Annotated in this window: 46 protein-coding genes, 1 other RNA gene and 1 pseudogene (2 of these 48 cut by a window edge); 19 read left to right on the top strand and 29 right to left on the bottom strand. The window is 45.1% G+C overall.

Annotated elements, in window-relative coordinates; genetic code table 11:
* Both pstA and ACX5KA_RS15065 read right to left on the bottom strand, forming a co-directional pair.
* Window positions 1–617 carry the 5' portion of a phosphate ABC transporter permease PstA gene (gene pstA, locus ACX5KA_RS15070; protein ID WP_458731541.1) on the bottom strand. 943 nt of this gene lie to the left of the window's left edge, so only the first 617 of its 1,560 coding nucleotides appear in the window; it begins with the start codon at window positions 615–617; the stop codon falls past the left edge of the window.
* On the bottom strand, window positions 610–2,787 hold the full coding sequence (locus ACX5KA_RS15065) for an ABC transporter permease subunit (RefSeq protein ID WP_458731540.1): 2,178 nt from the start codon (window positions 2,785–2,787) through the stop codon (window positions 610–612). Before ACX5KA_RS15065 ends, pstA begins: the two co-directional genes overlap by 8 nt.
* Window positions 2,788–2,996: 209 nt before the next feature.
* Here ACX5KA_RS15065 and ACX5KA_RS15060 point away from each other — a divergent pair, with 209 nt between their 5' ends.
* The 3 genes from ACX5KA_RS15060 to ppx all read left to right on the top strand — a co-directional run bounded on the left by ACX5KA_RS15060 (window position 2,997) and on the right by ppx (window position 7,343).
* Window positions 2,997–3,503 (top strand): glycine cleavage system transcriptional repressor, encoded by a 507-nt coding sequence (locus ACX5KA_RS15060; protein ID WP_202941111.1) that lies wholly within the window; start codon window positions 2,997–2,999, stop codon window positions 3,501–3,503.
* 188 nt (window positions 3,504–3,691) lie between these two features.
* Window positions 3,692–5,764, top strand: a complete 2,073-nt coding sequence (ppk1, locus tag ACX5KA_RS15055; protein ID WP_458731539.1) for a polyphosphate kinase 1 — start codon at window positions 3,692–3,694, stop codon at window positions 5,762–5,764.
* A gap of 16 nt (window positions 5,765–5,780) precedes the next feature.
* On the top strand, window positions 5,781–7,343 hold the full coding sequence (ppx, locus tag ACX5KA_RS15050) for an exopolyphosphatase (RefSeq protein ID WP_458731538.1): 1,563 nt from the start codon (window positions 5,781–5,783) through the stop codon (window positions 7,341–7,343).
* A gap of 130 nt (window positions 7,344–7,473) precedes the next feature.
* On the opposite strand, the gene ACX5KA_RS15045 is transcribed toward ppx, so the two are convergent.
* Complete coding sequence (locus ACX5KA_RS15045) at window positions 7,474–9,600, bottom strand: S9 family peptidase (protein WP_458731537.1); 2,127 nt, start codon at window positions 9,598–9,600, stop codon at window positions 7,474–7,476.
* 234 nt (window positions 9,601–9,834) lie between these two features.
* Between ACX5KA_RS15045 and ACX5KA_RS15040 the strand changes: the two genes are divergently transcribed.
* The gene (locus ACX5KA_RS15040; protein WP_014948394.1) at window positions 9,835–10,284 is read left to right on the top strand and encodes a hypothetical protein; all 450 of its coding nucleotides are present in this window, start codon (window positions 9,835–9,837) and stop codon (window positions 10,282–10,284) included.
* A gap of 107 nt (window positions 10,285–10,391) precedes the next feature.
* Here the strand turns inward: ACX5KA_RS15040 and ACX5KA_RS15035 are convergent, their stop codons facing one another.
* From ACX5KA_RS15035 to ACX5KA_RS15010, 6 genes are all read right to left on the bottom strand, one after another.
* Entirely contained in the window at window positions 10,392–11,870 is a 1,479-nt protein-coding gene (locus tag ACX5KA_RS15035; RefSeq protein WP_458731536.1) for a TolC family protein, read from the bottom strand.
* Complete coding sequence (locus ACX5KA_RS15030; protein ID WP_458731535.1) at window positions 11,860–15,045, bottom strand: efflux RND transporter permease subunit; 3,186 nt, start codon at window positions 15,043–15,045, stop codon at window positions 11,860–11,862. The genes ACX5KA_RS15035 and ACX5KA_RS15030 overlap by 11 nt, the downstream gene beginning before the upstream one ends.
* A gap of 9 nt (window positions 15,046–15,054) precedes the next feature.
* A complete protein-coding gene (locus ACX5KA_RS15025) occupies window positions 15,055–16,140 on the bottom strand; it encodes an efflux RND transporter periplasmic adaptor subunit (protein WP_458731534.1) in 1,086 nt (361 codons plus the stop codon).
* A 195-nt stretch (window positions 16,141–16,335) separates the two neighbouring features.
* Window positions 16,336–16,650, bottom strand: a complete 315-nt coding sequence (locus ACX5KA_RS15020; protein ID WP_230633693.1) for a hypothetical protein — start codon at window positions 16,648–16,650, stop codon at window positions 16,336–16,338.
* 212 nt (window positions 16,651–16,862) lie between these two features.
* Complete coding sequence (locus tag ACX5KA_RS15015) at window positions 16,863–18,287, bottom strand: sensor histidine kinase (protein ID WP_458731533.1); 1,425 nt, start codon at window positions 18,285–18,287, stop codon at window positions 16,863–16,865.
* Window positions 18,271–18,960: a response regulator transcription factor gene (locus tag ACX5KA_RS15010; RefSeq protein ID WP_039230808.1), complete on the bottom strand. Its 690-nt coding sequence runs from the start codon at window positions 18,958–18,960 to the stop codon at window positions 18,271–18,273. Before ACX5KA_RS15010 ends, ACX5KA_RS15015 begins: the two co-directional genes overlap by 17 nt.
* Window positions 18,961–19,253: 293 nt before the next feature.
* On the opposite strand from ACX5KA_RS15010, the gene ACX5KA_RS15005 reads away from it, so the two are divergent.
* Together ACX5KA_RS15005 and ACX5KA_RS15000 are read left to right on the top strand one after the other, a co-directional pair.
* Window positions 19,254–20,861, top strand: a complete 1,608-nt coding sequence (locus ACX5KA_RS15005) for a phosphoethanolamine transferase (protein WP_458731532.1) — start codon at window positions 19,254–19,256, stop codon at window positions 20,859–20,861.
* On the top strand, window positions 20,849–21,268 hold the full coding sequence (locus tag ACX5KA_RS15000) for a diacylglycerol kinase (RefSeq protein ID WP_168462785.1): 420 nt from the start codon (window positions 20,849–20,851) through the stop codon (window positions 21,266–21,268). The genes ACX5KA_RS15005 and ACX5KA_RS15000 overlap by 13 nt, the downstream gene beginning before the upstream one ends.
* A gap of 156 nt (window positions 21,269–21,424) precedes the next feature.
* Here ACX5KA_RS15000 and ACX5KA_RS14995 read toward each other — a convergent pair whose 3' ends face one another.
* The 4 genes from ACX5KA_RS14995 to tkt all read right to left on the bottom strand — a co-directional run bounded on the left by ACX5KA_RS14995 (window position 21,425) and on the right by tkt (window position 26,938).
* Window positions 21,425–22,324 (bottom strand): fructose bisphosphate aldolase, encoded by a 900-nt coding sequence (locus ACX5KA_RS14995; protein WP_202941120.1) that lies wholly within the window; start codon window positions 22,322–22,324, stop codon window positions 21,425–21,427.
* Window positions 22,325–22,625: 301 nt separating this feature from the next.
* Window positions 22,626–23,801, bottom strand: coding sequence for a phosphoglycerate kinase (locus tag ACX5KA_RS14990; RefSeq protein WP_168462786.1), 1,176 nt, complete (start codon window positions 23,799–23,801; stop codon window positions 22,626–22,628).
* Window positions 23,802–23,917: 116 nt separating this feature from the next.
* A complete protein-coding gene (epd, locus tag ACX5KA_RS14985; RefSeq protein WP_039219548.1) occupies window positions 23,918–24,928 on the bottom strand; it encodes an erythrose-4-phosphate dehydrogenase in 1,011 nt (336 codons plus the stop codon).
* A gap of 18 nt (window positions 24,929–24,946) precedes the next feature.
* Window positions 24,947–26,938, bottom strand: a complete 1,992-nt coding sequence (tkt, locus tag ACX5KA_RS14980) for a transketolase (protein ID WP_039219551.1) — start codon at window positions 26,936–26,938, stop codon at window positions 24,947–24,949.
* 427 nt (window positions 26,939–27,365) lie between these two features.
* On the opposite strand from tkt, the gene metK reads away from it, so the two are divergent.
* On the top strand, window positions 27,366–28,511 hold the full coding sequence (gene metK, locus ACX5KA_RS14975) for a methionine adenosyltransferase (protein WP_014948382.1): 1,146 nt from the start codon (window positions 27,366–27,368) through the stop codon (window positions 28,509–28,511).
* Between the two features lie 241 nt (window positions 28,512–28,752).
* A complete protein-coding gene (locus ACX5KA_RS14970; protein WP_458726982.1) occupies window positions 28,753–29,223 on the top strand; it encodes a hypothetical protein in 471 nt (156 codons plus the stop codon).
* A 104-nt stretch (window positions 29,224–29,327) separates the two neighbouring features.
* On the opposite strand, the gene ACX5KA_RS14965 is transcribed toward ACX5KA_RS14970, so the two are convergent.
* Complete coding sequence (locus tag ACX5KA_RS14965) at window positions 29,328–29,825, bottom strand: 3'-5' exonuclease (RefSeq protein WP_458731531.1); 498 nt, start codon at window positions 29,823–29,825, stop codon at window positions 29,328–29,330.
* A gap of 336 nt (window positions 29,826–30,161) precedes the next feature.
* Here ACX5KA_RS14965 and ACX5KA_RS14960 point away from each other — a divergent pair, with 336 nt between their 5' ends.
* Complete coding sequence (locus ACX5KA_RS14960; RefSeq protein WP_458731530.1) at window positions 30,162–31,340, top strand: ABC transporter substrate-binding protein; 1,179 nt, start codon at window positions 30,162–30,164, stop codon at window positions 31,338–31,340.
* Window positions 31,337–34,216 carry an ATP-binding protein gene (locus ACX5KA_RS14955; protein ID WP_458731529.1) on the top strand — a complete coding sequence of 960 codons (2,880 nt, stop codon included), beginning with the start codon at window positions 31,337–31,339 and terminating at the stop codon, window positions 34,214–34,216. The genes ACX5KA_RS14960 and ACX5KA_RS14955 overlap by 4 nt, the downstream gene beginning before the upstream one ends.
* Window positions 34,217–34,312: 96 nt before the next feature.
* Here the strand turns inward: ACX5KA_RS14955 and ACX5KA_RS14950 are convergent, their stop codons facing one another.
* Window positions 34,313–35,260 carry a DMT family transporter gene (locus tag ACX5KA_RS14950; protein WP_458731574.1) on the bottom strand — a complete coding sequence of 316 codons (948 nt, stop codon included), beginning with the start codon at window positions 35,258–35,260 and terminating at the stop codon, window positions 34,313–34,315.
* A 401-nt stretch (window positions 35,261–35,661) separates the two neighbouring features.
* On the opposite strand from ACX5KA_RS14950, the gene ACX5KA_RS14945 reads away from it, so the two are divergent.
* Window positions 35,662–38,058 carry a TonB-dependent receptor gene (locus ACX5KA_RS14945; RefSeq protein ID WP_458731528.1) on the top strand — a complete coding sequence of 799 codons (2,397 nt, stop codon included), beginning with the start codon at window positions 35,662–35,664 and terminating at the stop codon, window positions 38,056–38,058.
* Window positions 38,059–38,220: 162 nt separating this feature from the next.
* On the opposite strand, the gene rnpB is transcribed toward ACX5KA_RS14945, so the two are convergent.
* The 5 genes and pseudogenes from rnpB to ACX5KA_RS14920 form a co-directional block, all read right to left on the bottom strand.
* An RNA gene (gene rnpB / locus ACX5KA_RS14940) (RNase P RNA component class A) lies at window positions 38,221–38,571 on the bottom strand.
* Window positions 38,572–38,608: 37 nt separating this feature from the next.
* On the bottom strand, window positions 38,609–40,072 hold the full coding sequence (locus tag ACX5KA_RS14935; protein WP_458731527.1) for a potassium/proton antiporter: 1,464 nt from the start codon (window positions 40,070–40,072) through the stop codon (window positions 38,609–38,611).
* 154 nt (window positions 40,073–40,226) lie between these two features.
* A complete protein-coding gene (secD, locus tag ACX5KA_RS14930) occupies window positions 40,227–42,794 on the bottom strand; it encodes a protein translocase subunit SecD (RefSeq protein WP_458731526.1) in 2,568 nt (855 codons plus the stop codon).
* Between the two features lie 85 nt (window positions 42,795–42,879).
* Window positions 42,880–43,257, bottom strand: a complete 378-nt coding sequence (locus tag ACX5KA_RS14925) for a hypothetical protein (RefSeq protein WP_039219583.1) — start codon at window positions 43,255–43,257, stop codon at window positions 42,880–42,882.
* A gap of 183 nt (window positions 43,258–43,440) precedes the next feature.
* A pseudogene (locus ACX5KA_RS14920) lies at window positions 43,441–43,677 on the bottom strand (nitroreductase family protein); the annotation flags it as partial.
* A 37-nt stretch (window positions 43,678–43,714) separates the two neighbouring features.
* Here ACX5KA_RS14920 and ACX5KA_RS14915 point away from each other — a divergent pair.
* Both ACX5KA_RS14915 and ACX5KA_RS14910 read left to right on the top strand, forming a co-directional pair.
* The gene (locus ACX5KA_RS14915; RefSeq protein WP_276203236.1) at window positions 43,715–44,086 is read left to right on the top strand and encodes an EAL domain-containing protein; all 372 of its coding nucleotides are present in this window, start codon (window positions 43,715–43,717) and stop codon (window positions 44,084–44,086) included.
* Window positions 44,077–44,253 (top strand): EAL domain-containing protein, encoded by a 177-nt coding sequence (locus ACX5KA_RS14910; RefSeq protein ID WP_276203237.1) that lies wholly within the window; start codon window positions 44,077–44,079, stop codon window positions 44,251–44,253. The genes ACX5KA_RS14915 and ACX5KA_RS14910 overlap by 10 nt, the downstream gene beginning before the upstream one ends.
* Before the next feature lie 87 nt (window positions 44,254–44,340).
* Here the strand turns inward: ACX5KA_RS14910 and ACX5KA_RS14905 are convergent, their stop codons facing one another.
* Window positions 44,341–45,063, bottom strand: coding sequence for a YebC/PmpR family DNA-binding transcriptional regulator (locus ACX5KA_RS14905; RefSeq protein ID WP_458731525.1), 723 nt, complete (start codon window positions 45,061–45,063; stop codon window positions 44,341–44,343).
* A gap of 330 nt (window positions 45,064–45,393) precedes the next feature.
* Window positions 45,394–46,491, bottom strand: a complete 1,098-nt coding sequence (gene zapE / locus ACX5KA_RS14900) for a cell division protein ZapE (protein ID WP_458731524.1) — start codon at window positions 46,489–46,491, stop codon at window positions 45,394–45,396.
* Between the two features lie 255 nt (window positions 46,492–46,746).
* On the opposite strand from zapE, the gene ACX5KA_RS14895 reads away from it, so the two are divergent.
* The 3 genes from ACX5KA_RS14895 to ACX5KA_RS14885 all read left to right on the top strand — a co-directional run bounded on the left by ACX5KA_RS14895 (window position 46,747) and on the right by ACX5KA_RS14885 (window position 50,120).
* On the top strand, window positions 46,747–47,181 hold the full coding sequence (locus ACX5KA_RS14895; RefSeq protein ID WP_014948358.1) for a ZapG family protein: 435 nt from the start codon (window positions 46,747–46,749) through the stop codon (window positions 47,179–47,181).
* Window positions 47,182–47,269: 88 nt separating this feature from the next.
* Window positions 47,270–48,631: a DegQ family serine endoprotease gene (locus ACX5KA_RS14890; protein WP_039219753.1), complete on the top strand. Its 1,362-nt coding sequence runs from the start codon at window positions 47,270–47,272 to the stop codon at window positions 48,629–48,631.
* 418 nt (window positions 48,632–49,049) lie between these two features.
* A complete protein-coding gene (locus ACX5KA_RS14885; RefSeq protein ID WP_039219592.1) occupies window positions 49,050–50,120 on the top strand; it encodes a trypsin-like peptidase domain-containing protein in 1,071 nt (356 codons plus the stop codon).
* A 146-nt stretch (window positions 50,121–50,266) separates the two neighbouring features.
* Here the strand turns inward: ACX5KA_RS14885 and murA are convergent, their stop codons facing one another.
* The 7 genes from murA to mlaF form a co-directional block, all read right to left on the bottom strand.
* Entirely contained in the window at window positions 50,267–51,529 is a 1,263-nt protein-coding gene (murA, locus tag ACX5KA_RS14880; protein WP_039219595.1) for a UDP-N-acetylglucosamine 1-carboxyvinyltransferase, read from the bottom strand.
* Between the two features lie 12 nt (window positions 51,530–51,541).
* A complete protein-coding gene (locus ACX5KA_RS14875; RefSeq protein WP_012517351.1) occupies window positions 51,542–51,799 on the bottom strand; it encodes a BolA family protein in 258 nt (85 codons plus the stop codon).
* A 29-nt stretch (window positions 51,800–51,828) separates the two neighbouring features.
* A complete protein-coding gene (locus ACX5KA_RS14870) occupies window positions 51,829–52,137 on the bottom strand; it encodes an STAS domain-containing protein (RefSeq protein ID WP_039219608.1) in 309 nt (102 codons plus the stop codon).
* Window positions 52,134–52,799 carry an MlaC/ttg2D family ABC transporter substrate-binding protein gene (locus ACX5KA_RS14865; protein WP_458731523.1) on the bottom strand — a complete coding sequence of 222 codons (666 nt, stop codon included), beginning with the start codon at window positions 52,797–52,799 and terminating at the stop codon, window positions 52,134–52,136. The genes ACX5KA_RS14870 and ACX5KA_RS14865 overlap by 4 nt, the downstream gene beginning before the upstream one ends.
* 118 nt (window positions 52,800–52,917) lie before the next feature.
* Window positions 52,918–53,391, bottom strand: a complete 474-nt coding sequence (mlaD, locus tag ACX5KA_RS14860) for an outer membrane lipid asymmetry maintenance protein MlaD (RefSeq protein WP_014948351.1) — start codon at window positions 53,389–53,391, stop codon at window positions 52,918–52,920.
* Window positions 53,392–53,400: 9 nt separating this feature from the next.
* Window positions 53,401–54,177, bottom strand: coding sequence for a lipid asymmetry maintenance ABC transporter permease subunit MlaE (mlaE, locus tag ACX5KA_RS14855; protein WP_333971683.1), 777 nt, complete (start codon window positions 54,175–54,177; stop codon window positions 53,401–53,403).
* Window positions 54,174–54,974, bottom strand: a complete 801-nt coding sequence (gene mlaF / locus ACX5KA_RS14850; protein WP_039219621.1) for a phospholipid ABC transporter ATP-binding protein MlaF — start codon at window positions 54,972–54,974, stop codon at window positions 54,174–54,176. Before mlaF ends, mlaE begins: the two co-directional genes overlap by 4 nt.
* 568 nt (window positions 54,975–55,542) lie before the next feature.
* Here mlaF and ACX5KA_RS14845 point away from each other — a divergent pair.
* The 3 genes in view from ACX5KA_RS14845 to kdsC are tightly spaced (at most 2 nt apart) and all read left to right on the top strand, a layout consistent with a single transcriptional unit that may run on beyond the window.
* Window positions 55,543–56,499, top strand: coding sequence for a calcium/sodium antiporter (locus ACX5KA_RS14845; RefSeq protein WP_039219624.1), 957 nt, complete (start codon window positions 55,543–55,545; stop codon window positions 56,497–56,499).
* 2 nt (window positions 56,500–56,501) lie between these two features.
* Entirely contained in the window at window positions 56,502–57,482 is a 981-nt protein-coding gene (locus tag ACX5KA_RS14840) for a KpsF/GutQ family sugar-phosphate isomerase (RefSeq protein ID WP_458731522.1), read from the top strand.
* Window positions 57,483–57,671, top strand: partial view of a 3-deoxy-manno-octulosonate-8-phosphatase KdsC gene (gene kdsC / locus ACX5KA_RS14835; RefSeq protein ID WP_458731521.1) — the 5' portion only. It continues 360 nt past the right edge of the window; the window shows 189 of its 549 coding nt (coding positions 1–189); the start codon lies at window positions 57,483–57,485; its stop codon lies off the right edge, out of view.

Genomic DNA, 57,671 nt, shown 5'->3' with positions numbered 1-57,671 from the left:
GCTTCTAACGCTTCCACACGCTTTTGGTATTCGTCAAACGATGCCACTAAACGCTCTCTTGCTGGCGCGTCGGCAACAACATTACGTTTATCAAATTGAGATAGCGCTTCGTGAATAGGTGCAAGGTGTTGCGTATTTAAACCTTCAATTTGAGCGCTTATTTGAGCCACTTCATCTAGCACAATATCAATGTTACCAAGAGGTTGAGGCGGTTTAGATGGCACGACGATGTATTCAGGAATTGCCAACACACGCCTGCCGTCTAACAGTTTTATTTCTGCGCTTTGGTTTGCCAGTAGAGAAGTCTCTATTTCCTCTCGAGATAACTGGACTTGAAAGCCATAAGGATGCTGAGCATCTGAGAATTTAAGTGTCACATCCTCATTTGTCGATTCATCAAATAGGTTCGCAAGCACCGAAAACCTTGTGCCGTCTTGATGCGTACCGGTAACCGTATAGATGGGTTCTGGCCAAAAATATGCCGTACCTCGAAAACTAATAAGTATAAGAACGCTAACTAGCGCAATAAGCAGCAGGCTGGTGAAAAAAGCCGTTAAGCTAATAACTAACGATTGACGCTGTACCGCACTTAACCCAAACGTTGTTCGATTAACCATAGTACGCCCTACTTCTTATACGCTGTCGCAATAGCTCTGCCATGGTGTTTACCAAGAAGGTAAACAGGAACAAAATACACGCGGTGAAAAATAGAATTTGATAGTGCGCCGATGATACATCTGCTTCTGGAAGTTCGATTGCCAAGTTAGCAGTAAGTGCTCGCAAACCCTCTATCAATCCCCAGCTGGAGATTGGCGTATTCCCCGTCACCATAAGGACTATCATGGTTTCACCAAACGCGCGGCCGAAACCTAGCATAATCGCGGCAACAATACCCGGTAGTGCAACGTGAAGAACAACATGAAGTAAGGTCTGTAGTCGTGTGGCGCCTAAAGCAAAAGAGGCGTGTTTTAAATCATTTGGAACGCCGTTTATGGCATCTTCAGCAAGGGAATAGATACTAGGTGATATGGCCACACCTAACGCTAACGCTACCACTATAGTCGTTTTCCCGATGGGACTATCGGACTCAGCCGCAAGCATTGTAAACCCGTCTACCCCCATTATCGAGAAAATAAGCGAAGGCGCATACTCCACGCTAATAAAACCTAAAAGGAACACTCCGCTTATAGCAAATAGTAGCTCTGCTCCGTGTCTTAGCTTCTTTGGTAAGTATTCCGCAACAGGGCGCTGTACCAGAGCAACGACAATAAGTACAAAAGGGATAACAATTAGGAAAAAGGCAAAGGAAAATAAAAACTGCTCAGCTTTTGGCGATAACCAAATGGCTGCGATGAAGCCAATAAGTACACTGGGAATCGCTTCGAGCAATTCGATAGCCGGCTTAATAACGTTGCGAAGGCGGCTTTTAGCAAAAAACGCGGTGTAAATTGCGGCACCGATAGCAACCGGAATAGCAATAAGCAGTGCTAAAAGAGAGGCTTTAATACTGCCTATTAATAGCGGCGTTAAGCTAAATTTTGCCTCTTGGAAATCAGAGGCACTGGTGGTTTGCCATACGGTTTCTTCCGTTTCATACCCTTCGTAGTGCTGCGGTTCAAACAGAGAGGCCCATGTAGTAACGCCGCTTAAGTGCCTGCCTTCCCATACTGATAAGGTGCTATCTGAATAGCCATAAAGCTTATTGCCGTACCAAATGATATTCTCAGCAGAACGCTCTATCTGTTGTGATGCCACTACATCGCCTGATACACGGTTTACCAACAACACTCTTGCTTTATCGGTCAGCACAGCCACTAAGTTCATACTGGCATGTTCTGCCACATCCTTAACGTTCTCTCCTGGTAACGCTACTTGGTAGGTTTGTTCAAAGGTAAGACCTTTATCGCTTTTGCTCAGCACCCAGCGAGTAAGTGTCTGTGTATTGCTGTTCATTAGGAAAAAGGTGCGGTCTTTAGCAAGCGGAAATACAATCTTCTCATCTAATGACGCTGTGATGTTTCCTGCTATTGGCAGTAGTGACGCACCTTCATCTGTGAGCCTATTTAGGAAAAGGGCATCATCCACTTGGAGTAACACGCTCTGACTGCCGGGTAACAATACGAGTCTGTCTATATTATGAAACCGTTTATCCACCACCTGTGTAGGACGAAGCCGATTTACCCAACGGATAAACACTTTATTGTCTTGAACGATAGAAACCACTGCCCATTTTGAAGACAGTGCAATGCTCCAGTCACTGCGTCTCTCCCACTCATCTTTGGGAAGCGCGAACGTAATGCTGTTCGACAACGCCGCTTGCGGCGTACTTGTGGCAATATCCTCTGCGCTACCGTCGGTCATATTGAACGACCTAACCGGTAAAACTCTCACTTGGGCGTTGGGAGAAACGTCTACGATATAGTTCTCTCCCATCACACTGTGGGAGGACAGTCTATGCTCGCAAGGACGGATATAATCGTGATTACTTACCAGAGCATCGCCTTTAAGCAACTTTAATCCCAATCGACAGTCAGACTTCCTAACCAGCATTGGCTGACCGTTAATGATGTCGCCTGCGCTGATAATCTTTTCATTATCTGACGTTTTCAAGCTCAACAGATGATTTAAGCTAGGGATATATGCCAACGGCAGAGCTTGGCTGATTAGATGGGTAATAAGAATAACTAACGTCAACAAAACAAGGCCGCCGAAGCCGGTCACTACATAGCGAGACCACCTGTCGCTGCGCTGGCGTTTTTTGTTTGTGCTGTTGCTGTCGAAAGTCATGCGGCTGTTTAGTAATTCTTATTTTCGAAATTCTTCATTTTTAAGAAGAATAACCCTAAATTGCACTGGTGAGCAGTGTAAGTTTTGTTATGCTAATAGCAAGTGAAAGTTTAAAGCATTACCTTCGCGCAACCTACTCTGCGCTTATGGTATTACCCAACAGGAAGACGATCAAAGTTTTTCTCTACACGCCCAATAAGGAGCATCGTATGCAATCATTGGTTATAAGCATTATGGGTAAAGACAAGCCTGGTTTAGTAGACGCACTGGCTAAGTGTGTATACAAACATGAGGGCAACTGGCAAGGATCGAGCTTTGCGCATATGGCGGGAATGTTCACCGGTTTTGTAGAAGTACATGTTACCGATGAGAACAAACAGGGCTTAATTGATGCGCTAGACGCCATTAAAGATTTGTCGGTGCAATCTGTAGCGGTAGCGAGCAGTGAAAATAACAACACCACCAAATTGACGGTTGATGTAATGGGCAATGACAAAACCGGTATTGTCCAAGAGCTCACCTCTGTTTTAAACCAGTTCAATTTGAATATTCTCACCTTCGCTTCACACTGTGAAAGCGCGCCTAATTGGGGCAGCCTGATTTTCAAAGCAAAAGCAGAAATTGCGGTGCCAGAAGATTTTGACGACGGCGCACTGCAAGACTCACTGGAGTCGTTGGCTAACGATTTGGTGGTGGATATTACCGCGAAGCGATAAAAACAAGGGCGTATTTGTGGTGCCATACATTTTCCCGCGCATCACAATTACGAACTCATCATATTGAAAGTTAATGGAATAACCACAACGCAATGCGTGCGCACTTGCACCAGAATACGTGTTGTCACAGTAGTGTCACTGACTGATGGCAGTCTTTGACCATTTTTATGAACGTGAATTGAGACATTATGGATAACGACGTTTTATATTATCCCAAAGAATTAAGCTGGCTTGCATTTAACGAACGCGTATTGCAAGAAGCCGCAGATAAAAACAATCCCGCCGTGGAGCGAATTCGTTTTCTTGGTATTTACTCAAATAACCTAGATGAGTTTTATCGCGTGCGCGCCGCTGACGTGAAACGACAAATTACCATTGCGCAAAATGACGGCAATGAAGAAGAAGCTGAACGCCAAACCGCCCTTATGGCGCTTATTCAGAAAAAGGTAGTCCAGCTTTCTGAAAAGTTCGACCAAATTCATAAGGATGTGGTTAAGTCCCTAGCTCGTTACAACATACATATTCTTCGAAAAGACGATTTAGACGATTATCAAAAGCAGTGGGTACGCAACTTCTTCGTTAACAAAGCACTGCGTCACATTGCACCTATTTTAATAGATAAGAAGACAGACCTACTTAGCCGTTTGAACGGTACGTCGGTGTATTTATATGTGGCGCTTAGAAGAAAGGACCGCAATCCTAAATTTGCGGTTATTCAGGTTCCTACCTCTGAAATGTCGCGCTTTATGCTGATCCCTCCGCAAAAGAGCCGTAAGAAAAAGAGCATTGTTATGCTCGATGACATGATTCAGCTGTGCATTGAAGATATTTTCCGCGGGTTCGTTAAATTCGACGAAATTGAAGCTTTCTCCTTTAAAATGACACGAGATGCGGAATACTCTATCAACGAAGAAATTGACGAAAGTTTCGTAGAAAAAATGTCAGAAAGCATGAAGCAGCGTCTTATTGCCGAGCCTGTTCGCGTTATTTATGACACCGACATGCCTGAAGACATGCAGTCGGACCTACGCAAGCGCCTTAAAATAACCAAGCTTGATACCATGCATGCTGCAGGGCACTATCGCAACTTTAAAGATTTCATCGGCTTCCCCAATGTGGGCCGAGATTATTTAGAACATGCACCGCTTCCTGCTATCGACAGCAAGGCATTTTCGAAATACAACACCGTATTCGATGCCATAACTGCTCGTGATATCTTGCTATATTACCCTTATCATCGCTTCCTTCACTTCACAGAGTTCGTGCGTCAGGCCGCTTTCGACCCGAACGTGAAAACCATACGCATTAATATCTATCGGGTGGCGAGTAATTCTCGCATAATAAATTCGTTGATTGACGCGGTAGATAACGGCAAAAAAGTCACCGTAGTCGTAGAGCTTCGCGCGCGTTTTGATGAAGAAGCAAACATCGAATGGTCTAAGCGCATGACCGATGCAGGCATACGCGTAGTACTTGGTGTGCCAACCCTGAAAATCCACTCTAAACTATGTATTGTGACCCGGGAAGAACGGGGCAGTTTGGTGAATTATGCGCATTTCGGTACGGGTAACTTCAACGAGAAAACCGCGAAAATTTATACCGATTACAGCTTATTCACCCGCAATCAGGAGCTTGCCAATGAAGGCGTCGCAGTATTCGATCTTATTCAATACCCTTACCGACGTTATAAGTTTCAGCATTTACAAATTTCGCCGTTAAACGCCAGAACCAAAATTCAGTCGTTAATTCGCCAAGAGATTCAGCACCTGAACCAGGGCCAAGATGCGCAAATCACCTTTAAGATTAACAACCTTGTTGATAAAGAACTTATTGATGATTTATATCGCGCGAGCCAGGCTGGCGTTAAGATCCGCGGTATAGTGCGCGGTATGTGCTCACTTAATCCAGGGATAAAAGGAATAAGCGAAAACATCGAAATTATCTCTATTGTTGATAGATTTCTCGAACACCCTCGCGTCATGATTTTTGAAGGTGGCGGCGATAGAAAAGTGTATATCTCTTCTGCCGACTGGATGACCCGTAACATGGACAACCGCATTGAAGTAGGTTGTCCAGTGTATGATAAAGGTCTTCAACAGCGCATTGTTGATATAATGGAGCTACAATTTAAAGATACCCTGAAGGCTCGAGTGATTGACAAGGATCAGAGCAACAAGTACGTTCGCAGGGGAAATCGTAAAAAACTTCGTTCTCAGATAGAAATTTATGACTATTTGAAGAAGCTAGAAGACACTTTGTAGGATAGAAAATTAGTACATGACCCAGCACGAATCAGTTTTTAATGACGTGGAAACCCGCGAAGTCAATAAAGTCGCAGCACTAGACATTGGCTCAAATAGTTTTCACTTAGTAGTAGCACGCATTGTTGCTGGGTCTGTGCAGATTCTGCATAGAGTTAAACAAAAGGTTCGCTTGGCCGAAGGACTTAACGACGACGATATCTTGTCTGATGAAGCGATGGAGCGTGGGCTTGCTATGCTAAAAGTAGTAGCAGAGAGCCTGAAAGGTTTTGAACCAGACTCCGTGAGAATTGTCGCCACCCACACGTTGCGCAGGGCGCGTAACGCCCGCGATTTTATCAGCGCAGCAAAAGATATCCTTCCCTACCCTATCGAAGTCATTTCTGGTGTAGAAGAAGCGCGACTTATTTATTCAGGCGTTGCACACACTAACCACTCCGACGGCCAACAGCTGGTTATTGATATAGGCGGTGGTTCCACTGAGTTCGTTATTGGCGAAGGTTTTACGCCTTTACTTTGCCGCAGCCTTCAAATGGGCTGCGTAAGCTATACCAAACGGTTTTTCCCTGACGGTGAGCTAAAGCCAAAAGCCTTTGATCGTGCTATAACGGCTGCACAGCAAGAGCTTGAGTTAATAGATAATAAATATCGCAGACTGGGTTGGGTTCAGTGTATCGGTACGTCGGGTACCATTCGTTCGCTGTTTACACTTTGTCAGCAAGACAGACCCAATGGCCACGATATTCCGGTGACACTTAAAAGTTTGCGCAATTTAATGAAGCAATTCATAAGCGCAGGGCATATAGACAATTTAAGCTACCCAGATTTAAGTGAAGATCGTCGTGTGGTTATTGCTGGCGGCCTCGCTATTCTTATCGCCGTTTTCAAAGCGCTAGAGATTGAAGGCTTGGTGTACTCGCCTGCCGCTTTGCGTGAAGGCGTGCTTTATCAGATGGAAGATGAGCTTCATCACGCTGATATTCGCGGCAGAACCGCGAGTAGTTTGGCAACCCGCTATGATGTAGATACGTCCCAAGCCACTATGGTGCTTAATACAACCCTTTCACTTTTCAACGAGGTTGAAAAAGCATGGAAACTGAAGGGAAAAGACTTCAAAAGCATGCTCGGCTGGGCAGCTTTACTTCACGAAGTCGGCATGCAAATTAACTCTCGAGGCATACAAAAACACAGCGCCTATATTCTTGGTAATGTGGACATGCCTGGGTTTACGCAGGAACAACAATTACTGCTAGCTACGCTCGTGCGATTCCATAGAAAGAAAATTCGAACCAATGAATTGCCCGCATTTAATCTTTTCGATGAGCAGTCGGTTAAGCATTTAATCGCGTTACTGCGTTTGGGTGTACTGCTTAATATTAAACGCCAAGAGGGTTTTGTACCTGACCTCGTTGTTAATGTAGAAAAGAACGAACTGACCATTACCTTCCCCGATGGCTGGTTAGATGAAAAACCTATTATCTCAGCTGACCTGCTACGAGAAAGCCACTACTGGAAAGCGCTTGATTTAAAACTCACAGTTGTTCCTGATATCGAGCAATTACATCCCACTGTGGAATAGACAAACAGCGCCACTCACAATCGCGCTTTCGATTTTAAAAGCGAATGGCGAATATACTCGAATACTAAAAAAATGGGGCCTTGAACCGATTGAGTCGGCGCATTAGCCCCACTTAGTCTCAGCACACTAATTATTGAGCTTCAACTTGCGTACTTTGTGACTGCACGCTGTCGTATTTTTTAAACCACGCCAGAATATTTTCAACCTTGCCAATCATTCTAGAAGGCTTAGAAGCAATCCCGTGCGGCGATCCAGGTACTTTTACCAGCACGCTATCAACCTTTTGAATCTTTAACGCTTGATAGAACTGCTCGGTCTCAGACATTGGCGTGCGCTTGTCCTCCACTCCCGTGATCAGCATGGTGGGGGTCGTTACATTGCCTACTAGCGATAGCGGTGAGCGCTTCCAGTAGTGCTCTACATTATCCCAAGGCTTACCCGGAAATTGGAAAGGGATTTGATATAGACCTGAATCGGCAGTCAGCACTTTCGATAACCAGTTGATAACGGGTTTAGCGACTACGGCTGCTTTAAATCGGTTAGTTAGGCCAATGGCATAGGCTGATGCAATGCCGCCTGCTGAACCACCAGTAATAAACAGTCGTTCTGGGTCAGCGATACCTTTTTCAATAAGCGCATCAACACCCGACATATGGTCTGAGAAGTCATATTCCGAACTGTATTTCCCTTGAAGTAGCAATGCAAAGCGTTCTCCGTAACCTGTACTGCCTCTGTGATTATCATAAAACACCACATAGCCCTCTGAAGCCATTCGCTGCAGTTCGGCCGTGAAGACAGGGCCATAAGCGAGATTAGGTCCGCCGTGAATTTCTAAGATAAGCGGATACGTTTTCGAGCTGTCATAGTTTGGCGGCAGAATGTACCACCCCTGGATTTCTTCGCCATCTATAGAAGACGGATAGACAATTTCTTTTACTTCGCCAAGCTGCTTATGACCTAGAACGTCTTCATTGAGCGCTGTTAGCTGTCGCTCGTTTCGCGTAGTGACATATAAATCAGCGGGGCGATCGGTACGTCCTTTGGTATACGCCACTACATCATCAACAGCGTGATAGGTGCCAAACACATAAGGTCGTCCTAACGTAGTACCGCCCAGCCCCTTAGCTACGGCTTTTACGCTGCCCGATAGAGATACCACATCCACCTGCGCTAAACCGCGAACCGACTGCTGAAAATAAACGTGCTTATTATCTTTCCAGTGAAAGTTAGACACTGAATTATCAATGTCTTTTGTTAAATTTTGAGCATCTGTACCATCGCTCTTCATCACATATAAATAGCTATTTTTGTACATCACTTTTTCGTCATCGCGGCGTGCGTAAGCAATGTGCTTTCCGTCAGGCGATACGACAGGCGATGATTCGAGGCCTTTGTCGTTGGTAAGCTGTGCGATATTACCCATCATATCCACAGAAAAGATGTCCCCCTCAACAGGCTCATATTCCCAATTGTCACTGCGGTTGGCAGAGAAATAGATTTTGTCGCTATCAGGAGAGAAACTTAAGCGCCCATTGTGGTGATAGTTCCCTGAAGTAAGCTGTCGTGCTGTGCCTCCGTCAGCAGGAACAATAAAAATATGGGTGTAAGCAGGTTCAAGAATGCCTCGGCCATCGGCTTGATAGCGCGCTTTGGTAATATATTGAAAGCTAGGAGACCACTTTGCACCGTCAGGCTTTTTAGGCATTTTAATGTCTAGCGGCTTTTCCTTGGCATCAACGCTCATAGTGAAAGCAATGTGCTTACCATCTGGCGACCATGTGATGTTGCTAGGGCTTGAGGTGACATTCGTAACGAGTGCCGTTTGCCCTGTATCCATCCAACGCACATACAGTTGTGGTTTACCTTCTTCATTAGAAAGGTAAGCCAATCGGCTACCGTCTGGAGACCAGCGAATAGAATAATAATTTTTTTTCGAAGAAAGTAAGGGACGGTTTGATTTACCATCTACCGAGGCTAGCCAAACATTGGCGCGGCTGCTGTCTGACATGATGTCGTTTGAACGACGTACATACGCGATATGTTTACCGTTTGGAGACACCTGAACTTCACTCACGTATTCCAGATTAAAAATATCTTCCGATTTAAAATAGTGTTCAGAGTCGGTAGTAAAAGATTCGGTTTCATTGCTCGCAAGCGCTGTGGATGGCATAGCTAGCGTGCCTACGCTAAATAGTGCAGCCCATATAGCAAACCGTTTTTTGACTGACGGGTACCTGTGATTTCTCGTAAAAGACATATCTCACCTTAATCTATTTGTTCTTATCCGTTCTTTTTTATGGGGTGATCACGTTGTAGTGATGCATTTATCGTCTCCATATTACTGAATATATTCAGCCAATAAAGATTAAACGTTGAGCGACATCGCTAGGCGATTAAGCGCAGTACACAGGGGCGCTGGCTTTAGCCGAATGGTTAGTTGCGTGATAGCAGTAAAGTGCTAACTTCTATATAAGGCTTAAAGGTAATGCCCATGAATAATCCACACGGCGAGTTTGAATGTAGCGTAAGCGGTCAGTTGCTGCTCTTCTCAGCGCGCGGACCGTGGAATGACGAAACCATGAGAAATGGCGTAGTTAAGATGTCTTCTGACATTTCAAAATTCGAAAAGGGCGCTAAATGGGCACAAGTAAGCTGTCTTTACGGTGAAAGCCTGATGCCCCCTTCCACCTTTGATATTTTTGTAAAACAAACTCGGGTAAGAAAAACCCGCGGCCTGTCGTTTCTTGCCGTGGTGATATTAGATACCGACATTATGCTGACAACTAAGCATCAGATTTCTCAGTGCTACGACGCTGCCGAAGTTCCTTATGGCTTTTACGAAACGGTAGAAGATGCTTTAGAAGCGATGACGAATAATGGCTATGATTTTGATAGTGACGAAGCTGAGCGCTTTTTTGCCCGCTTTAACTTTACGCGTTAACATTTAACACCGCATGCGTTCTGCTTTTGTCACACGTTGAGTCTGAAATTCACCGCCAGCTTTTGATAAAGGCGAAAAAAAGGAGAGCGAGCGCTCTCCTTTTTATTTTAAGACTGCCATCCGCCTCCGAGTGCCTGATACAAATCGACCAGTGCGACCATTTGCTGCTGACGGGTTTCTATAAACTCGCTACGCGCTTCCAGTGCTTCTCGTTGCGCAAGCAGCACCTCTAAATATTCACCATGAGCTGACGAAAAAAGCCTATTGGCAATATCAATCGACTGTTCGAGTGAAGCAATTTGATGACGCCGTGCTTCAGCACTTTTCTCCAAATTATCAAGCTTCGATAAACTGTTTGTTACTTCAGCTACCGCCGTTAAAACGGTCAGTTCATATTCGTAAGCCGCTTCAATTTGTTCGGCGCTGGCATTTTGATAAACCGCCTCAATCGCCCTGCGGTTTATTAATGGCGCAAAAACATCACCAGATAAGGAATATGCCAATGACTCAGGCACATTAAACAAGTAACGACTATCAAACGCCGATAAACCTACCCCTGCTTTTAGCTCAAAAGAAGGGTAGAAGTTGGCTTTAGCCACATCGATATTTAACTCTGCTGCTTGGAGCGTGAGTGCAGCTTGTTTTATATCCGGGCGATTGTCTAATAGCGCAGAGGGTACACCCACCTGCGGGCTAATGATTTCAGCACTAAGTAACACATCACTGTTCCTTTTAATAGGTTGTGGAGTGCGCCCCAACAACAGATTAAGCGTGTTCTCTTTCTCTAGAATTTCCTGCTCAATCAAGTAACGCTCGCTCTCGTTTTTCTTCACTTCCGCGTTAAAGCGCGCAACGGGTAGCGATGACGCCCGCCCGTATTCTTTCAACGCATTAATAGTGTGAATAACATTGCGCTGTAGCGAAATGGTTGAGTCAAGATTCTCTAGCTTGTTATCTAGCGCCAGCAGTTCATAGTAAGTACGCGCAACTTCAGATACTAACTGGGTAACGAAAAAGTTCTTACTTTCAACCGACGCCAAGTATTCAAGCGAGGCCACTTTAGACGCATCTCTCAGCTTATGCCAAACGTCAATTTCCCACGACGCATTAAGGCCTAGCTTTAAGTTTGCCAGCGGGTCGGGAAATTCTTTATCCTCCTTGATATTTAACTGTTCTTCTACTGCGCCTTCCCGGGTATATTCGCCTACCTTTTCGGTTTCAGCGGCTACCCCCGCAGAGAGTCGAGGCAAATATTCCCCTTCCCGTGCATACACTTCATTCGATGCCATATTAATGCGCTGAATTAATATAGACACCTCTTGGTTATTCTTAACCGCCGTTTCCACCAGCGCAGAAAGCGTAGGGTCGTTAAACCACTCACTCCATTGAATATTTGCTTGTGTACTCTGGTTAATCCCTTGACCAGCCTGAGTATCCACTTGCGAAACTTTCGCGTTAAACTGCTCTGGCAAATCTAGATTAGGGTTTCGCGTTTCAATGGTAGGGATGGCACACGCCTGTACTAACAACGCACTACTAAGCGCTAACCACAGCGGCTTATAAGTAAATCGCTTTTTATTTATCATCGCTTAGCACCTCATCGTTATAGTGGTAAGTTTCAGTAAGAGGGACATGATCTTCGTTTTTGATTAATGACTTACCTTCTTCAAGTTTGGCGAACAAGTAGTAAAGCCCAGGAATAACCAGCACACCAAAAATAGTGCCGAACAAAGTACCGCCTAAGGCAGAAGCACCAATAGTTCTATTTCCCACTGCGCCTGCCCCCGTTGCAATAACAAGCGGAATTAGCCCTGCTACAAACGAGAACGATGTCATTAGGATTGGACGGAAGCGCTGTTTGGCCGCTTCAACAGCTGCGTCAGCAATCGATAAGCCCTGCTGATTTTTTTGCACTGCGTATTCCACAATAAGCACGGCATTTTTGCCGAGTAACCCAACCAGCATAACTAAGCCAAGCTGCGCATAAACGTCGTTGGCCAGCCCCATTCCTTTGAGAAACAGGAATGAGCCGAGAATACCGGTAGGTAGTGAAAGAATGACTGCAAAAGGTAGAAGCAGACTTTCGTATTGTGATGCCAGCACGATATATACAAACAACAATACTACGGCAAAGATAACGATGGCTTCATTGCCTCGTTTAGCCTCGTCAAATGACAGGCCTTCCCAACCTATGTCATACCCTTTTGGCAAGGTTGCAGCTGCTACTTCCTCAACTGCTTTTATCGCTTGCGCCGAGGTATACCCTGCTGCAGGCTCTGCACGAATTGCTGCCGAGGTATAAAGGTTGTAGCGTGTAATTTCATTAGGGCCTTGGGTTTTAATCAGCTTCATAAAGGCCGAGTAAGGCACCATTTCACCCTCTTCGTTTTTCACGTAGTAATCCAATAAGTCACTGGGATAACGACGATATTCCGGTGCACTTTGTGTGTACACTTTGAAGAAGTTATTAAAGCGCGTGAAGCCTTGCTCATAAGTACTACCAATAAGAATATTCAAATTCTCCATGGCCGCGCCAATAGATACCCCTTTCTGCATTGCAGCTTGGTTATCTATCTCAATTTTGTATTGAGGATAATCGGCAGCATAAAAAGTGAATAAACCTTTTAGCTCATCACGTTTACCAAGCTCTTCCATGAAGGCTTTGTTGATTTGGTCGAACTCTTGATAGTCGGTAGTGTTGGTTTTATCGAGTAAACGAAATGATAACCCCGACGACGCGCCATAACCCGGCACAACAGGCGGTTCGAAATACTCAATCACTGCACCTAAGTGGTGTGTTTTGGCTTCTAGTTCTTCAATAATGTCACGTACCGACTGTTCGCGATTAGCCCAATCTTCAAGGTTAATCAAGCAGGTACCAGCATTTGAACCTCGTCCTTCCGTGAGAATTTCATAGCCAGCAAGAGAGGACACCGAGGAGACGCCTTCAACGTCCAGCGCCAAGCTTTGCAGCTCTCGCGCTACTGTATTCGTCGCTTCAAGGGTACTGCCTGGCGGTGTTTGAATGATGGCATAGATTTGCCCTTGGTCTTCACCGGGGATAAAGCCTGTAGGTAATGCCTGATTAACGCCAAAGGTACTTACCACAAAGCCCGCAAGCAGCACTACAGTAACACTGCGGCGTGTAACGATAGCTTTAATAATGCCTGTATAACGACCGGTTAACTTATTGAAATAATGGTTAAATCCATCAATAAACTTGTTTAATGGCGTTGCCTTTCTTGTGTGTGAATGAGGGTTTTTAAGCAACATTGCACACAGTACTGGCGTTAATGAAAGCGCCACAATACACGAGATGATAATTGACGATGACATGGTAATAGAGAACTGGCGATAGAAGACACCTACCGGGCCCGTCATAAAAATAAGGGGCACAAAAACCGCCGTCATCACCAGTGTAATCGCGATAATAGCTCCCCCCATTTCACCCAGTACTTGTTGGGTCGCCATATAAGGGGTTAGGCTGCTGCTTTCTTCCATTTTCGCATGTACGGCCTCTACGATAACGATAGCGTTATCCACCACAATCCCTATAGCTAGTACCAATGCGAACAGAGTAATAAGGTTTATGTTCACCCCCGTGGCCTGCATGCAGAAAAACGTCCCCACCAGTGAAACTGGCACAGCTAGAAGCGGAATAAGTGTGGAGCGCCAGTCACCCAGAAAGATGAACACCACCAAGGAAACCAAAATAAAGGCTTCAAACAGGGTATGCAGCACCTGCTCTATAGAGGCATCGAGAAACTTAGAAACATCGTAGTTGATTTCGTACTTCATGCCTTCTGGAAACGTTTTTTCTAGTTCAGCCATAGTGGCTTTCACCTGAGAAATCACCTCGTTGGCACTGCTTCCATAGTTCTGCTTTAGCACTATCGCAGCGGAAGGATACCCGTCTTTGTTTGAGTAAATATCGAAAAATTCACTACTTAACTCAACATCAGCAATGTCACCTAATTTGAGCAAGCGACCGTCGGAGTCGGCGCGAATAATGATATTTTTATATTCTTCAGGCTCGTCATAACGCCCCTCGTAAATAAGCACGTATTCCTTTGATTGAGCGGTAATGCCTGAGCTTCTGCCAAGTCGCCCAGGGCGTCCAATCAAGCTTTGCTCGTCTATCGATTCCATGATCTCATCTACAGAAACATTGTAAGCACGCATGCGATCAGGCTTTAACCAAATTCGCATGGCGTACTGGCGACTTCCCAATATTTTTGCACTGGCAATACCGTTTACCCGCTGTATCTCTGGGATAAGGTTGATATTGGAATAGTTGTACAGAAACTTTTCATCAGCCGTTTCGTCCGTGCTATAAACGTTTATGTACATCAACATGCTAGGCTGAACCCGCTCTAGTACCACTCCTTCTAGCTGTACTAACTGGGGCAGACGGTTCATGATCTGATCAAGCCGCGTTTTCACATTAATTAGCGCCTGATTCGGATCCACATCTAAATCGAAGATAACTTGAATGGTGGCTTCACCCGCGCTCGTCGCATCAGACACTATGTATTTCATGCCCGGCACACCGTTGATTGAACGCTCAATGGTAACCAGCGATGACTTCACCAATACATCAGCGCTCGAACCGGGATATGCCAGAGAAATAAGCACCCGCGGCGGAGCAATATCTGGAAACTGTGACGTGGGCAGGCTAAACACCGACAACACGCCCAAAAATATAATCATCAGCGATAGCATGATGGCCATCACTGGACGTTTAATAAAAACTCCAAACATAGCGCCCCCTTATTCTGCGTGCAGTGACAGTTCAGCTAATGTGTCGCTGGCAGAAATAAGTTCAGGCTCTATCTCATCGCCGTTCGAAACTCTTCGCAGTCCTTCAATCAAAATAGTGTCGTCCGGCGCTAGTCCGTCTGAAACCAGATAGATGTTAGGGAGTTCTGCAGCGATGTTAATGTGGCGGGTTGCTAACTTGTTCTCGCTATCCAGCACATACACAAAGCTTTGATCGAGAATTTCGAATGTGGCTTTCTGAGGAATAACTAAAGCATCCGGATAGGCAATATCCACCATGACATTGCCGGTCTGCCCATGTCTTAGCAGTTGGTCTGGGTTAGGGAAAGACGCACGCATTTCAATGGTACCGGTATGATTATCAAAATCAGCTTCTATGGCATCTATCACGCCTTGATGCGCGTAAATACTGCCATCGGCAAGCTTTAATCGCACTGACGTTTGATCATTTGATGCGCTGTTCTGCGCGTAGTTTAAATACTCTGATTCAGGCACATTGAAATACACCCACATTGTGCTGATATCAGACAATGTGGTGAGCAGTTCACCCTCATCAAGCAAACTTCCCGTTCGAGCTTCCAGTCGGTCCATTTTGCCTGTGAACGGCGCTTTGACATCTGTGAATGCTAAGTGAGTCTTTGCCAGTTCAACTTCAGCCTGAGCTTTTTGAAGCTGCGCTTCTATGACGGCAAGTTCGTTAGGAGAAACAATGTTTTGTTCAACAAGCGACTTTGTATTTTTGTACTCCATCTCGACCGCTTTAGCCTCGGCTTCAGCGCGGTGTAGTTCAGCTTCATATACGTTCGGCATTATTTTGAACATGGGCTGATCACGTTCTACCGTTTGTCCCTCATCAACAAAGGTCGATTGAAGATAGCCTTTTTCCATAGCTCTAACTTCAATATGTTGAATGGCACGTATCTGACTGACGTACTCTTTTACCAGCGTTGTGTCTTGTACGATAGGATGAGTAACGTTGAATTGAAGTTTTTCGTGATGCGCAGCATGTTCTTCATGTCCACAACCACCTAAAAGTGCGGAAACAATGCTTACTGCAAGAAGTGCTTTTTTGCTCATAATGTAAATTCGTAATAAAAAGGCTAATCGTGACATGCCTTATAAAAAGACAGCATGCCACTAGCGCGCTTTCAGCAAATAGGTTCACCGCTGATAATTAAGCACGCAAAAACATCCAGCAAAGCGCTGGCGCGTTGTTAGGAATATCGAATTAACGTGTTTTTTAGGTAGCCAATAACCGCTAAACCTAAAAAACTAAGCAATAGGCGGCGCTCGGGTTAACGGCGTTGCGTAGTTAAGGGATGTTTTGAAAAGCCCACGCGGACGTGGTTTTGCGGTATCCGTGAAGGAGTCCGTAATGTAATCCAGCACAACATTTTGTGGCGGGACGGGCTCTTCCGGCGCACTTTCCTCTGTATCAAACTCGAAGGAATATTCGGAAATAGAAGCATCAAAATGATGCTTGAACGTGATTGGCTTGTAATCCTGTTTGAGTCCAGATAAGCAAGTAAACAACAACGCAATTAATGCGTATATGGTGTACTGCTTCATGTACTGATGATTATTCACCGATGATTATTCCAGAAATTCAATTATATAAGGAAAATTGCGGCGTTATGCTACACAGGCGATTACGCTTTTACAAGAAACATTCTTGCTAGTAAACGCAGGCAATAACCGGTTGCACGTATTTGTTACAAACAAACTCAGAATTCCTGAGTGTGGCAGTGTACGTCATATCTTTTTACTGCAAGCAATAGCGCATTTTAACAGCACGTATTTTAAGAGGCCTTTTTGAAAGCCACAGAAAAAGAGATGTGGTTGTGATCCAACTTATAAACCGACACGTCTGCTCCAATCGCACCGCACAATGCACTTACTATTGATAGCCCTAGGCCAAAGTTGTCTTCTGACGTACGTGATGCATCCTTTTGCCACAAGGGTTCAAACATATGTCTTAAGTCACTTTCATCAATTTCAGAATGCGTTGTATTTGTCACTTCTATTTGGGCCTGCCCTGATTGCGTTTTGCCTATATGCACGCTGATCGGCTCACAATGCTTTCCATGCTCGATAGCGTTGTCTAACAAGTTGCTAAATATAGACTCCACCGCAATTCGGTTAGAGTGAATAACCACGTCGCTCCTTTCTTTCGCAACCACATTAATATTATCTACCGCTTTGCTTGCGACAACTTGAGCAACGAGCTCTTTAATATTAATAAGGTCGTTTAATTGAGTCTGCTTAGCACTGTGCTTTTGGATTAACATCAAACCGGAAATGATGTTTTTCATTCGCATCCCAATGCGAAGAATCTGCGGTTTAAAATCTTTTTCGAGTCGCTCCTCTCCTGGAAACTTCATGGCAACTTCCGCCAGGTTGATAAGTTCAGAAACCGGCGTTTTAAGTTCGTGAGCAATGTCAGAGGTAAGTCTTTTCTCTCTAAGGTATAGGGCGTAGTTATCGTTTATAAAATGGTTCAAGCTGCTGACGATTGGCTCTAGTTCTGAAACGTTTGTAGAGAATGCTTCGTGCTTGTCTGTGGCAGTAAACCTTAGAGTTCTTATATTGTTGTTTAATGCATCAAGTGGTGCCAACGCGTAAGACACCGTGTTGCGCACGACGAATCTTACCATTAACGGAATTACAATAAGCGCCACTAAAAATGCGATATCGATAAACCAAAGAGTAAAATTCAACAGTTCAGTGGAGGTTGCGTATGCGATAACCATGGGGTCGCGCTGCTCTTCGCCTCTGACGCTATAGAATGCTTCGCGGTCTTCAGAGTCAATTTGAGGCACGTATTTGGTGTGAATAATACGCCCGGAACGACCATCTGGCAGCGTAATGTCGTTAATCACCGCCTCGTTTAAACTTAAGTTTTCAAACGGCAGCTCGTCGACAGTGTACAGTGCAAGGGATTCCGACTTTTCGAAAATCTGCCCTTTGTACCACAATTGAAAGTATTCTGGAGAAGAGGCACCCTCGAACTCAGGGAAATACTCGCCGGCGAACTCAAACTCAACGCCGTCTAAATCTTCATTGACTAAGCTTTGAAGCATGCCAACTTTGGCTTTTAGACCTTGGTTAAACTCTCTTTGGACCCAGGTGTCAACTCCGATATCTGCGGCGAGTAAAACGACAATCACCAGCAAAGAAATAGTGATAGAAAGGCGTCGCGTTAAGGTTTTACGTATTGACTTCATCGCCTTCCACCACGACGTAGCCAAATCCTCGCTTACTTTTAATGGGGAGTGTAGCGCCACACGCCCTTACTTTTTTTCGCGCTGAAGAGAGGTGCGCTTCAATTGCATTTTTTGAGATATGGTCATAACTACCGGAAATAAATTCACTTAATTTTTCTGATGTGACGACCTTGCCTTTGTTTAGGAACATGCACTCTACTATGCGATATTCATTCGGCGTTAAACTAATCGCCTGCTCTCCAAGTAAAAAAGACTTGGCTTGAATATCCAATACTAATCCATTAATAGTAATTTGATCGTTAATACAATTTGTTACGCCCCGTCTCATCAAACTGAGAAGTCGTGCTGACAATTCTTCAAATGAGAAAGGCTTAGATAGATAATCATCAGCGCCTGCTAACAAGCCTTCGACTTTCTCTTCAGGTTCGGCACGTGCAGACAAAATGAGCACCTTGGTCTCTACCCGTCTTTTTCTTAGCGTTTTCAAGATAGCCATCCCGTCAAGTTCTGGCAGCATGCGGTCTAATACAATAATGTCGTAGCTACCAAGAAGCGCCATACTCAAACCATCGGGCCCTGTGGCAGCTAAATCAACTGAATGGCCAAGTTTTTCTAGACCTAAGCTCAGGCTATTTCTCAAAGACAATGAATCTTCTATAAGGAGTATTCTCATGTTTCATTCATCGATTTTTATTCCTCGCGAAGGTTATGATCTCAACCTTAAGATAAACTGAAGGCGAGAGTAATATTGAATTAATTAACGATAGAAAGTGACGGCCTAGGGGACTTTTTGAGCAACCGAACACCATTTCTCTATGTAGAATAGAGGGTTGCAATGGGAAACCATCTGGAATTGTTGGTTCTAGATAAAAATTCCCATTAACGCTAATCCCAAAGTTTTGCTTAAGCTTTATTTAAGTTTTGAAAGTTATCTTGTGCTGCAAGTAGTACACAAGAGAACTGACTTTGAAATTTCCACGTTCGTTAAATTTAAACCCTTCATTAGCCAATTTTGTTTTTATAGCATCAGTCTTAATAACGCTGGTTTTCAACTTCCCTTTTATTTCAAATGTCTATCACGCTGTGTCGCCAACTTCAGTAGGCCAGTGGATATTTTTTCTGTCCGTTCCATTGTTGCTTACCTTTTTCAATATCATCGCCCTTAGCCTATTAGGCGCCATTCTTTTGCCTAGATTGACCGTGGCAGTGACACTGTTAGTCAGTTCACTTCTTTTATACGGTATGGTCGCTTACGGCGTGATATTTGATAAGAGTATGATTCAAAATGTGATGGAGACCAATTCTGGTGAAGCATTTGCCTATCTAAGCTCAACGCTTTTACTCTTTTTCTTCTTGTTAGGATTGGTGCCCGTTGTTGCCGTCTTTAATCAGGAAATTAATGGAAAATTAGTTGCTAGAGTTAAGCACTTACTTAAGCTCAACGTATTAGCAGTGGTTGGAATAATCGTTATCGCTGCTGGCCTTTATAAAGACTATGCTGCGGTGGGTAGAAATAATAAAGATTTGGCCAAGTATATTATCCCTTATGCATTTTACGATTCTGGCTACAAATATCTCAGAGACACCTACTTTTATCCGCCACTTCCTTACAAGGTACTGGACAAGACACCTTCTCTAATAAATAGAAATAACGCTTTGCCTTCTACGACTGTACTGGTTGTTGGAGAAACAGCAAGGGCAGACAAGTTTGCCAGTAATGGCTATAGCAGAAACACCACGCCCTTTATGAACGACATAGGCGCGGTAAGTTTCAACGACGTGACCTCATGCGGGACAGCTACTGCGGTGTCAGTACCCTGTATGTTTTCTCGACTTTCAAGGCAAAGCTATGATGTTCGCATTGCGGAAAGTCAGGATAATGTGCTTGATATCATACATCGGGCTGGCGCTGATGTGACATGGATAGACAATAATAGTAGCTGCAAGGGGGTGTGCAAAAGAGTTGAAACTATTGCATTTGACCCATCCCGAGATCCTAGTTTATGTGACGGTGATTTTTGCTACGATGTTTTACTCAACGAGCTTTTGAAGGACGTTTTGTCATCACCTGCGACAACTAACAGGGTTATTGTTCTTCATATGATAGGCTCTCATGGCCCTACCTACTATCGAAGATACCCCGCTGAATTTGCCAAATTCTCTCCCGACTGTCCTAGAAGTGATATTCAAAACTGTGATTCGCAGGCGCTTATCAACACGTATGACAATACCATTGCGTACACTGACTATGTACTTGGAGAGATTGTTAATACATTAAAAAATGTGCCAAACGCTTCCATGCTATACCTGTCTGACCACGGTGAATCTTTGGGTGAAAAAGGACTCTATCTACATGGATTCCCTTATCAAATTGCACCGCAAGAACAGACTCACATTCCTATGCTTTTTTGGGCGTCGAAGTTTGAAGATTCAGGCTACCGAAATTGTATTAAAAACCTGGCCAACCACCCTTACTCTCAAGACAACTTGTTTGACACGTTACTTGGTTTATCAAGTGTAAAGAGTATTACTTACCAACCTACTATGGATATCTTTAAACAATGCGAAGCCTAAATGAATCAAACCCTGTGGTTAGTACCACCTCGCACTTCGACCCAAGTAACAAACCAAAAGGCCTGCGTCGAGTATTTAAGGCTCTAAAGAATTCACTTCGAGCGTTTAGCTGGCTTACTAAAAACGAAGCTGCATTTAAACAAGAACTCAGTCTAGCCGCTGTGGCATTCGTGGTTCTTGCTTTTTGGTCAATTCCTTTTCTTGAACGTGCAATTTTAATGTCTTCCATTTTTTTCATTTTATTTGCGGAAATCATCAATACGGCAATTGAAGTCACCGTCGACAGAATAGGTACAGAGTTTCATGCCCTATCAGGGTTAGCAAAAGACTTAGCATCAGCAGGCGTTTTTCTATCCATCGTTATTGCATGTGTGTTGTGGGCGGGCGTATTTTATAGCCACATATAAAGGTATTAGTTAAGACTTTAATTCCCCAGAGGCATCCCTTTAGCAAGGTTATAAAGATGAGCTTATTAAGTTGAAGGTGTCACAATACTTCAAAAGAACTAGTAACGAAAAAGAGCGCCATTAGGCGCTCTTTAGAAGTGCTGACAAAAGAGAAGATTACGCCTTAGAGGCCTGGTAAATATCTTCAATCGCTTTATCTAGCGTTGCCTCGAATTCTTCCTGAGACTGCTTTGCAGAAACGCCTTCGGTCAATGCTCGAGAGAAACTCGCAATCATACCTTGGTTTTCTGCCAGTTTCGCATTTGCTTCTTCACGGCTATAGCCGCCAGAAAGCGCTACAACCTTAAGCACGCGAGGGTGATCAACAAGCTCTTTGTAGAAATTAGCTTCTGTCGGAAGCGTTAGCTTGAGCATAACTTCCTGGCCTTCGTTTAGAAGGTTTAGCTGCGTTAGGATCTCTAATTTAAGAAGAGCTTCAGCTTCCGCTTTTTGTGGGCTGTGGATGTCTACTTCTGGCTCGATAATCGGAACAAGACCTGCGGCTAAGATTTGCTTACCCACTTCAAATTGCTGAGCAACAACATCTTTAATACCTTGGTGATTCGCAAGCTTAACAACACTTCGCATCTTAGTGCCAAACACGTTTTGCGCTACCGCTTTAGCTAGCAGTGCATCAAGACCAGGCATTGGCTTCATTACTTGAACGCCATTGCTTTCTTCAGCTAGACCTTTATCTACCTTTAAGAAAGGAATAACACGCTTTTTCTGCCACAGGTAGTGTGCAGAAGACATGCCTTCAATTTCTCTATCAAGGGTGTTTTCAAACAAGATTGCGCCAAGAACGCGCTCGCCGCTAAAAGGGGTGCTGGTGATAATGCGCGTACGCATTTCGTGAACAAGATTAAACATCTCTTCGTCTGAGCTGTACTCTGACTCTTCGATGCCATATAAGCGTAACGCTTTAGGGGTACTACCGCCGCTTTGATCTAACGCTGCAATAAAACCGGTTTGCGTCTTCAGTTTATCCAGCATTGCCTGCTGAGCTTGTGATGCCATTGCAACACTCCTTTTGTATATTACTGCCTTAATAGACAGGTGTAGGGTTTATTGTTATACCAATTCTATTAAAGATCTGTTTGTCTCAGACGCAGCATGCCAGCACCTTAAGTAAACACATCTGTAATAAAATTGGTATTTATGCCTGCGTACTTCACTGTTTCGCAGGTGTAATCGTTTCCGATTAAAAGGTCACGCTCAAAAATGCTGTTACTGAGCGTGACACCTATGGGGTAACGTTTGTACTAGGCCTCAGCTATCTAGAGCTTTAAAACGCTGCGTTTACATGCAGCGCCCAGGCTTATTTATTTTTTTCTTCTAGTACTGCTACCGCTGGTAGTGTTTTGCCTTCCAAGAATTCTAGGAACGCGCCACCACCTGTTGAAATATAAGAGACCTTATCGGCAATCCCGTATTTATCAACTGCTGCTAGTGTATCACCACCACCTGCGATTGAGAATGCGTCGCTTGCCGCAATCGCTTCAGACAGCGCTTTTGTTCCAGCACTGAACTGTTCAAATTCAAATACGCCTACGGGACCATTCCATACTATAGTACCCGCGTTTTTGATGATATCTTCTAGCGCTTTTGACGAGTCTGGACCGATATCAAAAATCATGTCGTCGTCGGCAACTTCACTGACAAGTTTAAGCGTAGCTTCGGTGTTTTCATCAAACGCTTTACCCACTACTACGTCTGTCGGTACTGGAATATTTCCGCCATTCGCCTGCGCTTCGTTCATAAGCTGCGTGGCTTGTTCGGTTAAGTCCATTTCTACCAACGATTTACCTACATTGTGGCCCTGTGCCGCGATAAAGGTATTGGCGATACCACCGCCCACAATTAGCTGGTCTACTTTTTCGGCCAATGTTTTTAGCACGGTCAACTTGGTTGATACTTTAGAGCCACCGACAATAGCAACCATTGGGCGTTTAGGGTTATCCAGCGCCTTGCCTAGTGCATCTAGTTCCGCAGCAAGTAATGGGCCAGCACAGGCTTTTGGTGCGAATTTAGCAACGCCATGGGTAGACGCTTGTGCACGGTGAGCAGTCCCGAAGGCATCCATTACAAAGATATCGCATAGTGCAGCGTACTGCTTTGCCAGTGTCTCGTCGTCTTTCTTTTCGCCATTATTGAAGCGAACGTTTTCAAGAATGACGAGCTCACCTTCGCTAAGCTCAACACCGTCTAGGTAATCTTTTACTAGCTTTACCGGCACATCTAGGGCGTCGTTAAGGTAATCAACAACAGGTTGAAGAGAGAACTCATCAGCAGACTCGCCTTCAGTAGGGCGACCAAGGTGAGACATCACCATAACTGCCGCACCTGCGTCTAGGGCTGCTTTAATCGTAGGGATTGATGCTTTGATACGCGCATCAGAAGTTACTTTGCCGTCTTTTACCGGCACGTTTAAATCTTGTCTAATTAATACGCGCTGACCTTTTAGGGCCATATCGCTCATGCTTGGAATTGCCATCGTCTTTCCTATGTTAATTTAAATTCAGTAGAGCGTGTTTTGAAGGTAAGACACGCTCAAATTAACTGTGAAAGCTGCGCGGGCTGGTGCTACCAACCCTTGGCAGCATCAATGCTTTATTTTGCGTCGAACATCACTTTTGCGGTATCGAGCATACGGTTTGCAAAACCCCATTCGTTGTCACACCATACTAGTGTTTTAACCAGTTGTTTGTGACTGACTCTTGTTTGTGTGCCATCTACAATACACGAGTGAGGGTCGTGATTGAAATCTACCGACACCAAAGGCTCTTCGGTGTAGTCCAAAATGCCCTGTAAACGCCCCGCTTTTGCATTGCGAAGGGCTTGGTTCACTTGCTCAATCGTTACCTTAGATTGAAGCGTTACACTCAAATCCATGGCAGTAACATTGATAGTTGGCACTCGAACCGCAATGGCTTCGAATTTTCCCGCAAACTTAGGCAGAATGCGCTCTATACCGGCAGCAAGTCGGGTATCAACGGGAATAATCGACTGACTTGCAGCACGGGTTCTGCGCAAATCTTCGTGATAGGCGTCGATAACTTGCTGGTCGTGCATAGACGCGTGAATGGTTGTGATCGTACCACTTTCAACACCGAACGCAGCGTCTAGCGCTTGGATAACAGGAACAATGCAGTTTGTGGTGCAAGAGCCGTTGGAGACTAATTTTTGTTCACTGGTCAACGTGTCTTCGTTGGTTCCGAAAATGACCGTATTGTCTAAATCTGGTGACCCGGGTGACGAGAAAAGCACTTTGCCAGCGCCTGCATCTAAATGTGCTTGCCCCGATGCTCTGTCATCAAACTTGCCCGTACACTCAAGCACAATATCAACGCCTAAGTCTTTCCAGGGTAGGTCTTTAATATCGTTTACCGCAAGCAGCGTAATATCGTCACCTGCGACATTAAGCGTGTTATTTTCTAAGGCCACATCAAAACGGAACCGCCCGTGGGCGGTGTCGTATTTAAGTAAATGTGCTATGCCTTCGGGTTTAGCAATGTCGTTAATGGCCACCACGTTAAATTCGTTGTTGCGCCCACTTTCATACAGCGCGCGCAACACGTTACGACCAATACGACCAAACCCATTTATGGCAATATTTACCATAGGCTTATCTATTACCTCTTACAGAGACAGTGCAGCCTCTACTACAGCGTCAGTGGTAATGTTGAAGTGCTTGAACAGGTCGCCCGCAGGTGCAGATTCACCAAAGGTGTCCATGCCTACGATAGCACCATTAAAGCCAACGTACTTGTACCAGCTATCTTTAGACAAGGCTTCAACCGCCACGCGTTTAACTACGCTAGAAGGTAGTACACTTTCACGGTAGTCAGCAGACTGACGGTCAAATACGTCAGTTGATGGCATAGACACCACGCGAACGGCTTTGCCTTGCTCGGTCAGTTTCGCTGCTGCTTCAACGGCTAGCTGAACCTCAGAACCGGTACCAATAAGAATAAGCTCTGGCGTACCTTCACAGTCTTTAAGTACGTAACCGCCTTTAGCGATATCTGCAACTTGTTGAGCCGTTCTTTCTTGCTGTGCTAAGCCTTGGCGTGTGAAGATTAGTGTTGTTGGGCCGTCAGTGCGCTCAATAGCAGACTTCCACGACACAGCAGACTCAACCTGATCACAAGGACGCCAGTTATCAAGATTAGGCGTTGCACGTAGCGCAACCACCTGCTCTACTGGCTGGTGTGTTGGGCCGTCTTCACCTAGACCAATTGAATCGTGGGTGTAAACGAAAATTGCAGGCTGCTTCATTAGCGCTGCCATACGTACCGCATTGCGTGCATATTCCATGAACATTAGGAAGGTTGCACCGTATGCCTTAAAGCCACCGTGAAGGGCAATACCATTCATCATGGCAGACATACCAAACTCACGTACACCGTAATAAATGTAGTTACCTGACGCATCGTTCGCTTCAACGCCTTTGCTGCCTTCCCAAATAGTAAGGTTAGAACCAGCAAGGTCAGCAGAGCCGCCTAATAGCTCAGGAAGTAGTGGACCAAATGCGTTTAGTGCATTTTGCGACGCTTTACGTGAAGCAATATTTTGTGGGTTAGCTTGAAGCTCAGCAATAATTGCATCTGCTTTTTCGCTGAAATCTGCTGGCAACTCGCCATTTACGCGGCGTTTGAACTCTGCCGCAAGCTCTGGGTAAGCGGCTTCGTATGCCGCGAAAGCGTCATCCCACGCGCTCTCCGCGTTTGAACCTTTCTCTTTAGCATCCCAACCCGCGTAAATATCGTCTGGAATTTCGAACGCGCCATGGCTCCAGCCAAGCTTTTCGCGAGTGGCTACAATTTCATCTTCACCTAGTGGTGCACCGTGACAAGACTCGGTACCTTCTTTATTAGGCGAGCCGAAGCCAATAGTGGTTTTACAACAAATAAGCGTAGGCTGCGCGGTGTTCGCTTGCGCCTTTTCAATAGCGGCTTTTACTTGCTCTGCATCGTGACCGTCAACGCCATCGATCACTTCCCAACCGTAGCTCTTAAAGCGTGCTGGTGTATCGTCAGTGAACCAGCCTTCTACTTCGCCATCAATTGAAATGCCGTTGTCATCCCAAAACGCGATAAGCTTACCAAGGCCTAGTGTGCCGGCTAGTGAACATGTCTCGTGTGAGATACCTTCCATCAAGCAGCCATCGCCTAAGAATGCGTAGGTGTGGTGGTCAACAATATTGTGACCATCTTTGTTGAATTGTGCCGCTAGCACTTTCTCGGCAAGCGCCATACCCACAGCATTACTGATACCTTGGCCTAGTGGGCCAGTGGTCGTTTCAACACCTGGCGCATAACCGTACTCAGGATGGCCTGGCGTTTTTGAATGCAATTGGCGGAAGTTCTTTAATTCTTCTATTGGCAGTTCGTAGCCCGAAAGGTGAAGAAGAGAGTACAACAGCATCGAGCCGTGACCATTTGAAAGCACAAAGCGATCGCGGTTAGCCCAAGATGGGTTTGCAGGGTTGTGTGATAAGAAATCACCCCATAGTACCTGTGCGATATCAGCCATCCCCATTGGGGCACCTGGGTGACCAGATTTAGCTTGTTGAACGGCATCCATGCTTAATGCACGGATTGCATTGGCGAGTTCACGACGAGAGGGCATGTTGTCTCCTGATTTATTTTGTATCTTTTGTTTCGTATCTTAGCGGGCTAGGCAAGCTAGACGAGCGTAGAGGTAAGGCGTTCGCTCTACTTCTTTATACGAATGAATGTGGCGTTATTCTTACCTATGCCACCTTACAGTTCAATGGGTTTTGATTGCCAATAGTGAAAGTCTTAGTAAAAAATGGTCTATACCTTATCCATCACGTATTCCCAATACATCAAAAACGGTTATATCTAACGTCTGGTTTTACTAGTACATCATTCGCTTTACCAATTTCGTCCTGGATAACCCCATTAGTGATCGGGTTGTGTCAACTATTCGTAACGAAGAGACTTTTAGACGTCTAGAAGTAAAGACTGGTATTTATAACTTGTTTTAGTACAATATACGACTATTTTGATAATTTAACGCTTACGGAGCATTTATGGCCACGCATTTATTCACATCCGAGTCAGTGTCTGAAGGACATCCGGACAAAATTGCTGATCAGATCTCAGATGCGGTTCTTGACGCTATTTTAGAACAAGATCCTCGCGCTCGGGTGGCCTGCGAAACGTATGTAAAAACCGGTATGGTTTTAGTGGGTGGTGAAGTAACTACCTCTGCATGGGTAGATATTGAAGAGCTTACCCGAAAAACAGTTAAAGAAATTGGCTACACGCACTCAGATATGGGCTTCGACGCTGATTCATGTGCGGTATTAAATGCTATTGGCAAACAGTCACCGGACATCAATCAAGGTGTTGATCGCGCAAGCCTTGAAGAACAAGGTGCGGGTGACCAAGGTCTAATGTTTGGCTACGCTAGCGACGAAACTGACGTACTAATGCCTGCGCCAATCACGTACTCTCACCGCCTTGTTCAAAAACAAGCCGAAGTGCGTAAATCTGGTAAGCTAGACTGGTTACGCCCAGATGCTAAAAGCCAAATTACTTTCAAATATGAAAACGACAAGCCTGTTGGCATCGACGCGGTTGTGCTTTCAACCCAGCACTGTGATTCAGTAAGCACTGAAACAGTTCGCGAAGCGGTAATGGAAGAAATTATTAAGCCAGTGCTGCCTAGTGAATGGATTGATGGAAATACACGCTTTCACATTAACCCAACGGGACGGTTTGTTATCGGTGGTCCAATGGGCGACTGTGGCTTAACAGGTCGTAAAATCATTGTTGATACTTACGGTGGTATGGCCCGTCACGGTGGTGGCGCGTTCTCTGGTAAAGATCCATCAAAAGTAGACCGCAGTGCAGCATACGCGGGTCGTTACGTTGCTAAGAATATTGTTGCAGCAGGTCTTGCTAAGCGCTGTGAAATTCAAGTGTCTTACGCCATTGGTGTAGCAGAGCCAACGTCTATCAGCATCGATACCTTCGGTACAGGTGTGGTAGATGAGAAAACGTTAGTGGCACTGGTCCGTGAACATTTCGACCTACGCCCGTATGGACTTATTCAAATGCTAGACCTTGAGCGCCCTATTTACCGCCCAACGGCTGCGTACGGTCACTTTGGTCGTGACGAATTCCCATGGGAAGCAACAGATAAAGCAGAAGCGTTAAAAGCATCGATTTAATTCGATAACCAAATAACGCTTTTAAATGCGCCGCTCAGTTTTTGTAACGCTTTACACAGAAGTGTTTGTATAAACTAGCGGCGTTTTTTATTTGGCTAGCAAAATCAACGAAACAAATTAAAAAACAGCAAAGAATATTTTCATCATTTATTTTTTACAGCTATGCTTAAATAATGAACACACTATCGCTTGTAGTTTCTGGTTGTTTACAAGCCATGATAACAACAACTTGGGCACTTCCATGAACGTGGTTACTGGTATTCTTCTGGCACTTACTTTGGCTGCGTCTATGGCGGCTTCCCCCGTGCTCGCGGAAATGAATGCTTCCCACTACAGCCCCATCCAATTCAAAAGCAAAAAAATAGCCCGGTGGCAGCTAAATAGTATGTACCGCATTCAATCTACAACCGAAACTTATCTATACGACAACAGTTATACCTACCCAGCGGGGTCACAAGGTATGTTTAGCGCCAGCAGGCGGTTTAACACTTGGGTTCCGCAAAAGGTCTATGCAACGTACAAAACCAACAATACCGCCTTTCAGCATTACGCAGAGTGGCTTTATTTACCACATGATGTAGGTACTTTTACTCGGTTGGGCTGGCTGCTTGGCAAAAGCGAGGGTTTAAACATGGCGGTAGAACTTGAACATAGGCAAGTTGGGGAAGAAGAGAATATGGCTCTCTCATTGGGCGTCAATTACTTGTTTTAAGTCATCCTTGTTTTAAGTCATCCTTGTTTTAGGTCACCGCTACATTGCATTCACAGTGCGCTTTTAGTATTACACCCCATCATAAAGACGAAACGTAGTTGCCGTTATGCCAATGATAAGGTTTTTGCGTAAGTCTGTTGAATTACCATCGCGTCGGAACTCGCTCTATGACGCTTAACATCAAGTTGGCTCGCAAGACGGCTTTTCACCTCATGCCATTGATTCATTTGTGCTTCAGACAAAATATATTCCAATGCTCTACACGTAAAAGACATTTCTACCTGCGCTGCGGCGTAGAGCTTAATTAGCCACGGGTTATCAACGACCCAACCGTCACTGTAAACCACCGTATTGCCAAGGAAGTTATTTAACTCAACACAGACTTTTCGAGGCTCTTCTCCTCGAGTTTGCAGCATCTGCTGCGTTATGCCGTGCAGTGACTCCGCTTTTCGATCCCAGTGAACCCACGAGTCAAAGGACCGAAGTAGCTTACACCACTTTGCACCATCATAGCGCACGATACCTATTTCAATAGGGTAACTCGCTGCGCCAAATCCACTTGCTTCAATGTCTATTATTGTTGGCAGGGTATTCTTTCGCACTCACGCTCCAAACCGCTGTTTATCCTTGCTTGCAACATACGCAAACCATTTTTATCAGGCGGTTTTACTGCTACCTCGTCACCAGAGGAACAACTAAACAACGTCGAGCACTGTTTAGCAAATGTACAACCACTCTTCTCGAAATATAAGCTAATAGTAGAATCGTGCCACAATTAATGCGCACTCGTTTAGTACACCAACCCGTCGCCAGCGCTCAAAAATCTCGTAAAAGCTCTCAAAAAAGCATCAAACTTATACTAAAGGATAAGACGTTTACGCTAAAAGACTGAGCGCATTGCTATACACTTTTAAGGTTAACATTTAGGTAGCCTATTCATGCGTGCACTTTCTATCTTTCTCTCGCTGGCTTGCGTCTTTTCAATTTTTACTGCAAGTAAAGCATTAAGTTCAACGGAACCTCTGGTGATTGGTATTGATGCCGATCTTTCAGCGGTAGCTGTTGAAGGTGGCATCGCTATTACAAGAGGGGTCGAGCTTGCCGTCGACGAAATAAATGCCGCTGGTGGGATTCTAGGTCGTCAAATAAAAGTTATTGCGAAAGACCATCGCGGCAACCCAGCTCGAGGTGTATATAACATTGAGCAATTTTCCCAAACTCCCAATTTACTTGCGGTAGTAGGCGGCGTTCATACACCTGTAGTTCTCGCTGAAGTCGACCCAATACACGAAAAAAACATTTTGATGTTGGTTCCTTGGGCAGCGGGGACGCCTATTATCGACAACGGGCACTCACCGAATAACATATTTCGCGTGTCGGTACGCGACGCTGAAGCAGCGTCAGTCCTAATTAATCACGTCAAATATATGGGGCTTTCAAATATCGCGTTGGTATTGGAAAGAACAGGATGGGGACGCTCAAACCTTGAATCATTAACACAAGCTGCAAGTAATAATGATATTGATATAACAGCAACCCAATGGATAAATTGGCAGCAGAAAGACTTTTCTGAGGATATCGCGGCAATAAAAAGCACGAAAGCGGAAGCGATTATTCTTGTCACTAACGTTCCTGAAGGTGTTGTGGTACTCGATGAGATGGCAAAACAAGGCATCGCCTCTCTCCCTGTTGTGTCGCATTGGGGAGTCGCGTCGGGTCAGTTCGCCTCTTTACTTGCTGAGCCCATCGCTAACTACAATGTGTCAGTACTTCAAACCTTCCACTTCAACCACCAGAAAAATACCAAGGCAAAAAGCTTGTTAGAAGCCTATTATAGTAAGTATGGCTTGGTGGATGCGACTGCGATTGGTGGTGTGACAGGTTTGGCTCATGCTTATGATTTAACTCATTTAATCGCGGCAGCTGCCGCGAAAGCTGGTAGTATAGAAGTAGACGCATTACGCGGTGCGCTAGAGTCTCTTCAAAATGTCCAAGGTGCAGTGAAGCACTACACAGCTCCATTTTCAGAGGACAGACACGATGCACTCTGGGCAAAGGATTATTTTATGACTACGTTTAACGAAAAAGGTCACTTGGTAACAACGGGCGTGCAATGATGCAGCAGCCCCCAAGGTTACGCTCTCTTCTGCTTTCAAGCATGCTTCCGCGACTGGTTTTACTCGTCGCGGTTTTGTCTATCATTCTGTTTGCTCTCTCTTTTCACTTCATTGTTAAACAAACCGACCACCTTCAACAACAATCTGTTGATGGTTTAGAACAAGATATCAATTACATTGTTAGCGATACCACTAGACAGCTAGCAGACTTGGCAGCTAACGATATCATTATCAATTCCTTGGTTGATTTCGAGCAAAGGGATAATTACCTTCCCATGTTTTTCCGCTCGTTAAATTTAACTCAGGCGAAAAGTGTCGAGTTTGCGCTATTTGATTTTGCCGGGAACCGGGTGATTGATAAAAACTGGAATGCTGTTATCCCGGAGTCCCTCAGTAGTGCATGGCGCCAGCAAACCCTTGGTTCATCGAATGCATACTCCTCGGTATCAAAGTACGGCGTATTAATAAGCGTTCCAGTGTTACTTAGAGGCGTAGCGGAAGGCGCACTTGTTATGTATGTGGATAGCTTGCAGTCTTTGCTCGCGCCCTATCCCAGACTGACTAACCAGCTTGTTACCGACTCTAGTGGGCGTGTCCTGTTTAGCAGTGAGCCCTCACTCATTGCTCCCAACTCAAGCTTTTCCGATTTTGATGACAGCGGCTACGCTATAAAAAAGGCTGACTGGCAAAATCTAACCTTATACAGCGTGAAACCCACCATCACCGCATACAGAGAAGCCGCATGGACTGGGATTGTATTGCTGGCAATGATTGTAGGCTTCGTATTTATCATTTTGCATATGGTGAGTATGACGGGAACGCTTGCCGAGCGAACACTTTCGACTTTGTACAATGACATTAAGAATCGACTAAACAGTGATGATAAGACCTCACTACGCCTTGATAGTGACGTTGAGGCCCAAGAACTTGCGGATATTCGCGAAGCGTTTGACAAACTGATTTGGGATTTGACAGAGGTTTCACTGTCTAACGAACAGTTTTCTAACGTGTTGGAGTCAATGGGCGATATGCTTGTTGTGGTTGATCAAGACAAGCAAATTTTACTTTCTAATAAGCGCTTCGACGACTTTTGTCATGACCAGTACGGTGAAAAGAACGGTATTTTGAAGTTCATTATGCAAAAGCTTGCTTCTTCACAGAGCAATGAACTTACACACTTTTCGGTATCAACCGGCCAAGAGCGGTTTGTTCATTGGACTAAAACATCACTGGCCGATGCTAATGGTAATATTCGTGGTGATATCTATGTTGGTAGCGACGAAACTGAACAACGCTCTCTTGAAAGTCACGTTAAAGTGCTCACTCACGCTATGGATGAAGCAACGGTGTCGATCATCATTTCGGACATTAAGCGCGTCGGCCAACCAATAATATACGTAAACAGTGCCTTTGAAGAGCTTACAGGCTACAGTCGTGAAGAAATAATCGGTCATAATTGCAGGTCGATGCAGGGCGATGAAACCAGCAAGCAGACAGTTGACCAAATCCGCGAGGCTATTGCAGTGCGCGAGCCTATTGAAACGACGCTGCTCAACTATAAAAAAGACGGCAGCGCCTTTTACAACCGTTTGAATTTAACGCCGGTAAAAATAAATGGTGAAGTCACTCACTATATCGGGTTTCAACAGGACGTTACTCAACAACGACAAACCGAACAGTATCTTCAGGATGCGCGAGAAAAAGCGGAAGAGTCTGCCCATCTTAAATCGAGCTTCCTCGCTAGTATGAGCCATGAAATACGCACGCCAATACACGGTATTTCTGGTGTTTTGCAGTTAATGGCTAGCTCTGAACTCACTGAGCAGCAAAAGCACTACCTGTCTCTTGCTAAGTTTAGTATCCAAGGCCTTTTACATATCGTAAATGATATTTTGGACTTCTCTAAAATTGAGGCAGGCCAACTGCAAATTGAAGAAAACCCATTCGACATTTTAGAATCGCTTGAAAACCTTCAAAGTCAGTACGCGATTATGTGCCAAGAAAAAGGGTTAGCGCTACATTTTCACTTTGATTTACAAGGCTTTCACGTTGTACAAGGCGATGATGTACGCTTTAGACAAATACTCTCGAACTTGTTAGGTAATGCCGTGAAGTTCACCGACAGTGGATGTATTGAAGTCACCACCAGCATTCAGCAAAATGCAGATAACAGCCTTAAGCTTTTATGTAGCGTAAAAGACACCGGCATTGGCATCGCACAAGACAAGCAAAGTACAATCTTTGATGTCTTTACCCAAGAAGACCTTTCTACAACTCGCAAATTTGGCGGAACAGGCCTTGGTCTTTCTATTAGCAAACAATTATGCGAACTCATGGGCGGCGATATAAAACTTGAGAGCGTTAAAGGTCATGGAAGCACGTTCTCTTTCACTATTATGCTTGAACAAGCCGACGAAGCCCTGCTTAAGCCAGTTCACCACTCCTCAGGAGTGAAACGGGAAAAAGGGAAAAAACGCAAAGTATTAATTGTCGAAGACAACGACATTAATCAGGTTATTGTTAAACAGCACCTAAATAACCACACTACATTGAGTGCCAAATCAGGCCTAGAGGCACTTGAAGCGTTGAACAAAATGAAAGTGACCTTTGATGTTGTCTTGATGGACTGTCAAATGCCGGAAATGGACGGCTTTGAAGCAACTAAACGCATAAGAAATGGTGAGGCCGGAGAACGCTATTTAAACGTTCCGATCATCGCACTAACCGCCAATGCCATGAAAGGTGACAAAGAGCAATGCGTTAATGCCGGAATGGACGATTACCTAAGTAAACCTTTTGATGCTATTGACCTCATCGACAAAGTTGAGCATTGGGCAAATATTGAAAGAAATAGCGAAGAAAGCGCTGTTCATTGAGCTCTATCTACGGTGAAACCGTAGGGATGATCGCCGGCTATGTGTATTTTGATTCTGATAAGTTCGTCAGAATGGACTTTCAAGCCGAGAGTAACCTTATCTTAGCCCTTGACCCCATCCATAGCGCTTTAAAGCAAAGGGAAATTTTATCGATTGGATTAAAAGGCAAAGACACACCAGCGTCATGCCAACCCACCCCACCGGCTTGAATACTTCACCAATCAGAAAAATAGCGAAAAGTGTCGCAATCAGTGGCTCAATTAACGTAATAAGCGTAGCTTTACTCGCTTCGGTAGTGCGAAGACCATAGCCAAATAGCAAATAACCAAGAAACATCGGCACAACAGCCATATAGAGTGAAACGCTAATGTGGATAGTGTTAGCAAACAAGTTTTGACCGGTAAACCAGAGGGAAGGCAACAGAGCAACGGCAGCGCAACCGAAAAGTCCGGCCATGGCAGATTTTGAATTTGCGCCAGCGTCAATGTGTTGCTTCGCGGCCCATGAGTATCCAGCGTAAGTTAAACCTGCAATTAAACCCAATAGAACGCCGAACACCTGATCATCTTTAGATGCTGACAACGCCATTGCGTCCTGTGCCTTACCCATGGCTAACATGCCAATCCCAAACGCACCAAACACAAAACTAATAAACCATTTTAAAGACACGGGCTTTTTACTTAAAAAGTACTCTAAAAGCGCAGCGAATAGTGGTGCACTGGCGATAGAAACCACGGTGCCAATGGCAACGCCTGACAAACGCATTGAGCTGTAAAAGGCCAGCGGATAAATTGCAACACATGCACTGCCAAACAGAAAGGTCAGTGGTGTAGAAAAAAGAATAGGTGCATCCTTTACTAGTGATTTTCGGGCACTAACACAAAGCAATACACCGCCTATACCCATTGCAAAGGCACCGATTGCCAGAGGACTGATTTCTGGAGCGAACTGAGCGGCAGTACCTGTTGTCCCCCACAGAAAGCTTGCGATAACAATGGCTAAGACCCCTTTTACTACATCGCTTGTATTCACTGCTTTCTCCACTCTATTACTCACCTTCTTAGCTTTAACTGTTGAACAATGCTTTCATGTTGTACTTTCGACTTAACCCATCAGCTTTTACTGTGACGCTGATATAAACCGATTGCTGCCGCTTGCTTTTATCACTCAATCATTTTTGCTCATAGGGTCAACACCTCTCCTATAAAAGATGATACTTAGATTTTTGCTTTTGTAATTAGCTAGATAGACGCTTCTTTTGACCTTTTAGACGCACATTCCCCACACACTTACAATTAACACCAAGTTAACAAGAAAAACATACAGCATTAGATGCAACAAAAAATGAAATATTTGTTTCGCAATTTATGGAAATAAACCAACTTTTTTGCCACATTACCCCCTTGCCTGACAACAAAATAGAAACAAAAAATCTGGATGGACTTATGTTTAAAATAGAAAAATCGTCGTTTAGACGAAGCACACTTAGCGTTGCGGTAATGGGGCTGCTTAGCTCCGGTGCAATGGCTCAGGACACACAACAAAAAGATGACGATGACTTTGAGCAGATCATAGTAACTGCAACAAAGCGTGCAGAATCCATTGAAGACATTCCTTTTTCAATCAACGCACAAACGCAGCGAGACTTTGAACGCAGCGGTGCAGGAAACTTAGAAGACGTCGCAAGAAACGTGGCGAGCGTCTCAATTCAAAACTTAGGACCAGGCCAAAGCCAAGTATCTATGCGTGGCGTTTCAGCGGGTCAAATTGTACGAGACCAACCAGGCGTTAAAGAGCAGGTCGGCGTATACCTTGATGAAAGCGTGATCTCGCTATCTCTATTCACACCAGATCTCGATCTTTTTGATCTTAACCGTATTGAAACGCTGCGCGGCCCACAAGGCACATTGTTTGGCTCGGGTTCTATTGGCGGTACCCTTCGATACATTACCAACCAGCCTGAATTAGACACCTTTGAAGGTAAATTTGAAGCAAACTTAAATACAGTGACCGATGGCGGCGTAGGCGGACACGTGAAAGGTATGGTTAACCTACCCATCTCAGATACCATCGCTATGCGCGCTGTAGTGTATCGCACAGACTACGCGGGTTTTATTGATGCTTATGGCGAAAATGGCGCGTTTAAAGAAGACGTTAATGACGGCGATAGAACCGGCGGTCGCGTTGCCTTCGTGATAGCGCCAAATGATAAATTAACCATTACTCCACGACTTATTTTCCAAGAACTGGAAATGAATGGATTTAACCGTCAAGAAGTGTATAACCTGTTTGGTAACCCTTACACAACGACCCGCCCAGCTATTCAATTGGGTGAACGAGAACAATACCTGTTGCTTGAAGAAGGCTTCTCTGACGATACCTTGATTGCTGACGTAACTGCTGAATATCAAGCTGACGTTGCTGACTTTACCTTTGTTTATAGCTATACCGACCGCGATATTCTTGTAAGTCGTGATGCCAGCGCGCTTTCGGGCTCAGTAAGTATCGACTTAGGTTTTCCCGATGAAGCCGTACTATTACCGTCGAACTTATTAGACAGAACAGAAGTAGAGCAAGATACCTTTGAGCTTCGCGCCGCATCCAATGGCGATGGCGCGCTAGACTGGCTAGTTGGCGCTTTCTACTCTTCTACAGAGCGTGTTTACGACCAATCACTCCCTACCCCTGGGTACGACGCATTTACCGACGCCACCTTAGGTGAAGGCACGTCAGCAGCGGTTGCCAATGGTTTTGAAGCTGATTCTCCCTACAACGCCTATTTACCGTACGACTTGAAGCAGCTTGCTGTGTTTGGTGAAGTGAACTATCAAGTGAACGATGACTTTAAAATGACCGTGGGCTCTCGTTTTTACGATTATGAAGAAGAGCGTCAGTTTATCTCTGGGGGCTTATTTGCCAACGGCGACAACCAGACCGATTCTACAGAATCAGATGGCTTTACTTCTCGCGTTATCGGCCAGTATAGCGTAAACGAAAACGTGAACTTAAATGCTCAGGTATCTCAAGGATTTAGACTTGGCGGTGTAAATGACCCGCTAAATAGAAGCCTGTGTACCGACCAAGATGAAGCCATCTTTGGTTCGTTCCAAGACTATGACGATGAAAAGCTCACCAACTATGAGATTGGCATGAAGTCTTCAGGTCGTGGATGGACAGCTAACATCTCGGCTTTCTATAACGATATTGAAGATCTTCAGGTTACATTGGATGCTGGTTCTTGCTCGTCACGTGTATCATTTAACGTGCCTGACGCCCACACCCAAGGTATTGAATTTGAGCTTACACGTCAGTTTACTGACCAGCTCTTTTTCTCGTTAACGGGTAGCATCATTGAAGCCGAGTTCGATTCAACCGTTGTTGACGGTGATGGTGCGGTGCTAGGTGGTGTTGAAGACGGCAACCGCTTAGCTTCAGTACCTGAAGAGAGCTTTGCCATCGCATTTACCTACGATTTAGCGCAGCCTTTATTCTCTTCAAACAGCACCTATTTCCAAGGCTCTTATCAATACGTGGGCGACCGCATTACCCAGCCTAGCGACCAAGTTGCAGGCGCAGGTATATTCACTTCAGGCCTTGCCTTTGGCGGTGCCACTGGCGCAGAAACAACGGAATTAGACTTGTTGTTAGACGACTACGGTACGCTTAATATGAGCTTTGGTCTCACCTACGATGACTATGAAATATTGCTGTATGCAAACAACCTGTTCGACGAAAACGCGCAGCTATCCTTTGATAGAGAACGTGGTGGACGAGCTCGGCTTGGGTTTACGGTGAATCAGCCACGTACAGTAGGCGCAACTTTCCGTTACTTCTTCCAGTAACGAGCGATAAATGTCTCTGCCTGAGGGTTTACTTTCAGGTAGAGGCTTCACCTCGATATGAATAGCCGTCAGCTGCTACAGGAATAGCTTTCACCGACTTTAGGAAAAAGCTTCAAAGAAAAGCGGCACTATAAGTGCGTTTTGAAAAGCTAGCTAAGAAAAGAGTGGAGTTGGCCGTAAGCCGGGTTCTGTCGTGGGCAACCATTCCTCTAGATCAGCAATCGCTCACTGATTCAAGCAACCTACCCGATCCCCATGCGGGCCACACGTTGAGGGATCCTATTTGGTCTTGCTCCGGGTGGAGTTTACCTTGCCACACTCTGTTACCAGAGGTGCGGTGCGCTCTTACCGCACCCTTTCACCCTTACCGGCATGTAAACATGCTTAGGCGGTCTTCTCTCTGCTGCACTTGTCGTCGGCTCGCGCCGCCCAGACGTTATCTGGCACCCTGCCCTTTGGAGCCCGGACTTTCCTCCCCTTTCTTACGAAAGCGGCGATTGCCTGGCCAACTCCGCGGCGCATTCTACATGAAGTACCTTACAATAGCACCCTATTCCTGCTCGCTGTAAAAGCAGTGCTCAACGGCGCTTTTATCGAGCAGTTTGGTGATAATAAAAATTTGGTCGCCCATTTCTATTTTGGTACTTCCTTTAGGTATAAGGGTTTCTTCACCGCGGGCAATCATTGCCACTACCGTATTATCGGGAAGAGCTAATTCGCTAATGGTTTTATGTAGTGCCGGTGATAACTTCGATACCTCTATTTCTATAAGCTCGCGCTTGCTCTTAGCAACTTTTACAATCTCCAGCGTGCTCGATTCCTTTACTTCATCGTCCAACACTAAACCTAACTTACGCGCCGCATAAGGTAAGGTGGAACCTTGCAACAAGGCGGAAATAAGCACGATAAAGAACACCACATTAAAAATGAGCTCGGCATATGGCATGCCGAATATTAGCGGAAATATAGCGAGTATAATTGGCACCGAACCGCGTAAACCCACCCATGAGATGAGCAACGATGCTTTGAACGAAAATTTCGAAAGCAACAAAATCGGCATAACCACCAGCGGACGGGCAATAAAAATAAGCACAAACGCAATTAAAAGGCCTTCTTTCCAATTCACAAACAGCTCGGTGGGCGTTACCAACAAACCTAAGATAACGAACATGGCAATTTGCCCAAGCCAGGCCAGCCCATCCAGAAACACGAACGTATTACGCTGATAAGCAAAGCGGCTATTACCCACGATAACACCCGTTATAAAGGTAGCGAGAAAGCCGCTGCCATTTAAGTTCGCAGCAAGGCCAAAAGACAATACACCAAACAACATCACAAATACCGGGTACAAACCGATGGCCATTAAGGTGATGCGTCTGAAAAGCCATACTGCAATACCGCCAATGGCAAGGCCCACTATCGCTCCCACTCCCATTTGACTGGCAAACAGCGAAAGTAAGTCAATGGGCTTAGTGGTGCTGTCTTGAATAAGCGTAATAAGGCCAATTGTGAGGAATATGGCCATTGGATCGTTCGAGGCACTTTCCAGCTCTAGTGTGGATTTTATTTTTGAAGGAATGCGTATACCAGCGTTGCGCAGAACAGAAAATACTGCTGCGGCGTCTGTCGACCCTACAATAGCACCAAGCAATAAGCCCTTATAAAGCGGTAAATCGAGAATAACCATAGCAGCGATACCGGTGATCACTGCCGTACCAATTACGCCAATAGTGGCGAGTAACGCGGCGGGTTTCCACGCCTGCGCTATAGATTTTTTTGACGTTTGCAGACCGCCATCAAATAGGATGAGAATAAGAGCAAATGTACCAATAGCATGCGCAGCATCGGCATTATCAAAGAAAATTCGGCCAATCCCATCTTCACCAGCAAGCATACCAACACCAAGAAATAGCACCAATACAGGTACGCCAAAGCGCGGAGACAGCTTACTAGCCAGCACACCTAAAATAGCCAGCACTGCGCTAAGTAAAATAATGTGATCAACTGCAAACATTATACGTTCCTTATTGCCACTGATGCATGCTTACGCAAGACTAGAAGTACGCATCGAGGGTTCCTGTTAATACTGACACCTTACCGCGTTTTGTTACCAAAGTATTTAGGTACAGAAACGCGGCAGGGTAATAAAGTTAAGGAGCTCGTGTCGTCTAAGGGATGTGCGACAACGAAGCCTTAATCTCTTCTGCAGTAGGCTTTAACTGCGCTTTGCCTTGTTTCTCTCTTCTACTGCCCAACAAATACAGCAGCGTAGAGGTGATAAACAAGGTCGATGACGTGCCAATCACGACAGCAAAAACCATAGGGACTGCAAAACTTTCTACTGCATCACCGCCAAAAATAGCCATCGGTAACAACGCCAACAGCGTGGTAACGGAAGTGAATACCGTGCGGCTTAGCGTGCTGTTCACGGCCTCATTAATAGTATCTGCCAATGGCTTGTTTGGGTCTAAACGCAATAATTCACGGATGCGATCAAGCACCACCACTTTATCGTTTATAGAGTAACCAATGAGCGCCAACAGTGCTGCAACAGCCGTTAAGTTAAATTCGATACCCGTAAGCGCGAAAAAGCCTATGGTCTTGGTTAAATCGAGTATCACGGTTAGCAGCGCTGCGCTCGCAAAATGCGCTTCAAAGCGTGCACACAGATACACCAACATGCCGCCACCTGCGATAAGCAGTGCTAGAATGGATAGCTCGGCGAAGCCTCCGCTGACCTTGGGTCCTACCATATCAATTTTATCAAAACTTACCTCACTGTCGGCTTTCGAAATCGCACGCTTTAGTGCGTCAGTCTGCTTTGCGTTGCTATTTTCAAGCTCGCCACTGCTATCTAGAACAGGTGCTCGCAATAAATAGTGATGTTCACTGCCATATTCTTGAATTGCTATCTGATCAAAGCCATTGCTTTCAATCACATTCCTTAGCTCATCGGTAGTAAGGGTTGGTGCGGTCAACTCAATCATGGTGCCACCGGTAAAGTCGACGCCATAATGTAAGCCAGGCTTAGCAAACAAGCCGATTGAAAGCACGGTTAGCACTACAGAAACAGCAAGTGCAATTTTACGTTTTGCCAGAAAATTAATACCGCTAAGCTTATCGCTTAACCGCAAAAGCGGGGATGAAAAGCGCAAAGGGACGCGCTGCTGCGCGCGATCTTGCGTGCTCTTTTGCTTCGACTTAACCACTCTTAGCATTAACATTTTAGTTAGGGCTACAGCAGTAAATACCGAAGACACCAGACCAAGAGCAATAGTAATTGCAAACCCTTTAATAGGGCCGCTACCAAACATAAACAACAAACTTACCGCTATTAGTGTGGTGAAGTTTGAATCCACAATAGTTGCGAACGCTTTATCAAAACCCACTTCTATTGCACTGGCTGCCGGACGACCTTTCTTACTTTCTTCACGAATACGTTCATTAATCAAAATGTTCGCGTCTACCGCCATGCCCATGGTCAGGATTAAACCTGCAATGCCCGGTAACGTCAGTGTTGCGCCAAACAGGGTTAAAGCGCCAAACACCAACGCCATATTGATACAAAGAGCAAAACTTGCGATAGCGCCCCACCTGCCGTAAATCGCCACCATAAATGCCAATACCAGTAACGCGCCTGCCACGCCGCTTTCCACTCCGGTTTGAATGGCATCGCTGCCTAAATCTGGCCCCACCGTGCGTTCTTCTATAATGGTAAGTGGCACAGGTAGCGCACCAGTGCGAAGCATTAGTGCAGTGTTGCCCGCCTCGGGCAATGTAAAGTTACCGGTTATTTCACCACGACCACCCGGAATCACGCTATTTATAACGGGGGCTGTAACCACTTTGTCGTCAAGTACGATAGCAAGCACACGGCCGATGTTGTCACGTGTCATAGTGGCAAACTGCTTGGCACCTGCGCTGTCTAATCGGAACGTCACTACTGGCTGGCCATTTTCACTACTTAAGACACCTGCCGCATCAGTAATATGCTCACCTTCTAGCGCCACTTTTTGCTCTAAGCGATAGGTATTACCCGCCGCATCTTGCTTATTCATAACCTGCTCAGACTGGCTATTCGCGGCCCAGTGAAAAGTCATTTGTGCGGTAGTGCCCAATAATTTTTTAACTTGAGTGGGGTCAGACATACCCGGCATCTGAACTAAAATGGCGTCTTTACCTTGTAGCGTAACGCTAGGCTCAGTAAGCCCCGTTTCATTCAAACGCTTTCGAACTACTTCAACACTTCGGCTTAACGTGTCTTTAACCAGTTGTTCGGTATATAGCTCGTTAAGCGTAAGGGTAACGGTGCTTTGCTTTATCTCTACATCAAGTGCACTTGAACCATTTGGCTGAGCTGAAATTTGGTATGCGATGTCTTTTACCTTTCTCGCATCATCTGCACTACGCAGTGTAAAAACGACACTTCCAGAACGACTATCTTTATGAATGAGTGAATGAGACGTTTTTGTATAGCGCACTTTTTGACTGCGCAATTCGCTAAGTAAGTCACTCGAAAAGCTGTTGAGCTGCTTTTCAAACAAGGCGTTGGTGTCTGCGGCTAATAGCAGATGCGAACCTCCTTGCAAATCTAAGCCTAAAGATAGTGTGGACGTGGTGTACCACGTAGGTAGTTGCTGTTTAATTGATTGTGGCAATATGTTGGGCGCAGCGCTCAGTAAACCGAGCATAACGATGAGCACATACACAAAGCCACGAAATGAAAATCGTGCCATTTTAAAATCCTGAATAATAATGTTTTTAAGGTCGCCAAATTTAAGATCACAACAGGTGTGCTCCCGTTTTGACGCATATGAGTTGTTAAATCAGGATAGAGGGTGGTGCGCGAGGGCTTGGTTTAACCCACCTTTGTGACCGAAAAGGAACGTTTGCTGAACGTGTATTGACAGCAAAAAGGCCGGCATAAACCGAGTTCAACGAAGCAGGTATTAGCCCTAAGAGATCGGCATCGGTAGGCTGCTCACTGTTGTTGGCCGTCAGCTTGCTGACGTTAAACCGCAGAGAGTAGCTTTGCGAGTTATGAACAAACTTAGCAAGCGGTGACTGTGATGTTACCTCGGCATTACTCGCTACATCAGGTAGCTGAAACCCGGTACTAACAACCAGATACGACAATACCCACGCCATGAGGAAAGGCGCAAATGTAGAGGGGTAAAAGCGTTTAAAGATTGTATTCACCAGAGTTCCATTAGCGGTTAGAGGTAACAGCTGTGGGTTGTCAGTGGAAGAAAGTGGGGGCTAAAAAAGCAAATTCAATCGCTATATTAAAAAGAGCCCAATTTAAGGACTCTTTTGACAATTCACGTTTATCATATTTACGGGTGACGTACATATACTCTCGCGCCACCTTGCCAATACAGGTTACACGATTGCAATAACGTCTTCTTTCGCCAAGCGCGCTTTTGGAAGGCCGTAATTCCAATCTTTCTCAGTATCTGGGTAACCAATCGCTAATGCGACTTCACACACGTGACCGTCTAGTTCATCTCTAAACAATTCACCAAGTAACTCAGGATCAACCCCTTCCATTGGCGTAGATGCTATGCCTAAACGCGCCAGCGTGTGAAGAACATTGCCTAACGCTAGATAAACTTGCGCTTATAAAAGAAATTATTTATGGGTAATAGATCACGCTTTGCAAAGCCTTGAAGTATTGCAGCAACAACACAATTTTACAGGAAAGATGTGCATCAATATATCTGGCGTGGAGTTAACCAACGAAAACTTTCCACCTCTGGTTAAACGTTTACTTGAAACACACAAGGTAAGTCCTTGTAGCGTAGAATTGGAAGTAACTGAAACCGCATTGGTTGCTGGAGATAAAGCCTGTTTAGAAACCCTTAATGTGTTAAACGCACTAGGTGTATCCTTAGCACTCGACGACTTTGGTACGGGTTATACCGCATTCAGCCAACTTATCCACTACCCTGCCAATGCCTTAAAATTGATCGCTCTTTTGTCAGTGATCTATTTTCTGAAAAAGAGCCACGAAGCTAAATGGTTTTAATTATACAAAACCTTGCCGAGCTTTACGGCTTGCGTGTTATCGCAGAAGGAGTTGAAACTGAAGAGCAGTTAAACTACTTGAAGAGGCATGGCTGTGACTGGGCACAGGGGTATTTCTTATCTCGTCCCTTACTTTGGGATGATTTAATTAAGCGTCTAGCTGGATAAAAGTAAAGCTAAGATAACATCATGCTTATAACGAAAAGCCCCTCTGTTGAGGGGCTTTTACGCTAAAAAACGAGATATATTCGCATTTTAATTAGGCGTAATCGCGTTGTGGTAAACGTCTTGTACGTCGTCACAGTCGTTAAGCATGTCCATGAATTTTTCAAACATCGGCATGTCTTCTTCGCTAATCTCAGTTTCAGTCTGAGGCATCCAGCTCATTTCTTCTGCAATAAAGCTAATGTCTGGATAGGCTTCGGTTAGCGCTGTTTTTACTTGATAGAATTCAGTGTGTGGCGCGTAAACGGTCACTTTATTGTCTTCTACTTCAACGTCAGTTACGTCTACGTCAGCTTCCATAAGCACTTCTAGGATAGCGTCTTCGTCGTCACCTTCAAACTGGAATACTGCTTGGTGATCGAACATATGCGATACCGCACCCTGTGCACCAAGTTTCGCGTTAGTTTTAGTAAAGCAGTTACGTACTTCGGTAATGGTGCGGTTTGCATTGTCAGACAAGCAGTCAACAATTACCATGCAGTTACCTGGGCCAAAACCTTCATAACGCATAGGCTGGAAGTCTTCGCCAGCGCCACCAGCGGCTTTATCAATCGCTTTTTCAATAACGTGGCTTGGTACTTGATCTTTCTTCGCTTTTTCCATTAGGCGGCGAAGTGAAAGGTTGGTGTTAGGATCGGCACCACCATTTTTCGCACATACGTAAATTTCTTTACCGTATTTAGAATAAACTTTAGTTTTTTGGCCGGCAGTTTTTGCCATGGCGTTTTTACGAACTTCGAATGCTCTTCCCATCTTAAAATTCTCTTTCTCGCAATTTGAAATGCTGCGTTGGGTTTTATCGGGCTACCTGTTGCCTGACGGTTCATCAGGCGCATCGCTCTGCCTTACTTGGAAGCATTGCCGAACTCGACGTTTCTATAAATGGCCGAACGCGACGGTGCTTAACATTGCCAAGCGAAACACTGCCCAAAATAACGGTAGGCTAAGCGACACAAAAAATTTGGGCGAAATTCTACCTTAATTTTCATGTAATACCAATGTGAACGCCCCGAGAAAGGGTGTAGGTTGGTAGCTTTCACATTTTCAATGAGGTCAAAATGTACTCTGACTCCATATTTATGTTTACGGCAAATGCTCGGTTGCTAGGTAGTCGTGTGACTGCATTTCCTTTAAGCGGCTCAGACAGCGCCTGAACTCAAAATTAAGTAGCCCCTCGGTGTACAAGCTTTCTAGCGCGACTTCTGCAGATATGATCAGCTTTACATTTCGCTCGTAAAATTCGTCCACCATCGCAATGAAACGACGGGCCACATCGTCATTATGCTGGCCCATTTCCTTAACATTGGCTAAAAGCACTGAGTGATAACAACGGCTTAACTCAATATAATCGCTCTGGCTACGGGGCCCGCCACACAGGGCTTTAAAATCTATCATCAATACCCCGTCAGCGTTTCTAAGCGTCGGTATTTTTCGGTTGTTCACCTCAATATCCTCGTCTTTAGAGCCCTCTTCCGGTGCTAATTGTGAAAAGTAGCTTTGCAAGTTTTCTGTGGCCTCGTCATCAAGTGGATAATGATAAATTTCGGCTTGCTCTAACGTTCTAAGACGATAATCAATACCGCTATCAACATTTACCACGCGGGTATTCTGATTGAGTAGATCGATGGCTGGTAAGAACCGCGCACGCTGCAATCCGTTTTTATATAAATCGTCAGGGACTATGTTCGACGTCGCCACCAGCACAATACCGTGACCAAACAGTTCTTCCATTAACGTGCCTAAAATCATGGCATCGGTTATATCAGACACGAAAAACTCGTCAAAACATATTACCCGCGCCTCTTTTGCTAGCTTGGCTGCTACTAGCTTTAGCGGGTCTTGCGCGCTTTTAAGCTGCTTTAGTTCATCGTGCACACGGTACATAAAGCGGTGAAAATGCACGCGCATTTTCTTCTCGAACGGCAAGCAGTCGTAGAAGGTATCGACTAAATAGGTTTTGCCTCGCCCTACACCGCCATAAAAGTAAATACCCTGAATGCCGGGCTTTGCGTGACCTTTTCCAAACGCAGCTTTTAACTTTACCCGCCACGTCGTTTTCTTTTCAGGTTGGGTAAGTTCATCAAACAAACGTTGAAGTTCTTTTACTGCATTTTCTTGCGCCGCGTCGTAATGAAAGTCAGACGACTGAAGATCTAGCTGATATTTTTCCCATGGCGTCATCGCCGAAACCACTCCATACAAAAGTCAATAGCGGCGCTTGCTGCACCGACCTGCTTGAATTTCTCAATTATGACCTTAATTTTAATGGAAATCACGGTAGAATCTCACATTGAAATTCGACATACACCGAATAAATGTCACGATGTATGCGCTTTTCGGGTTCGACCTTGCTATATTCAGCGTATGGTCGAAAGCAGCTTTTAGATCGTAGAAGTAAAGGTCGGCTGCAAGATGTAGATTGATTCGGAGAATATAATGGAATTGTTAGTATCTCTTGCTTTGTTAGTAGTTGGGTTAATTATTGGCTTTTTCGCAGGTCGCTTTTTTCAACAAAAGCAGGGCGCAGGCAATACTGCACAGACTGAGAAGCAAGTTAAAGAGATCCTCGCACAGCAGGCGCAACACCACATTCATCAAACTCGTCAAAGCTTAGAGAGCATTGAAAGCCAGTGCGAAACCTTAAAGCAACAAATTGAAGAGTATGAATTGCTGCTTGAGCAAGGCAGCGATGATGACAGCAAAGTTCCTTTTTATGGGGAACAAGCAACTACGTATTTACGTAACAACCTAAAAGGGTCTGACAAATCGAGAGTTCAGCGTGTATCTGACACACAGCCAAGAGATTTCGCTAACTCGGGTTCTGGGCTGTTCGTCGGCGGATCTGATAAGAATACCGCAGAAAAACAGTAACATCGGGAACTTTATCACGACCTCGGACTCTTTTAATGAAACCATGCTATGTCGCATATAACATGAAGGAGTGTAAGCGAACATGAAAATGTCTTTCCGCCATTGTCTATTGGCGTCTGCCGTTGTTGTAAGTTCATTGGGCTTTACTGCTAGCACACAGGCGGCGTTACCGTTCTTTTCTGATAAGAAAGATGAAGTTCCCTCTTTAGCCCCTATGCTAGAAGAAGCTACCCCAGCGGTAGTAAGCATTGCAGTAGAAGGAACACAAACCTCTACGCAGCGTGTACCCGAGATGTTTCGCTACTTCTTCGGTGCCCCGCAAGAGCAGGTTCAAGAGCGCCCTTTCCGAGGTCTTGGTTCTGGTGTCATCATTGATGCCGATAAAGGTTACGTCGTTACCAACAATCACGTTGTTGATAACGCGGACGAAATCACGGTTAAATTAACAGACGGGCGCGAGTTCAAAGCGAAAAAGCTAGGCTCTGACGAGCAAAGCGATATCGCGTTACTTAAAATAGAACCTGATGATTTAAAAGCGTTACCACTCGCCGATTCTGACGCGCTGCGCGTAGGCGACTTTGTAGTAGCAATTGGTAATCCGTTTGGTCTTTCTCAAACGGTTACATCTGGTATTGTAAGCGCTCTGGGCCGCTCTGGCTTAAACATTGGCGGTTATGAAGACTTTATTCAAACCGACGCCGCAATTAACCGCGGTAACTCAGGTGGTGCGTTAGTTAACCTTCACGGCGAACTGGTTGGCATCAACACCGCTATCTTTGGTCCTAACGGCGGCAACGTCGGCATCGGTTTTGCCATTCCTGCCAATATGATGAAGAGCCTTGTTGACCAAATTGCAGAGTTTGGTGAAGTTCGCCGTGGCCTTCTAGGCATTTTAGGTAGCGATATTGACGCGGGCCTTGCCGAAGCTATGAATGCGGAAGTGAACATTGGTGCCTTCGTGAGCGAAGTACAGCCAGACTCGGCTGCTGAAAAAGGTGGTCTGCAAGCCGGTGATATCATTACTGCGATTAATGGTCGAAAACTTCACAGTTTCCAAGAACTGCGCGCAAAAATTGCGAGTATGGGCGCGGGCGCAGAAGTCGAACTCACCGTTATGCGCAAAGGCAAGAAAATGAATGTAGACGTTGTGTTGGACGACGCTACTGATACCACGGTTACCGCTGCTCAAATTCACCCTGCTCTAGAAGGTGCAACCTTATCTAACGGCACCGACGATGCTGGTAATGCTGGTGTAGTGGTTTCCGATATTGAGCGTGGTGCGCCTGCGGCGCGAATTGGCCTTCAATCTGATGATGTGATAATTGGCGTTAACCGCGTGCGTACGTCTACGGTTGCAGAGTTTAGAAATGCACTAGACGAAGCAAAAGGCGTTATTGCACTCAATGTAAAACGTGGAAACTCTACGCTTTATTTGGTAATCAGACAGTAGCAATTAAACGTTCAATTACGTTCCCCCGCTCAGACGCGTTGGTGTCCAAGCTGGGAATTAGCATAAAAACGGCGCTTTATAAGCGCCGTTTTTTTCAAATGATAACCGTTGAAAACAGTGTTCTCCTAGCTTCCTAACGGGGCTTCTTTACGGGCTCCTCTGATAAGCCGCATTCTCAATGCTACACCTATGTCCACGTAAATAAGTATGTATGAACAGCATGAAAAGTTTTGAAGTACATGCTAGTGTTAATCGAGTTGCACAAAATTTGCGTTTCATTACGGTAGTTTATTGAATAAAGTGATATCCTTTATATCACGAATGATAATTCAAAAACGTTGCGCTTTTAATTTATGAAGTAGTGCCGCTATGACGGTTCATATAGAGTAAGTGCGACAGACAACAATAAGTGTGATTTGTGACTGGCCGCTCAATAATAAACTTCTTACTAAAATCTATAATTCTTGGCGTTGCTGTTGCTGCACTGCTGTTGGTGTTTATCCCCGAGCTTCGCAATGGTAAAGGTCTTGCTCAGGGCTTCTTTAATACTCATTCAGTCAGCGCCAGCCGCGAGAGCTATTTCACCGCGTTAAGCCGCTCTGCACCTGCAGTAGTTAATATTTATAGCGTAAGTATTGAAAACGGCTCTGGTATTTTTAGAAATCAATCTCGTGGGCGCACCAACCTTGGTTCAGGCGTTATTATGACAGAGAATGGCTACCTGCTGACCTGTCACCACGTAGTTGCCGATGCAGATAGCATTTACGTAGCTGTGCAAGACGGCCGTATTTTGGAGGCGCAGATTGTCGGCACAGACCCTTTGACCGACCTAGCAGTATTGAAGGTAACCGCGGATAACCTGCATATCATTCCTCAAGTATCAGAACCTGATACCCATGTAGGTGATGTAGTTATGGCGATTGGTAATCCCTTCGACTTAGGCCAAACAGTTACCCAAGGTATTGTCAGTAGAGCGGGTCGTAACGGTCTTTCAAACTATGTTGATTTCATTCAAACCGATGCAGTTTTGAACCAAGGTAACTCTGGTGGCGCGCTGGTAGATAGCAACGGTATTTTGCTAGGCATTACCAATGCCAATTTCCAAGTATTAGATTCTAATAACCGCGCTCGCAATGTAGATGGTATCAATTTCGCCGTACCTTATGAATTGGCCAAGCGAGTCATGGATGAAATTATTAGTAACGGGCGCGTTGTGCGCGGCCAGCTAGGTTTTGTCGGCGGTGAAAATCGCAACCGGCCGGGTATTGATGTTCAAGCGGTAGGTAAAGGCAGCCCTGCCGATATTGCGGGTATTCGCCCTGGCGACATTATTGTTGCCATAGACGGTGTGCGTTTAGAAAGTGCTTCCAAAACCTTGGATATGATTGCCGAAACCGAACCCGGTACTGAACTAGAAATTGAACTTAGTCGCGATGGTCGCTCCATAACTATTACCGCTACTGTTGCAGAGCTTCGTGCGGGCCAATAATTGTTATAGATATTCAGCGCCACGTAGGCAGATTGCGTTTGTTCTGCTGCTGTTTAACTTCACTGGTAATAGAGACAAATCAGGTACAAAAAAAGCGCCGTAATGAACAGGCGCTTTTATCTATGCTAAAAACTCACAAGATAACGTTACTCTTTAACTCGCTCTATGATGGCGCCTAAACCACCAAGTTTCTCTTCTATCGATTCATAACCACGGTCTAAGTGGTAAATTCGATTTACGTGAGTTTCACCTTCTGCAATAAGCCCAGCGATAACCAAGCTTGCTGATGCGCGAAGATCAGTAGCCATCACTGGTGCCCCTTTCAAGCTTGAACTACCTTTGGATACAGCTGAGTTTGCTTCTAATGCGATTTCGGCGCCCATACGCTGTAGCTCTGGCACATGCATAAAGCGGTTTTCAAAAATAGTTTCTGTAATTACGCCTGTACCTTCGGCAACACAGTTTAGGGTGACGAACTGGGCTTGCATATCGGTGGGGAATGCTGGGTGTGGTGCAGTCTTAACGCGAACAGCCTGCGGCTTACGCCCTTCCATATCTAGCTCAATCCAGTCTTCACCTACCGTGATTTTCGCGCCAGCTTGCTCAAGCTTATCGAGTACTGCATCTAACGTGTCAGGGGCCGCATGGGTACAGCGAATTTTACCGCCAGTTACTGCAGCTGCGACTAAGAAAGTACCGGTTTCTATTCGATCAGGCAGTACGGCATAATCGCAACCATTTAAGGTTTCTACACCTTCAATGGTTATTTTATCGCTTCCTGCACCAGTGATTTTTGCGCCCATCTGGATAAGACAATTCGCCAAATCAACAATTTCAGGCTCTCGTGCAGCGTTTTCTAAAATAGTCGTACCATCAGCCAATGCCGCGGCCATAAGTAAGTTTTCGGTAGCACCTACACTCACCATATCCATAAAGATACGGGCGCCTTTTAAACGACCATCAACTTCAGCACGAATATAGCCTTCGTCTACTTCAATCTTTGCGCCCATCTTTTCAAGGCCAGTTAAATGAAGGTTCACTGGGCGTGCGCCTATCGCACAACCACCAGGCAAAGACACGTTCGCTTTACCCTGTTTGGCAAGCAATGGGCCTAACACTAAAATTGAAGCACGCATGGTACGCACTAAATCATAAGACGCGGTCACACTTTCAAGTGTACTTGCATCAATAACAATATCGTTAGGCGCGGGTAACGCTACCTCTACCCCCAATTCACGCAAAAGCGCCGTAGTCGTGTTGATATCACGAAGACGGGGAACATTGGTATAACGACAAGGAGAATCGGTAAGCAAGCTAGTCATCAACAACGGCAATGCCGCGTTTTTGGCACCTGATATACGCACTGTACCGTTAAGCGCAGGGCTCTTTTTAATTACGAGTTTATCCACGAGCAGCGCCTATTATTGAGGAATGTTGAACTGGCGCTCGCGCTCCCAGTCTTTTACTGAAAACGTCTTGATAGTAATCGCATGCATGCTGCCGTCTGCAATTTTATCAGCTAAAGGCGCGTACACCGCTTGCTGACGCTTCACACGACTCATTTCGTTAAATGCATCGCTTACTGCAATGATGTTAAAATGCGAACCTTCGCCCTTTACGTGGACTTCGTGTAGGTCTAACGCATCTTTCAAGATCTTTTCAATTTCAGACAATTCCATAACTTACTTCTTTATTCGCTAACTGGTGTTTATTCTACGGGTAAAAAGCTATTTGCGTTGCTTATTTTCGCAAGCTTCTGTAGCTTTTCAGGCATTTTATAGAGGGTCATGCTAACACCATTTTGCTTTGCATCCCTAACAGCATTAATAAGCCACGCCAAACCGGCACTGTCTGCACGCTCTACATCACTCAAATCGATTTGACATCTTTTCTTAGTAATCAAAGCACTACGTTCGTTACCGTTTAAGCTTTCCCAGAAATTTTTCGACAGTGTTTCACGGTCGAGATGACCGTGAACCACAATATTGCCTTTGTCATTTACCTCGAAAAGGCTCACTCAGCCTCTCCTTCGATTTCGATTGGCTCGCCCTGCTTGAGCTCTACTGGCTTACCAATTTTATCGCGCATTAGCGCAATCACTGAATCGATGCCGTCTTGACGGAGTATTGACTCAAATTCGCTACGCTTGCTGTTTAGCATGCTAATGCCTTCAGCCACCATATCGTAGGCTTTCCATTCATTAGTTTTGCTGTCTTTACGAACCTTAAAAGCAATTTTAATTTCAGGACGGTTGGGATCTTGAACAACCGCGCGTACAGTCACAGACTTCTTATCATCAAAAGACGATTCAGGCTCAAAGATAACTTCTTGGTTGTCGTAGTAGCCCATCGCAACAGCATAGGTTGTTACCAAATACTGACGAAATACACTGATGTACTCGCCCATTTTTTCTTGAGGAACCGATTTAAAATGCTTACCTAGCACCATAAAAGCCGCAAATTTGTAGTCAATGTGCGGCACCAACTCTTCTTCCATAATAGTGCGTAGCATTTCAGGGTCAGCTTTAATTTCAGCCTGATTCGCTTTAATTCGCTTAAATGTGCGGTTAGCCACGTCCTGAACTAGCTCATAGGGGTTTTGCTCATTAACTTCTTGCGCATTGGCTATGCCTGCTACAGACATCATAAAGATGCCAATTGCTACCATAAACTTTTTCAAAATCACTCTCCTAACTTAAAACTCTATTTAGCAGACCTGACAAACAAGCATTTCGTTTCATCAGGCCGCTGGAATTAATTGACGACTAGGTTACATACGTTCAGATGCTATGCCGCGATTAGTCTTCATCGCTGCCGCGGTTAAATAAGAATTGTCCAATAAGGTCTTCTAGCACCAAAGCTGACTTCGTATCTTGTAGGTAATCACCATTTTGAAGATTAGCGACACCGTCAAAAGAGAACCCTGGCTGGAAACCAACATATTGCTCACCCAAAAGGCCAGACGTCAGAATAGACACCGAGCTGGTTTCAGGGAAACCGTTGTATTCATTTAGGATTGATAGTTCAACCACTGGCGTAAAATCTTCTTGGTCTAGCGTAATTGATGATACACGGCCAACTGTTACGCCCCCCACTTTCACCGCTGAACGAGGCTTTAATCCGCCGATATTGTCGAACTTCGCATATAGAGTGTAGGTATCGCCTTCGGTGGCTACCGTTTGGTTTGCAACCTTTAGTGCCAATAACAACAACGCACCAATCGTAAGCATGACAAACACACCAACCATTACTTCCGTTTTATACTTACTCATTCCAATCCCCTACTCGATACCAAACATAAGGGCGGTAAGCACGAAGTCCAGCCCTAATACTGCTAATGATGAATAGACCACCGTTTCGGTAGTCGCTTTACTGATCCCTTCCGATGTAGGAATAGAATCGTAACCCTTAAATATGGCAATCCACGTCACAACCAAGGCAAATACGAGGCTTTTTATCACACCGTTTATGACATCTTGGTTCCAATCAACGGTCGACTGCATGATTGACCAGTAGCTACCTGCATCAACACCCAACCAGTCTACGCCGACCAAATGGCCACCTAAAATACCAATAGCACTGAAAATAATGGCCAGCATAGGCATGGCTAACATTCCCGCCCAAAAACGCGGAGCTACTATGCGCCTTAAAGGATCTACCGCCATCATTTCCAAGCTACTTAACTGCTCAGTGGCTTTCATAAGGCCAATCTCAGCAGTCAACGCAGACCCAGCACGTCCAGCAAACAATAGAGCCGTAACCACCGGCCCGAGTTCTCGTAAAAGAGACAGTGCAACCATGGGACCTAAGCTCCCCTCTGCACCATAATCCACTAAAATAGTGTAGCCTTGAAGTGCCATCACCATGCCAATAAACAGCCCCGACACCATGATGATGAGCAGCGACTGAACACCAACCACATAAAGTTGTTTGATAATCAGTGGAATATTTTTTACTCGAGGGACAGCGACAAGTGCACCAAACAACATCAGCGCGGCTCTACCAATTGTGGTAACTTTCCCTATCGTTTTAGCACCTATTGATTGGAAGAACTTCATTCATCTGCCCCCAAAAAGCTTGTTTTCAAATCAGGTGCAGGGTAATGAAAGGGGACCGGGCCGTCTGCTTTTCCTTTCAAGAACTGCTGAACTAATTCAGAGTCACTCTCTTTAATTTGCTGTGCCGTTCCTTCACCGATAACCCGCTTATCTGCCAAAATGTAGATATAGTCAGCAATGGTCAACACTTCGGTTACATCGTGGGTTACCACTATGCTAGTAAGGCCTAGAGCGTCGTTTAGTTCACGAATTAGCTTCACCAACACGCCCATCGAAATAGGATCTTGGCCGGCAAAGGGTTCGTCGTACATGATTAAATCTGGGTCTAACGCTATCGCTCTTGCAAGTGCGGCCCTGCGCGCCATTCCACCAGACAGTTCACTGGGCATTAACTTAGCAGCACCGCGCAATCCTACTGCCTGTAGCTTTAAAGCGACAATCGTTGCTATCAAGTCTTCTGAAAGGTCAGTATGCTCGCGAAGAGGAAACGCCACATTATCGAACACACTCATATCAGTAAACAGCGCGCCACTTTGGAAAAGCATGCTCATTCTACGACGGGTTTGGTAAAGAGACTTTCTCGACATTGAGACAATCGAATCGCCGTCGAATTTTACGTCGCCTTCATCTGGCGTTAACTGCCCACCAATGAGGCGCAGCAGCGTGGTTTTACCTATACCACTTGGGCCCATTACCGCAGTAATTTTGCCTTTGGGTACCTTAAGCGATATCCCATCATAAATGATGCGATCGGCGCGCTTAAAGGTAAGGTTATCTACTTCAACTAAATGATCCATAGTTACTTAAATGTCGACCCCTGACGCTGGATTGGCTACGTTTTTAACCGCGATTGCAACCCACTTAAAAAATAATAAATAATATGAGTGATATGCATATTCAATTTCTATGCCTTAGCACTCATCTCTCATAAAGTTTACTGAGCAGTTTACTTTTAAGAGCGTGCAATTTCAAAAAAGTTTACTCTTCAGTGTAGTTTTTATGTTTACAGGCTAACATGCTTTTTGGGCCGTGTAATTTGGTGCCATTGTACGCTTTTTCAAGACCCTCGCCAAAGTCAAAAAGTTACAAGTTATGTTCTATTGAGACGAATGATAGGTGTCCCGCGCTGAAGTAATGCCCGTGCCTTCACTAATTCTTACATGTAGTACCAATTCCCATCCTATTTCCTTGTTTATTAAATGAAACTGAACGCCCGTGCATATCAATAAAGCCTCATTCAACGTTTGCTATCGGCAGAAATTTACGGCAATTGCCCTTATTTGATGAAAATAAAGCGTTGCGAGCATAGGCAAATGGCACTCTTTTTGCGACAATCTAGCGAAATACTTTCTATTACAGGTTGTTGTGCTTTTAAACATTGTTATTTTTCTGGTTGGACTGATTGTCTTGAGTTGGAGTGCGGACCGTTTTGTTTATGGTGCTTCAGCGCTAGCAAAGAACATCGGTATCTCTCCTATGATGATCGGCCTAACGATCGTCGCTATGGGCTCCTCGGCACCTGAAATCGTGGTTTCCGCTATTGCCTCTGCCAATGGCAATATGAACACTGCGGTAGGTAATGCACTAGGTTCGAATATAACAAACATCGCACTGGTGTTAGGTATAACCGCGCTTGTAAAGCCGCTTCTTGTTTCATCTACCACCCTAAAACGTGAACTTCCGGCGCTTCTGATCATCTCACTAATAGCTATCGGCTTTATGTTTGACGGAGAATTGAAGTCTTATGAAGGGATCATCTTACTGGGCCTATTTATTTTTGTTCTGGCAATGATGGCTTGGTTGTCACTTCAAGTTGATAAAGAAGACCCGCTTGTTGCTGAAACCGCAGATGAGATCCCTAAGGGCGTTTCAAATACTTCTGCGCTTATCTGGATAGGTGTTGGCCTTGTTGTTCTGCCATTGAGTGCCCACTTTCTAGTAAATTCGGCCGTTGAAATTGCCAGATATATGGGCATTTCTGATTTAGTTATTGGACTGACTATTATTGCCTTTGGCACAAGCCTGCCCGAGCTTGCAGCAAGTGTAGCAGGCGTGCTCAAAGGCGAAGACGATTTAGCACTGGGTAATATCATCGGCTCTAACATTTTCAACCTGCTTGCCGTACTTGGTATGCCTGGGTTAATTGCCCCAGGCCTTCTCGACCCGGATGTTTATAATCGAGATATGTACGTTATGCTCGGCTTAACTTTGCTATTGTTTTTGTTCAGCTTCGATTTAATTGGCAAGCGTACAATTTCAAGAACAAATGGATTTATACTTCTGGCTTGCTTTATCGGCTATCAATTCTGGCTGTTCGGATAATCATGAATACAAAAACTCAGATGAACTATATCGACTCAGCGAAGCGCGTTATTGAAATTGAAACGCGGGCTATTGCTAATCTGGCAGAACGCTTAAACAATGAATTTATCGCTGCCTGTAATATTCTCTTCGCCTGCAAGGGCAAAGTTGTCGTGAGTGGTATGGGAAAGTCTGGGCATATCGGTAATAAAATTGCCGCTACGCTGGCCAGTACAGGAACTCCTGCTTTTTTCATGCATCCAGGCGAAGCCAACCACGGCGACTTGGGCATGTTAAGCAAAGGCGATGTCTTACTCGCCATCTCTAATTCTGGTGAAACTAACGAGTTAGTTAATCTTTTGCCTGTCGTTAAGCGTTTGGGGATACAAGTTGTGGCCATGACTAATAGTGCATCCAGCTCGTTGGGTCAACACGCAGATGTAGTACTTGATATTAGCGTTGAAAAAGAAGCCTGTTCACTAGGTCTTGCCCCTACGTCAAGCACAACAGCCACTTTGGTTATGGGCGACGCCCTTGCGGTGGCGTTACTCGACCAAAAAGGCTTTACGTCAGATGATTTTGCGCTGTCACATCCTGGTGGTAGCTTGGGTAGAAAACTGTTGCTCAAAGTCAGTGATATTATGCTTAGCGGCAGCGACATCCCGCTAGTGAGCCTAAATGCGTCTGTCGCTGACGCGCTTTTAGAAATCTCTAAAAAGGGATTAGGCATGACCGGTGTTTTAGACTCAGATGGTTCGTTGACCGGCGTTTTTACAGACGGTGATTTACGACGAATACTCGATGCACGCATTGATGTGCACGGCGCAACCGTAGAAGATGTGATGACCAAAGGCGGTAAAACCACAACCGCTGAGCAATTGGCTGTTGAAGCCCTCAACTTAATGGAAACTCACAAGATAAGTGCGTTGATGGTCACCGATGACAAGCGCAAACCTGTTGGCGCCTTCAATATGCACATGCTTCTGAAAGCAGGAGTACTTTAAATGACGACGACCTTATATACCGACCTAGACAAAGGGCTTTTTGAAAAGCTAGCACATATTAAGCTGTTGGTGTGTGATGTAGATGGCGTATTTTCTGACGGCCGCATTTACTTAGGCAATGACGGTGAAGAACTTAAAGCATTCCATACCCGTGATGGATATGGCGTAAAAGCGCTAGTAAGCAATGGC

The sequence above is a fragment of the Alteromonas alvinellae genome (genome assembly GCF_902705805.1).
This window is presented reverse-complemented; position numbering and strand designations above follow the sequence as displayed.

What these genes read in the sequence shown, in the direction of transcription:
- ACX5KA_RS15065 (WP_458731540.1), bottom strand. Translation starts at nt 2,787, where the DNA reads ATGACTTTCGACAGCAACAGCACAAACAAAAAACGCCAGCGCAGCGAC.
- ACX5KA_RS15060 (WP_202941111.1), top strand. Translation starts at nt 2,997, where the DNA reads ATGCAATCATTGGTTATAAGCATTATGGGTAAAGACAAGCCTGGTTTA.
- ppk1 (WP_458731539.1), top strand. Translation starts at nt 3,692, where the DNA reads ATGGATAACGACGTTTTATATTATCCCAAAGAATTAAGCTGGCTTGCA.
- ppx (WP_458731538.1), top strand. Translation starts at nt 5,781, where the DNA reads ATGACCCAGCACGAATCAGTTTTTAATGACGTGGAAACCCGCGAAGTC.
- ACX5KA_RS15045 (WP_458731537.1), bottom strand. Translation starts at nt 9,600, where the DNA reads ATGTCTTTTACGAGAAATCACAGGTACCCGTCAGTCAAAAAACGGTTT.
- ACX5KA_RS15040 (WP_014948394.1), top strand. Translation starts at nt 9,835, where the DNA reads ATGAATAATCCACACGGCGAGTTTGAATGTAGCGTAAGCGGTCAGTTG.
- ACX5KA_RS15035 (WP_458731536.1), bottom strand. Translation starts at nt 11,870, where the DNA reads ATGATAAATAAAAAGCGATTTACTTATAAGCCGCTGTGGTTAGCGCTT.
- ACX5KA_RS15030 (WP_458731535.1), bottom strand. Translation starts at nt 15,045, where the DNA reads ATGTTTGGAGTTTTTATTAAACGTCCAGTGATGGCCATCATGCTATCG.
- ACX5KA_RS15025 (WP_458731534.1), bottom strand. Translation starts at nt 16,140, where the DNA reads ATGAGCAAAAAAGCACTTCTTGCAGTAAGCATTGTTTCCGCACTTTTA.
- ACX5KA_RS15015 (WP_458731533.1), bottom strand. Translation starts at nt 18,287, where the DNA reads ATGAAGTCAATACGTAAAACCTTAACGCGACGCCTTTCTATCACTATT.
- ACX5KA_RS15010 (WP_039230808.1), bottom strand. Translation starts at nt 18,960, where the DNA reads ATGAGAATACTCCTTATAGAAGATTCATTGTCTTTGAGAAATAGCCTG.
- ACX5KA_RS15000 (WP_168462785.1), top strand. Translation starts at nt 20,849, where the DNA reads ATGCGAAGCCTAAATGAATCAAACCCTGTGGTTAGTACCACCTCGCAC.
- ACX5KA_RS14995 (WP_202941120.1), bottom strand. Translation starts at nt 22,324, where the DNA reads ATGGCATCACAAGCTCAGCAGGCAATGCTGGATAAACTGAAGACGCAA.
- ACX5KA_RS14990 (WP_168462786.1), bottom strand. Translation starts at nt 23,801, where the DNA reads ATGGCAATTCCAAGCATGAGCGATATGGCCCTAAAAGGTCAGCGCGTA.
- epd (WP_039219548.1), bottom strand. Translation starts at nt 24,928, where the DNA reads ATGGTAAATATTGCCATAAATGGGTTTGGTCGTATTGGTCGTAACGTG.
- tkt (WP_039219551.1), bottom strand. Translation starts at nt 26,938, where the DNA reads ATGCCCTCTCGTCGTGAACTCGCCAATGCAATCCGTGCATTAAGCATG.
- metK (WP_014948382.1), top strand. Translation starts at nt 27,366, where the DNA reads ATGGCCACGCATTTATTCACATCCGAGTCAGTGTCTGAAGGACATCCG.
- ACX5KA_RS14970 (WP_458726982.1), top strand. Translation starts at nt 28,753, where the DNA reads ATGAACGTGGTTACTGGTATTCTTCTGGCACTTACTTTGGCTGCGTCT.
- ACX5KA_RS14960 (WP_458731530.1), top strand. Translation starts at nt 30,162, where the DNA reads ATGCGTGCACTTTCTATCTTTCTCTCGCTGGCTTGCGTCTTTTCAATT.
- ACX5KA_RS14955 (WP_458731529.1), top strand. Translation starts at nt 31,337, where the DNA reads ATGATGCAGCAGCCCCCAAGGTTACGCTCTCTTCTGCTTTCAAGCATG.
- ACX5KA_RS14945 (WP_458731528.1), top strand. Translation starts at nt 35,662, where the DNA reads ATGTTTAAAATAGAAAAATCGTCGTTTAGACGAAGCACACTTAGCGTT.
- ACX5KA_RS14935 (WP_458731527.1), bottom strand. Translation starts at nt 40,072, where the DNA reads ATGTTTGCAGTTGATCACATTATTTTACTTAGCGCAGTGCTGGCTATT.
- secD (WP_458731526.1), bottom strand. Translation starts at nt 42,794, where the DNA reads ATGGCACGATTTTCATTTCGTGGCTTTGTGTATGTGCTCATCGTTATG.
- ACX5KA_RS14910 (WP_276203237.1), top strand. Translation starts at nt 44,077, where the DNA reads ATGGTTTTAATTATACAAAACCTTGCCGAGCTTTACGGCTTGCGTGTT.
- ACX5KA_RS14905 (WP_458731525.1), bottom strand. Translation starts at nt 45,063, where the DNA reads ATGGGAAGAGCATTCGAAGTTCGTAAAAACGCCATGGCAAAAACTGCC.
- zapE (WP_458731524.1), bottom strand. Translation starts at nt 46,491, where the DNA reads ATGACGCCATGGGAAAAATATCAGCTAGATCTTCAGTCGTCTGACTTT.
- ACX5KA_RS14895 (WP_014948358.1), top strand. Translation starts at nt 46,747, where the DNA reads ATGGAATTGTTAGTATCTCTTGCTTTGTTAGTAGTTGGGTTAATTATT.
- ACX5KA_RS14890 (WP_039219753.1), top strand. Translation starts at nt 47,270, where the DNA reads ATGTCTTTCCGCCATTGTCTATTGGCGTCTGCCGTTGTTGTAAGTTCA.
- ACX5KA_RS14875 (WP_012517351.1), bottom strand. Translation starts at nt 51,799, where the DNA reads ATGGAATTGTCTGAAATTGAAAAGATCTTGAAAGATGCGTTAGACCTA.
- mlaD (WP_014948351.1), bottom strand. Translation starts at nt 53,391, where the DNA reads ATGAGTAAGTATAAAACGGAAGTAATGGTTGGTGTGTTTGTCATGCTT.
- mlaE (WP_333971683.1), bottom strand. Translation starts at nt 54,177, where the DNA reads ATGAAGTTCTTCCAATCAATAGGTGCTAAAACGATAGGGAAAGTTACC.
- mlaF (WP_039219621.1), bottom strand. Translation starts at nt 54,974, where the DNA reads ATGGATCATTTAGTTGAAGTAGATAACCTTACCTTTAAGCGCGCCGAT.
- ACX5KA_RS14840 (WP_458731522.1), top strand. Translation starts at nt 56,502, where the DNA reads ATGAATACAAAAACTCAGATGAACTATATCGACTCAGCGAAGCGCGTT.